The organism is Veillonella atypica (assembly GCF_041431435.1).
Taxonomy (GTDB): domain Bacteria; phylum Bacillota; class Negativicutes; order Veillonellales; family Veillonellaceae; genus Veillonella; species Veillonella atypica.
The window spans coordinates 1-43044 of record NZ_JAPVXV010000009.1 but is presented as its reverse complement, the minus strand read 5'-3'; the positions used below and the strand labels follow the sequence as shown (position 1 = coordinate 43044).

Below are 43044 nucleotides of genomic sequence, written 5' to 3'. Positions count from 1 at the left end.
CTGATTAATGCAGAAGAGTTGTCATTATAATGATAATATCGAGTAGTGATGCCGATAATTACGATTAGTATAAAGGCTGCAGCAATGCCACTAAGCAGATATTTTAATAATTTGGGACCAATTTCTTTTAATAAACCTATATGCATATATTTTATTAGACTCCATCTTCTCATTATAAACACTCGTAATATTTACAATGCTTCTCTAATGTACGATTAGTATCAAACGAACTCTATAAGACAATTGATTAAACTCAGATTTCATAGACTTATATATTTCCATAATTACTCCATATGACGTAATATTTTTAGAGTCTAACAAAAGCAAAATCTTTACTTGTTCATATAATCTTGTTCAAAGTCGTTAAGTAGGTATAAAGCCTCATTATAATAAGCAACGCAACCTGATTAAACTAAAAAATATTTAAATAGGTTCTATTGCTATATGCACTTAATCATAAACTTTTACAAAGCCATCTACCCATTGACGTTCGTTTAATACAACCTTCCCAATACCAAAATTGTCTAACCCATGAACAATAAATATATCCCAAGTACTATATTTTTCTTTTGCTAATACAGCATATTCATAATCACTAAATACACCTAAAGTTCCACCCACTGTATATATTGCATCAACATCATACCCATACCACAATATAAAAACTTCATTGTTTTTGATAGGATCATCTACACTATAACTTCTTGGTGCTCCATCATTTAAAATAAATTCCTCAATATAAAAGTTTTTATCGCAAAACGCTCTAAATCCCGGAAGTTGTTTAGCTAACATTATTGCATTTTCTGCTAAATCTTTAGTCAAAAAATGACCTAAACTAAAATACTCTGTATATGGTAATGTATCATCTTTTTTATATTTAGCTACGGCTTCATATATAGTTGTATTCATATTCTCTAACCTTTCTATATATTCAATTCACGAAAAACCTAGCCTCATAAGTTTCTCCATTAATATAATTAGAACTTATTTTTATCGAATAGTAATATTTTATTATTTAGCTTAATTGTAGAATGAAATTGAACAAATAAAAATCCATAGTGAACCTTGTGTTATGATTTAGGTGTCTAATCAAAATATAACCGTGGTAATCACTATGGACTATAATAATCATAACACGACATTACGTACAAACAAACACTTAAACTTCGAAGAACGATTTTATTTAGAAAAGAGAATCGTTCTAGGAGATAGTATTACGGCAATTTCACGTGCACTTGGCCGTTCTAGAACAACTATATATACAGAATTAAAACGTGGTACTGTAATTCAAATTCGACAAGGTAAATCTCAACTTGTATATTTAGCTGATTCTGGACAAGCAACATATGAAAGACAACGTGTGGGCTCTTCTAATACCATGAAAGTTGGTGCTATAGAATCTTTTATAAATTGGATTGAAAGCAAGGTTCTAGATGATCATTGGTCCTTTGATGCTACTGTTGGATATGCTGAACATAAGGGTTTGTTTATGCGTAATGAAATGGTTTGTGCTAAAACTTTATATAACTATCTTCATAAAGGCATATTAGGTATAAAAGTAATTGACTTACCATTGGTAGTGCGGCATTCTCAACGAAAATCTATTTCTAGAAAACATAAGCGAGAACTTGGTAAATCTATAGAACTTCGCGATCCTAATATTGAAACGCGCGAGGAATTCGGACATTGGGAATTAGATACCGTCCGTGGAACAAAAGATAAGACAGACCATGTTTTAATTTCTTTACTTGAGCGTAAAAGCAGATTGTATGTGGCTTTACGGTGTTTCTCAGCATGTGCTACTGATGTAAAAGAAACACTGCAGGCATGGTTAAATACGTTTAAAGATGTTAATCTAGCTTGCTTATGCAAAACAATAACTGCAGATAACGGTTTAGAGTTTTCAGAGATATCTAATTTAGAAAATGAAACCTTGTCTATTTATTTTGCTCGACCTTATTCTGCTTGGGAGCGTGGATCGAACGAAAGGCATAATGGTTTACTTCGTAGATGTATACCGAAAGGAATGCCAATAAAAGCCGTTTCAGAGGAAACTATTCGACGAACACTTAAATGGTGTAATACTTTGCCACGCAAGCTTCTAAATTATAGAACCCCCCTTGGAGGTCTTTCTTGAAGAAGTTAATAAGATTGTAGATTTGGATACTGTTCAATTTCATATTGCAATTTAAGATATTCTTTTTTACATTATGTAAAAATTCAGTATAACCAGTAGTAGGCATATAAGATCACATCCTTTCTTTAGGACTTTGACACTTTTATTGTAAAGCATGTGAGCCTTGTATGCTTATTTTTTGCAAAAAAATAATGTTGGTAGTGACACCGTTAATGATGTCACCCCAACATTTATTATAGAACCTCCATTTAGTATGAACTAATCTCTGATAGTCAAACATTATACGATTTCCGTTAATAACTAAATTATAGTTGACTGACTCCAATTTTATATTCCCATACGAAAAAGGTCCATTAAAGATAAAATAGTAAAGATTTCATTCTCCCTAAGACTATATAAATTAACAGCTTAATTTTTTTATGAAATACGTTTAATCATTCAAGGTCTATATAGCTAAACTTAGACTGTATTAGATTCTCTTCGTCCTTCTTTGTAGAAATTATAAAATCAACAGCGATCAGATCAATACACATTACAGGCATAACTATTTTAGCTTTAACACCATTTAGTACTGGACTTACCCATTTCTTATTATGAGTCATCTCTCCATCTGTTTTTACAACACATGGTTCGACACTAATATCTTGAATATCATATTCATGATTACGATATTCATGAAATTTCATTGATTTATTCTTAAATAAAATGTCACTTTTAATATTAACCTCTATACAGTTAATAAATCTAATTTCACAGGATTCTGACACTAATATGACTGTATTACCAAAATCTTTAATATCTAATGAATATGGCATTTCATCCCATAAATCTAATATATCAATTCTTTTTTGAAGTTCCATCATTTTTATCCTCTTTAATTCTTATATGTGATTCAGGGTCACGACGTCCAACAGGTTTCCAGTTACTATCTAATGGTTTACCATTCTTATCATGTATATGTAAATGATTATAAGGTGTATGCTTATCAGGTGGATCCACCCGTAACCGCATAATATCATTCTTATCCCTTACATGTAATCTACCATTATGAGCTTCTACAGACCATCCTTTTGGTTTTAAATATTGAAAACTTAATCTCTTAAAATCATTGAAATCCATTTCTTCATATTTACGATTTTTAAAGGTTTTTTCAAATTCATCTACATTAATTGTATTCTCTGAAGAACCCGTTCCTGTATTACCTTTTTCCTTAACTTCACTTTTTGATTTCGGCAAAGAATTCTTTAATTGTGAGACTTTTTGAGCTATAATATTTCTCTTCTTATTTACTTCATTAGCTAACCCCACAATTACTGGTCCAGATATAGATGGTCCACTATTATGTGGATCCTTTTTATTAGATGAATTATCCTCGTTTATATTAGGGACATCATCACTACTAGAATTCCCAATATTAGAATTATCATTGCTAACATTTGGTAAATCTAAATGATTATTTAAAGGGTTAATTCTCAAAGGAAATTGCTTTAGAACAATTTCACTTACAGGGGCACCCGTTTTTATAGATTCCCAGGCTCCAGTTCTTGGATTCTTAATAAACGAATCGGAACTATCATCTATAATGCTTTCATCTCCAATTGTATAAGGTAATTGTACTTGTTGTCCACTAATTAAACTCGTAATATGAATAAAAAAATCATTAAACTTATTTTTATCTCTTACCCAATTATCCGTACCATCTGGTCCAATCCAGCGACCGGAATATGCTGTACTTTGGGGAATACTAATTCCATCAAAAAATCTACGCCCTATAACATCCCATTTCCCACTGTCTTTATAGGTGTTACCATCAGAAGCATGGAAAACATTAATATACTGATATCCTATTCCAGTATTGTAATCTAATTGAACTTTATACTCAGTTCCTACATATGGTACAGTTATGCTCCAAGGCCCATTAAATCTCGATTCGGAAGCGTTTCTTCCTTCTCCAGAATCAATACTTTCACCACTAGATTCACCATAACTGGTATCAACACTTGAATTTGTGAGTTGATCAATTGATCTAGCCCATGGAAACTCCTGAGTATCAGCTTCACTAAGAGTAACTGGCTCAGCACGACCTGTTTCTATAGGAGTCGTTAAAGCTTTATAAAACACACTTCCTACAACACTAAATCTAAGTCCCGCTAATAACTTCGCCGAATCAACTTCTATAGGATATGGACTTGTTAATTCTGCATTCCATTTAGTAGCATAAGCTGACACTGCAGCCCCAGCATTTAAAGAGCCACCACTAACTTTATTAACTACACCACCGGCCCCAGCACTCAACCATTGTGCTAATGCCGGATCATTATCTGCAATTTGCTTAATCTTTTCTATAAGCATTTCATTGGTCATTGTAGCTTTAAAACCACTACCAGGTGCATTACCGGCCATACGTGCAGCCCACTCGCCAATCACACCATGAGCAAAAGCTTTAGCAATCTTGCCTTCTTTTGTGGTAGGTTGCCAGTTATGTAATTGCTCATAAGCATTCTTAGCAAATAAGCGTGCCAATTCTTGACGTTCTTCAATTTTCTTTTTATCGAAAATCTTATCTAACTGATGTAACGTATTCTCGGTATTGGTATTAATGGTCTTAGTATCAATTTGTTTACCATCTACAGTTAGTATACCATCTGAGATTGCAGATTGAGTAGTCGAGTTTGCTTTACCTTTAGAGCCTACGCCTAAATTTGGAACTAGACCAATACTGTTATAAATCTTATCATACCCTTTTTTATTATTGGTCTTCATCTCTTCAAGTTTCTTTTTACTACCATAGTAGTTATAGCCTATCCCATTGTTGCTATATGTATACTCGGCTTCGTTTTGGATATCCTTCATCTCGAGAGATTTTGTAGTCAATGTATTCTTAGCTTTTGGAGCTTCACTTTTAATGACAGCACCTTCTAATGTAGTACCATTCCCTACATGAATATCATAGCCATCTTCTCCAGCATAAATACCTGCTTGATGAGTCACGCTTTTCCATTTGCTATCAATACGGCCTACACTCGCACTTATACTACCAGTTGGATCTTTAAAATTAGGTTTAGAGGAAACGGAGAAGCCCGCAGACTTACTGTGTTCTTTAAAGTTATCTACATCTTGTAAACTTTGAATATGTAAATCACGACCAGTATCAACTTCAACTTTCTTACCAGATACAGTAGAACCAATAATAGTAGTATCTCGCTTTGCTTTAAGTTGTGCTAATTGTGCGGCTTTAATCGTCGTTGGTACATAGCTTTCTTGATGGGTATCCCCATTTTGACGAGCCATATTACCACTCGCATTAATATCGAGAAGTCCGCCACCAGTCAAACTAATACCAGCACCGACACTCCAACCAGAGCTTTTATAAGTATTCTTAACATCTACAGTGTTTTTACCCGCTGCAAGGTTAATATCACTAGCACTATCTAATACTAAATTTTTAGCTTGTACTGTTTCACCAGTTATATTAATACCACTATCCTTGGCATCACGAGCTGTAATATGTACAGTACTATCACTAGCAAGAGCACCACCTTGATATGTATTTGTATCTACTACTTGTCCTTGTTTTCTAGAAGTGCTACCAATACTTACCGAGAGATTTACAGCATCATCAATATTTTTTTGACCACGTCGGGAATGATTTTTTGAGTCTTTTAACACTTTACCATCAGCATCACGAAGTTTGACGCCCTTAACCGCCTTATCTACCGCCGCATAGCCATCTTGCAATTGTTGACGTGCTTCATTGAGTTCAAGTGCAGCTAAACGCTTATCATCACGGCCACCCGCTTGTTTTATAGTACGAGTTGCATTAGTAAGCGTATCAACCACTGCACCACCTAATGATACGGTAAGACCCGTCTTCTTATAGCGTTCATCGTGACTCATGTGATTACGGTCTACATTACCATCTAATGTCACAGCAGAACCTTCTAATACAGCACCATCTTTTGCAACAATATCTGCACTTGTAATGTGTACTGTATCATTTGCTTTAATAGAGACAGCGCCTTTAGTACTAGCAATTGTATTTCGCACAGTAGATTCTTCATGGTTAGCTTCATCTATATTGTGTTTTTCTTTACCTATAGTAAAGCCTATCCCTGTACTACCAAGTAACCCAGATTTCTTATGACGGTATACACTAGTACCATCTGTAATCGCTTTATCTGCACCAAGATCTACCTTACCACCAGCCGTAACATCTACTGTATGTTCACCTATAATTTGAGCAGATTGACCAATTACATCATGAGCACTTGTGAGCTGTATATCTTTACCACTTACGGTAGAGCCTGTTACGACTGTAGTAGTTGCATCATCAACTGCATTGGTACTTTCACGTTTGACCAAGCTTTTCTTTTTATCTACATACACATGATTGACTGTACTATTTGCCTTCGCTGTATGTAATGCAACCGTATTACCAGATACCTTAACTGTATCAGCCGCTAATAGTTGACTGCCTTCCAGTTGTACGGCATCAGAGGCTACAACAGAAACGTTCTTACCTTCAATGCTACTACCCACCGATGATTGTGCGTTAACCAAATCATGAGACTCCGTTGTTTGAGAGTGTCCACCACCAGATTTGCCCTTGTCAAAACGATGTTCTTCTAACTCATGTGTAGCATTCATAGCTTTCATCGTTACATTATGGCCGGCCGCTACATGCGTATTTACATCAGAGGTAATAACACCTGCCGCCATAGATACATCTCGACCTGCGACTACTGTTGTTTCACCAGCACCACCAATACGACCTTGATCTACACCGGTTATCGTTTCACGTCGATTATTTCGACTATCCCACTCAACTTTGCTATTAGCTGCCTCATACTGTACGCCTGTATTAATCACATCGCGTCCCGCACTAACCTTTGTAGAACCAGCCGCATTAGTTTGTGTAATGGTACCGCCTTCATTAATGACGTCCTTCTTAGCATGTACAGAAACAGCATCGTTCCCCATAATAGTGCCTTGTGTATTACGAACTTCATCATTCGCTATAACCGTAGTAGTATTACCTTTGATAAGACCATTGTCATTGTGAATGGTGTTGCCTGTAATAGTTACATCCTTATCTGCCACAATACTACCGCTAGTATGCATGGTATCAACGGAAAGATTAATGGATTGGGCCTGTAAATTAGCGCCACCATCTACTCGTTTGGTATTTGGTGCTAAATATAGAGTCGGTACTAGTACAGTTTCTGTTTTACCATTTGGCAATACAACAGCCTTACTAACTAAGAGCACTACATCCTCTTTAAGATTCTTTTGCTCAGCCTCTGTTAAGCCTCTACCTAATGCAATAGATTGGGATTTTGTTACACTAATCCCTGCATCCATCAATTGGCGATATTGTTCTTCCGCTGAAAGACCTGATTGCAGTCTACTTTTACCGGTTTGACGCATAATCTCTTGCATAACGAGTTGTTGCTCATAATAGCCATCACCCAATCGTTTTTGTATATTCATAGGGTCTAATTTAAGGCGAGATAATACGTAATCAGAAGATAAGAAGTTACGACGATTTGTAAAATTTGGATCGGTTTCAATAATATAGGTAGTATTAGGGTTCGTCGATAACTGACTCATACTATTTAATAAAGATGCATCTACTGTAGCATCACTTGTACTATTTTCTACATGACCGCCATATACGGCAACAGGTACATCTTTAGGGTTTACCTTAGTATTCTTATACTTAGCCTCACGAATATTGGTAGTATCCCACCCTTTTTTATGATGACGACTATAACTTGTGGCAGTGCCTTCTTCAGTAATATATTCATTACCCTTAGGGTTACTTTGCTCATAGTGACCTACTGTACCTGTTATATCCCCGGCAGCACTAATTTGGCTAGCTTCATTCGTCATATGATCGACATCCATATGTAAATCCCCACCGGAAATAATCCGCCCAGGGTTAGATGTATCTACCACATCTTTTTCACGAGTACGATCATATTCATATTTAGTCCAGCTATCTTTATGATCGCCATACACTGAAAGTTGAAGATTTTCAGAAGAGTGCACTACTACTTTATCTTTTGGAATTTCATCATCATGCCCATAGATTCGTTCTTCCGATAATTGGTATCGCTTAATGCTACCAGATGGTGCTACTTCGTTTTTAATATGCTCTTTTTCACCTACCGCTACACGTTTAAGGGTAATGCCACCATTTTTATTGTCTACAGATTTAGCATATAATGCACCACCTTGACCAAATTCAATGGTAGACGCTGTATTTACAATACTATCTATCTTACCAGACACAGTTCCTGTAGAATTCATCGTTTTGCCAAGTTGTAGTTTTCCTTCGGCTTTAATCACACTACCATCTGTATTGACAATCGAATTGGTTGCTATAGATAAATCTTTTTGGGCAATCATAACAGGGGCATCTTTAGTCTCTGTGTTCCCCTTTTGAATGACAGAATCAGTGGTAATCTTGGCGGTATCCACATACAATTTACCACGATTCATCTGTTCGAAACTTTTTGTAGTAACATCTGCATCTGTAGCAGCAATCGTGCCTGTATTTTCTAACTTGCCAGTACTATCTATGGTCAATTTATTTTGTGCAGATAATACCCCTTGATTATTCACACCAAAACCATCATTGGTGCCAACTAAATACATACTATTGGCATACATACCACCAATAGCAGCTACATCAAGTCCTATCGGTGTAGACGCACCAGTTTTACTAATATTCGTAACTGTACCTGTAGCATCTACGGAAATAGCATTCTTACCCGTTACTACTTGGGCATCTTGGGCCCAAACTTTGCCATTCAGCTGAACAGCCTCTGCTAACAAATCTGTGCGTGCTGTTTTCGATGCATTAAGGCCTTTTTCCCCTACTATGATACTACCTTGTTGTACTTGATAGCCTGTAATACTACCATTATTGATAATTGGGTTCCCCGTTGTTAATGTAGCACTATTAGCATTGATAAACGTACCATTATTGACAGAAATACCATTCGGGTTGGCAATAATAACATGGGCCTTATTGCCAGCTACTTCAAGGGCACCATTCATAGATGTTACCCCTGTACCCGTTACTTCATTTAAAATTGTATTCGCTGTAGGTCCGACTAAATTCGGATTTCCCATAATGTAACCTGCCAGCTCCGTATTCACAGGACGATTGGCATTATTTAAAATAAGCCCTTTATTATCTACATTAAATGCATCATATTGGTTATGGGATAGACCTTTATCATTAGGCGTATTGATATTGACTACAGTCATACCATTACGAGCCTCTTCTGTTTTTGGCCCCAATACACCTTGAGCAGGTACCACGGGATTGGCTAACGCCATTGGAATCCATGGGGCAGAATTTGTGGCAAGCAATGCAGCAAAGATGGCCATTGCCGTATGTTTTCTAATATTCATATTATGTATCTCTCCTAAGTATATAAAACAATATGTATTATGTATCTATATAACTCTCTATGTACAACACTTAAAATTGATAACTCCCTCTAAACGCCCAAACACGAGTATCTGTATCAAATCCTTCTGGTTTCTTAATGGGCGTCCCTAGTGATACATCATAATTAACAGCGTCACCAACAGTGCCTCGTACACCAACGACACCACCAATCAAGGTATTACCTAATTGAGTTTCTGTGGATGGTCCCCATACATGCCCAATATCTATACCTACATAAGGCGTGATTTGTTGTTTTCTAAATGGTAATGACCATTCACTTTGTACGTAGTACCCAGAGTCACCTCGTAATGTTTCTTCACCACTAAATCCACGTACCGAATACCGTCCACCAATACTAAACTGATCTGTAGTAAATAAGCGCTGATTCGTAAATTGACTTCTAAAGCGCATCGAGAATATACCTTGCTTATGACCGATTCGTACTCCCGTTTGAATCTGCCCTTCAACCCCAGCCATTTTGTATAGTGTAGTTGGATTATCTGCCAAACCTTCCCAACTTCGTACCTTAGCACCCAATCCTTTAATACCTTGACGATAAAATACATACATATCACTCACTGTATTGCCTCTATATTGGCGATGAGATAACCCTAATTCTACCGATGTGGTATGTTGCTCTTGAACACCAATTTCTACATCATCCAGATAATTATGACGAGACTTATGATTAACCTTAGCAATAACTGATGTTTTCGAACGACTAGTCCTATTTAGAACCTGCTCTACTGATACCTCTGTACCTTGTGTGGTACCAGCTGAACGAAATGCATTTGGCATAAACACCAATTGATTATAGCTGTACTTATACGTAGATAGTCTATACGTACGGTTGCCATCGGGAATCGTATAATTAACTGCATATTGCTTTGACCCATGGCCATCATCATGTGGGCTTATATCTTTAGTGAAATTAGCTGTTAATGTATCATTAAGACCCAGCAATTGACTAAACGATAAAAATACAGTACCTTGATACTCGCCTGTAGCTTTATATCCTGAATTATCTAAGATAAATGAGCCATGTACAAATCCTTTTTGTTCTACCGTAAGCTTAACAATAGAATGTAACGGCTTGGTACCTGGTTCAATCGTCATCTTTATATCTTGACCAGGTACGCTACGCATCTGATCAATTCCTTGTTCTAACGCTTGACGTCGTAATACATAGCCAGGTCGTACAGGGAATGCACTCCGCCAATTCGTCCGTACATTTGGATTTGCAAGAACAATATCTTCAACATACCCTGGTAAAATCTCAAAAGTTAATGACCCTGAATGTAAATCTTGATTAGGTACAACCACTTGGCTTGTGACATATCCATCTGCTAATAATTGTTCTTGTAATTGCTTTTGAAGGAATGTAACTCCATCCGACCCGATTCGATTATGCTCATACGCCTCTAAACGGTTCTTATATTTACTAAATACAGGTTCTGACGATGTAATAACAATATGGTCTATAGGAAATGCAATCGCTTCCTTTGGTAATGCCTTCATAGGAGCACTACTAAGACCAACATACGCTGATTCTGAACGCAACGAAGCGGCCCCAGTCATTGGTGCTTCTGCGCGTTGACGCAACGAAGCATCGGCTCGGGCCGCTTCTTGTTGTATAAAAGGGGTAGATACATCGGCTGCCATGCTAGGCAATGTACCAAATGTGGTCAGCAAGCCAATACAACTTGCTGCAATACGTACAACTCTCATAAATCCCTCTCCTTTCTATATGTAAATTATATATTAATCTTAACTTTTTTTTGCAACAGAATATTAAATTTTGTTTATCTACTATTTAATATTCGTGTTTTTTATCATGTAGATTAGCCTATATAATTTTGTATAGCACTCGAGAGGATAAAAATGATCTTTATATCAAAAGATTTATTGATGTTAATAAACAAAAAAACATCTATACTAAGCTATTAACTCAGTATAGATGTCATTTTTAATAAATAATATGTACAATGCTCTAAAAAATTTTTTAGTAACCAATCAAAACTTATCATTTTTTCCCGCGACTCACCGCAAGGTTTGCCCCCAACAGTCCTCCCCGATTGATATGAGGATGGCGATGTGAGGTACCTTCTTTGATGGATGTTATACGAGATCGTTGAAATTTTTCAAACACTGTATCCAGTTCTCGCAAGAGAACCTTTTTTTGCGATGCTTTTAATTCATACAAGTCCCCTTTGAACTTAATATGTGTATCCTTCACAGCGGTGCTAATGTCATAAATGCGTTCTTGCTGTTCATTATTAACATTCACGAGTTCATCTAAGGTCAGCTCATAGTAACGAGCCAACGCACACAGTGTATCGAGGTCTGGTTCTCTATAGCCAGTCTCGTAATTAGACAATGCTGCATTACTAATACCTACAGCCTTGGCGACTTCGATTTGGCTCTTTCCCATGCGTACACGAGCCCGTTTTAAGTTCTTGTAAAATTGCATGTTCATCACCTACATCGATTACGTCAAATGAATATTACAGTGTTTCACTGATAATTTTGAAAGCTTCTTCTGCGACAGCCAATGTTTTATCGATTTCTGCGCCCTTATGACACATGGATACGAAGTTGCTTTCAAATGGACTTGGCGCATAGTAAATACCATGGCTTAAGTTATGATGGAAGAATGTCTTGAAATGGTCCGCATTGCATGCACTAGCGTCATCAAAATTGTGAACCGGTTTATCTGTAAAGAACAAGGTAAACATAGAACCTACACGTTGCACCACCGCTGGCACATTGTATTTCTTAGCCAATTCTTCAAGGCCATTACACAATGCTTTTGTGCTATCTTCCACTTGTTTAAAGATGGTTGGGTCCCGTTGCAACATAGATAATGTAGCAAGGCCTGCCGTTACAGCCACAGGATTACCACTCAAAGTACCGGCTTGGTAAATAGGGCCGGATGGTGCTACTTCGCTCAAGATTTTGCTAGAACCGCCAAATACAGCAAGAGGCATACCACCGCCAACGATTTTACCAAGGCAAGTCAAATCGGGTTTAATATTGTATAGTTTTTGTGCACCACCGCTGCTAGCCCGGAATCCACACATAACTTCGTCAAAGATTAATAGGGCACCATGCGCCTTTGTTACATCGCGCAATGTTTCAAGGAATCCTTCTACCGGAGGCACACAGCCCATATTACCCGCTACCGGTTCTACGATAATACAAGCAATGGTATCGCCCATTTCATCAAATAATTGTTTAACCGCATCAATATCATTGTATGGCAATGTGATGGTATTTTCTGCGACGCCCTTTGGTACGCCTGGGCTATCTGGTACGCCAAATGTAGCGAGACCAGAGCCGGCTTTCACCAATAGGGAATCACTATGGCCATGGTAACAGCCAACAAATTTAACGATACGATCGCGGCCCGTATACCCACGAGCGACGCGCAACGCACTCATGGTCGCCTCTGTACCGGAGCTAACGAGGCGCACCATTTCCATTGATGGCATAAAGGCTTGGATTTTCTTTGCCAATTCCGTTTCTAATAGTGTAGGCGCCCCATAGCTTGTGCCACGAGGAATGGCCTCTTGCAAGCTAGCTACGACCTCAGGATTCGCATGGCCCAAAATCATAGGGCCCCAGCTCAACACATAGTCGATGTATTCGTTGTTATCGATATCATAGATACGGCTGCCACTAGCGGAGCTAATAAATGGAGGGTTTGAGCCTACGCTGCGATAGGAGCGAACAGGACTATTAACGCCACCTGGCATATATCGCTTTGCTTCGTCAAACGCTTTTTCTGATTTACCTAGTTGTAACATAGTCACTCCTTATTGTTTAAGCCAACGTGCCACATCAAGGGCATGATATGTAATGATAATCTTAGCACCAGCTCGTTTCATGGAGAGCATCGTTTCCATAACAAGGCGTTGTTCATCGATAAGACCAGCAGCTGCAGCCGTTTTAACCATTGCATATTCGCCGGATACATTGTAGACAGCCAATGGTAATTCATAACGGTCACGGGCTTCGCGAACGATATCCAAATAGCATAATGCCGGTTTAATCATGATAATATCCGTACCTTCAGCGATATCGAGTTCAATTTCACGCATTGCTTCTAAGCGATTAGCCGGATCCATTTGATAGGATTTACGGTCCCCAAATTGTGGAGCCGAATTAACGGCGCCACGGAATGGACCATAGTAGGCAGATGCATATTTGGCAGCATAGCTCATAATGGATACATTGGTGAAACCAGCTTCATCAAGAGCTTCACGAATAGCACCTACACGGCCATCCATCATATCAGATGGCGCCACCATATGAGCACCGGCTTGCGCTTGGCTAACCGCAACCTTGCACAATAGAGGTAATGTTTCATCATTCAAGATTTCATGGTGATCAATCATGCCACAGTGACCAGTAGAGGTATATTGACATAAGCATACGTCTGCAATGACCAATAGATTTGGCACCGCTTCACGGATGGCTTTAATCGCTTGTTGTACCGGTTGCTCCATATCCCATGCGGAGGAACCTTGTTCATCCTTATAGGTAGGGATGCCAAAGATTTCTACACCACGAATGCCGAGGTCATAAGCCTCTTGCGCCACCTTTACCGCTTCGTCTACGGATAAATGGTATTGTCCTGGCAATGTGTCGATTTCTTTTTTTATCCCTTCACCAGGAACGATGAATAATGGATATATCAAATCAGTTGTATCTAATGTTGTTTCTCGTACTAAATCACGCATTTCTGGAGAAGTGCGCAAACGGCGAGGACGATAGGTTAAATCGTACATAGTAAATTTCCTTCTTCCGTTTAATAATGACAGTATATTAGTTAGCGCAGTCTTTCACGATTGTGTCTACAAGACCTTCTGTCGTATATACAGGACTAATGACATCCACCTTTAAACCAGCGCTCATAGCCGTAGCGGCCGTAATAGGTCCGATACATGCAATCTTTGTATGTTCTAATAGTGAAAGTGCATCTTCACCCAATAAATCTAACGTATTGGTAACTGTAGAGGAGCTAGTAAATGTAATATAGTCAACATGACCATGTTGCAATGCATCTACTAATGCCTCTTGTTGAGATGTATCTTGTTGCGTTTCATACAAGCGCAAGATATCTACGTCGATATCTAAGTGACGCAATTCACGAGGAATCACTTCACGAGCCTTCTTAGGTTGAATTAATAGCACTGTATGTCTAGGTTTAACATGTTGTTTCAATGCATCTACAACGGATTCAGCCTTATAATCTACAGGGATAATATCCGGCGTAATGCCATAGTTAGTCAACGCCTTAGCTGTGGCACTGCCGATAGCACATACCTTAGAATAACCTAAGGAACGCGCATCCTTACCTTCTCCGTACAATGCATCAAAGAAGTAGCGTACCCCTTCAGCGGATGTGAATACGACACAAGAATATCGATCTACGCCATGTAATAAACGTTTATCTTCATCAAATAATTCTACAGGCTCTGTTTTAATAGCTGCTGCTTGGATAACATTGGCTCCTTGATTCATGAGCATATCACGGAACTTACTGGCTTGAGAGCGAGCACGAGTAACTACAATCGTTTTGCCGAATAACGGCTTGTTATCGAACCATTGCAATTGTTCACGCAAGTTTACAACATCGCCTACGACGATGATGGCTGGTGCTTTTAGTTGTGCCTTTTCCACGTCTTCTACAACATGTTCTAGTGTGGAAACAAGCACCTCTTGAACAGGTTTAGTACCCCAGCGAACGAGCGCCACTGGTGTATTAGCAGGACGGCCATAAGCCATCAATTTTTCTGCGATGGTAGGTAAATTACCTACGCCCATGACAAAGCAAAGTGTATCCACTGCTGTGGCAAGACCTTCCCAATGGATGCCAGACACCGCTTTTGTTGGGTCTTCATGACCAGTAACAACCGCAAAGGATGTAGCCATAGCGCGTTGTGTTACAGGAATACCAGCATAGGCAGGCGCTGCGATAGGCGATGTAACACCAGGTACAAATTCAAAAGGAACACCGGCCTCACGAAGGGCCATTGCTTCTTCCCCTCCGCGACCAAATACGAGTGGATCACCACCCTTTAAGCGGGCTACGATTTTGCCTTCTTTTCCCTTTTTTACCAATAGTTCGTTGATTTCCCATTGGTGCATGGTGTGGTCTTTGCATTGTTTCCCTGCATAAATCAATTCTGCATCAGGTCTAGCCCATTCTAATAGATGAGCATCTGCTAAATAATCATATACAATAACGTCTGCACGTTCGATACATTCCTTACCTTTTACGGTGATTAATTTAGAATCTCCAGGGCCTGCGCCAATCAAATATACTAAACCTGTCATTTTATGATTCCCTCCTTAACAAGGGCTTCCACAATGTGTTTGCCCCCTTCTTCATATAAGGCTTTCGCAAGGTTTTTGCCTAACATAACCCCTTTCTTAGCAGGTCCAGACAATTCTCCTTCATATACAGTTTTACCATCCAAGGACGCAATGAGCGCTTTCAAATTAAGCTGTCCTTTTTCAACGGTTCCATATACGCCCATCGGCACTTGGCAGCCCCCATTGAGTTGATTTAAGAAACTACGTTCCCCCTCTACGGCAAGGCGTGTTGGTTCGTCGTCGATTTTTGAAAGCATATCTAACATCTCAGTATCGTCACTGCGACATTCAATAGCCAAAGCACCTTGCCCCACAGCAGGAATCATTTCATCCGCCGTAAAGACTTGTGTGATTCTATCATCTAAACCGAGCCGTTTAAGGCCTGCTTGTGCTAATACGACGCCATCGAGGCCTTCCGTTTCAATCTTGCCAAGACGGGTTTGTACATTGCCTCGGATGACTTCGATTTGTAGGTCTGGACGGCGATGCAATAATTGGGCTTGACGACGTAAACTACTAGTGCCAATACGCGCTCCTTCTGGTAATTGGTCCAATGTTTTATATTTAGGACTGACCAAAGCATCGAATGGTACTTCCCGTTTTGAAATAGCACCTAATGTAAGGCCATCTGGCAATTCCGTAGGCATATCCTTTAAACTATGAACGGCGATATCGATATCACCAGCATGCATAGCCGCCTCTAATTCAGCAGTGAATAAACCTTTGCCACCTACTTCTGCAAGGGGCTTATTCAAAATGCGGTCCCCTTTTGTGTTAAAGTGAACTAACTCTACGGTAACCCCCGGGTATAAACGTTGCAATTCACTTTTTACATATTCTGACTGCCATAAGGCAAGAGCACTCTTTCGAGTTCCAATTCTAATGTGGTTCCTCATACTACGAGCCTTCTTTCTCGAGATTAAACATATCTTTGAATAAATCCCAATATAAACCTTCTTCTTGTGTACCGGCAATTTCATTGAAATGAATCATCGGTTCTCTTAGCATTTTTCTAACGATCATACGACTCATAGAATCAATGATGCGACGCTCTTTATCGGAAATATCCGGCAATTTAGCCAACGCTCGATGTAATTCACGGCGACGAATGCGGTCAGCCTTATCCGTCAATAATGCCATCATAGGACGTACGGATAAATAACTAAACTTTTCTAACACTTCATCGATGGCTTCGTGAATAATCGGTTCAGCCCGTTTCGCCTCTTCCTCGCGTTGTTGTTTATTTTCTTCTACAACGCTTTCTAGAGCATCGATATTGAATAGGTACACACCTTCGATATCCGAAACGACAGGATCAATATCACGTGGCACTGCAATATCAATCATCACGATGGAACGTCCATGACGCAATGCGGCAATCCGTTTGGCCTCTTTTTCACCAATGATATAATGCGGTGCCCCCGTCGATGTAATGATAATATCTGCATGTTCTGCTTGTTCTACATAGTGATCTAATTTAATGGCTTGCCCATTAAATTTCTTCGCCAAGGCTTCCGCTTTGGTAAAAGTTCGATTTGATACGAATATGGTTTTTACACCCTTTGCTTGAAGATGTGTAGCTGTTAACTCACTCATAGTGCCCGCCCCTAAGATGAGGACTGTTGCTTCTGAAAGTGGTTTGTCTAGGCTATCTACCGCCAAGTTAACCGCCGTGTAACTAACAGACACAGGTGTATTCGCAATGCCTGTATTTGTTCGAACCTTTTTACCAACGCTAATAGCGCGTTGGAATAGAATATTAAATACGGTTCCCGTAAAGCCTGCACTATAGGCCGCAATATAGGCACCTTTCAATTGGCTAAGAATCTGCCCTTCCCCCAACACTAGGGAGTCAAGGCTAGCAGATACGCGGAATAGATGTTCTATACATGCTTTCTCTTCATAGAAGAAAAATGCGGATTCATCAATTGTATCGGCATGTTTTAAATGCTTTAATACATCGAGCATATACGCTTTAGGAGATTGTACATCTTCTAATACGGCATAAATTTCCGTACGATTGCAAGTCGATAGAATGACGCATTCTGAAATTTTTTCGTATTCATAGAGTCGATTTAAGGCGCTTTCTACCTCGTTTTTTTCAAACGAGAAACGTTCACGCACCTCAACGGCAGCACTTCTATGATTTAGTCCTAATACCACTAATTGCATGGTGTAGTTTCTCCTCTATCAAAGGCCATTGTCCCTTAAGAATAGCCTGAAATTCAGTTTCGCTTAAATGAGTACGCCAAAAACGGCTACGCTCCTCTACGCTAGGGATCAGTAACTTTACCTCTTCCCTCATAATTTTAAGTCTCGGTATGGCAATTTGCAATATATTATAACGATTCATCATATCTTGTTTCACAAGACGATTAATACGTGGTCCCCCATTATTAGCACTAATCGCAACATGCAAATCACCCATATCGATTGTTGATGGTACTGTGAAATCACAAGCTGTAGCATTATCGGCACGATTGACTAGTATGCCATTATTGCGTGCTATAGCTTCGATATAATTATTAACAGCTTTATTATCTGTACAAATAAACAATAATTTACATTGTTTTACAATGTCTATATGGTCATTGCTAAACACTGTATTGTGCCAAATAAATCTGTTATCCTCATGCCAAGCTTTCATCTGATCTGTTATAACAGGACTAATGACAATACATTGACAGGGCTCGTCTAAGCATAATGCTAGACGTCGTTCAGCCACGGCGCCACCACCTACAAATAAAATGGTATCACTCGCTGTAGTTTGTAATGTTAGAGATATCATAATGAACCTCGCATAATTGATGATACCGCTTATGTATACCTACATATGAAACTATAGATATACATAAGCGGTATAAAAAATCGGCTTGATGAATCAAGCCGATTGCTTATTTGCTTACATAAATCGTTTAAGGTAAACGCCGATACGTCCCTTACGGGATGTGCCCGTAATAGCCTCTACCTTCATTCGGCCACGACCACGCATAGAGATGATATCCCCTTCTTTGACCTCTTGGGATGGCCCCTTTGCAGGTTGCCAATTTACTTGCAATAAACCGGCATTTACAGCGCTCACCAATTTGGTACGGGATACGCTAAAGCCAGAGCTTGCTACCGCATCCAATCGAAGTGATGCAACGGTAGTACGCACTTCTTTAATCTTTTCTTCTTTTGGTGCTATCTCATCTAACTCCATCGGAGTTACAGATACGGCAACCATAGCAATCTTTGTAAAATTTTGCACTACAAAATCTGCTACAGCGCTATCTACGAGAATTTGTGCGCCCCCTTGGCCCATGATAATATCGCCAAATTTCGAGCGATCAATGCCAAGCCCCATCAAAGAACCAAGCACATCACGATGATTTAACAATCTAAATCGTGGATCCCAAGATACCTTCAAGGGAACGATACCCATATCTACTGTACCTTGAAAATGACTATCTACAAAGGCGATACGAATACGTTCCGCCCCTTCATAGCCGCCATAGGATTGAACGAGTAATTCAGGATAAGCCGCCTTAATTGCATCCGCAATAACAAGTCCTGCAGGACTTGTAAAGTCACAAACGCGATACGGTTTTCCCTTTACTACTTGTTCTGCTAAATCAAGCATACGGCGCGCTTCTTCACCGCTACCGCTTGCTTCAAAATATCTAATTAATTTACTAGTATCAGCCATTATTTCCCCAATTCATTGGAACGAGCTAAACAAGCAATAACCCCATCTTGTAGGGCACTGCGCAAGCCACCTTTTTCCATAGCTCCAATGCCAGCAATCGTAGTGCCGCCAGGGCTAGTCACTTGATCGCGCAATACAGCAGGATGTGTGCCGGATTCTAAGGCCATTTTACCAGCCCCATACATCGTTTGGGCAGCCGCCTTAATCGCCAATTGACGAGGTAATCCAATGCGAACTCCCGCATCAGCCAAGGCATCTAAAATGACAAACATATATCCTGGGCCAGCACCAGACAAAGCGCCTAATCGATCTAGGTCGGCTTCACTGACAACGGCTACTTCACCAACCGCATTAAATAAAGCCTCCACGTGAATTGTATCAGCTCCATTATCCGCAGTCAACGCAGTCATACCACATCCAATAGATGCTGGAGTATTCGGCATGGCACGGTACAACACCGCGGTTGGTAATGCTTTGCGCAAGGTATCTAATGTTACGCCAGCTGCCACGGAAATAACCGTAGCACCCGCTTTCACAGACGTTAATTGGCTCAATACAGATGGTAATACTTGTGGTTTAACAGCTAAGATAATCGTGTCAAACTGCGCCATATCAGGTAATTCTACAAAACCTGTAACGCCCAATTCGTCAACTAATTCGTCGCGATGTTCAGGGCGACGCACTACGATTGATACATCATCTCTACGTAATATACCTTGCGAAAGTGCGCCTCGTAAAAGGGCACCACCCATGGCGCCTACGCCTATACATACTGTTTTTCCCAACATAGTATCACCACTTTTTCTATACCGGATTATTTATTTTGCCAGTTAAATTCTTGTTGCTCAGTTGTTCCACTTTCAGATTCATTATTATAATCAATGGATACATTAACAGGTACGCACATGAAAATGTCTTTGCCTACCTTTTCCAATTTGCCATCTAATGCAAATGTTGCACCAGATACAAAATCAACGATGCGAGCTGCTTCGTGAGGATCTGTATTTTCAAAGTTAATCAATACAGGGCGCATGTCACGCAATTGATGAGTGATGCTTTCAGAATCTTCAAAAACCTTAGGTTCGATAACAACTACTTTCATGGCTGTTGGACGTTGTGTCATAGTGGATGTGCCTCCTACCTTACGTGGATGGAACTCAGATGCAGCTGCTGTTGGTGCTACTGGTGGCACGTCCTCTGCATAGTCCTCATCATCTTCATATTCATACTCATCATCATAATCATAACGGTCATCATTATTAATGCCGATAAAATTTTTGATTTTTTGCCATTGTTCTCCCATAGACATGGTAATCCTCCTAATATACTCACACTGTTATATTCCCAATTAGTTATATACACGTTCCCCAAAGATGGCAGTGCCTACACGCACGATGTTAGCCCCTTCTTGTAAGGCTATTTCAAAGTCATGTGTCATCCCCATCGACAAATATTGTATATCCCCATCAGGGAAATACCCTTTCATATCTTCATACAAAGCATGTGCCACTCTAAAGATAGGTCTTGCATCCTCCGGATTTTCGAAAAACGGAGCCATGCACATCAACCCTTTAACGCGTACATGCGGTAAGGTCTTCGCATAGTCTCGTATGTCAGGAAAATCCTCTACGGACATACCAGACTTACTCGCTTCGCGAGCTACATTGACTTGTAACAATATGTCTTGTACTTTATCGTGCTTAGCAGCAACCTTTTCGATTTCATCTAATAGTTTCTTACTATCTACAGAATGAATCAAATCAAACATCGGTACCGCTTGACGAACCTTATTAACTTGTAAATGGCCAATTAAATGCCATACCAATTTAGGACCTGTATAAAGCATTTGTTTTTCTTTTGCCTCTTGCACGCGATTTTCGCCTACATGAGTGCATCCAAGGCGAGCCACTTCCTCTACAGCCGTTACAGGATGATTCTTTGTAACCGCAACAAGTAACGCCGTATCCGTGCGCCCTACGCTAGCCATTGCATCGGCCATGCGTTGTTGGATTTTATGAAGGGATTCTTCAATCATATGATCCTCCCATATAGTAACGTATAAATAAATATCCTATAGACTTATATTATATAATATTTAACCAATAATGTATATCTTTACCGTTTTTCGAGCATACCAAATAATGCCATACGCCCTGTTTTACCATGTTCACGACGATAGGAAAAACAATTCTCATCGGTCATACTATCGGTACCACTAATACAGATTTGATCCTTTGGAACACCTCGTTGCAACAAATCTTCTTCGATAAATCGCCATAAATCAACATGTGGTGTCGCTTTCGACGCACCATCTCTAACGATATATCGGACCAATTCATCACTATTGGCATCAGTTATTTTCTTCCACTCGTCTGTGAAAGTATCTGCCAGTTCTTGATTAACCTCAAAGGATTTAGGTCCAATGCTAGGACCTAAATATACATAGCAGTCTTCAAAGCGCGTACCAAAATCTCGTTGCATCGCCTCTAGGGTGATAACCGGTAGATGGCCTATAGCACCGCGCCATCCTGCATGAACGGTAGCTACCACATGATGCACAGGATCGTAAATGCCTACTGGTACACAATCGGCAGTAAATAAGAATAATAGAATATTGGGTATATCCGTATAGATTGCATCACAATCTGGAATAGCGGTATCAGAACTCATGGCGCCAGCACCGATTAAATCTTCTGTAATGCGTACCGCATTGAGTCCATGCACTTGATTACCACAGGTAATGCGGTCTGGCGATACGCCTAAATGATTAGCCACAATGCTGCGGTTATCTAATACATCTTGTAATGAATCTCCTATGTGAGTAGCTAAATTTAGAGATTCACATGGCTTCTTACATACACCGCCATGACGATATGTATCCCCCATAACCAGAGGAAATTGATTGGCCCAGTTAGGCATTTCAAAAGACCATTTACGATCATCATTTGTATTTACATTTACAACAGTAATATCCATACGACTGTTCCTCTACTATTTATTTCTCGAATCACTTACACACGCCACAGCGCTTACAACCTTCCATACAAGGCGGTGTATACGCTTCATCAACGGCCCGTTGCCATTCTTGTTCTAAATAACCATTTCTTAGACCCATATCCAAATGAGACCAAGGCAAATAATCCTCAAACTTGCGTTCCCGATAATTACAGTCATCCATGTCGAGGCCGGCTTTTTTCATTTCAGATTTAAAGGATTTGCTACCTCTATCTAGAGCACATGCAGCGAGTACCTTGCCTAAGCGGCGGTCACCTCGGGCGAGTACACCTTGGATATATGCTTCTTTAGGAGACTCAACGAGTACCTCGATGCGACGATTTTTTTGCAATGATTTCTTAATATATTGTAATTTCTTTTCTACACTCTTTTGATGATCCATAGCCATCCACTGGAATGGTGTAAATGGCTTTGGTATAAATGGATTAATGCTAAGTGTTAATCGGCCTTTACAGCCCACCTCAGCCATGTGTGCTTGTGTACGTTCTGCCAGTCCTACAATAGCATCTATATCTTCATCCGTTTCTGTGGGCAGGCCAATCATAATATAAAGACGCATATGTTGAATACCAGACTTAGCGGATAACTGAGCCGCGGTGCGGAGATTTTCTTCACTAATCCCCTTGTTGATAACACGGCGTAATCGTTCACTACCCGTCTCAGGCGCAATAGTAATTGTCTTTTGTCCACTTTCAGCCAATCCATCGACAACGGCTTGTGTCAAGGAATCGGCGCGCAAGGACGCACAAGAATAGCGCATATCCTTAGAGCGGATATAGGTTACGAGCTCATCAACCTCTGGATAATCGGAAATGGCCGCCCCCATAAGACCTACCTTTTTCCCTAACTTTTCTGCTCTATCCACGCCTTCTTTCAAGATATCCAGTGGTCGTACACGCGGTACGCGGAAACAATACCCAGCCATACAGAATCGACAATGGCGGCCACAGCCTCGAGCTACCTCAATGATATACATAGCGCCAAACTCGGTGAAATTCGTAGCAATTACCGTTTCACCTCCACTCGTAAGAGCCTCAAAGTGGCGTCGTATGATTTTGGGTGCGCCATCTGCTATATCATAGCCAACAAAACGCTTATTATCGTCATATTGAGGGGTATATAAAACAGGTACATATACACCATCAATTTGAGCTAGTGCAGAAATCGTTTCTTCTCGGCTTTCACCATTCTCACGACCCTTGCGAATTCGTTCTAACACAGCAGTAACGATGCCCTCCCCTTCACCGATGATGAAAGCATCGATAAAGTCCGCAAAGGGCTCAGGATTAAATGTCGCACACGGTCCTCCGGCAATGACGATAGGATCAAAGCCAGTTCGATCTTCGCTCATAACAGGCACACGCCCATATCGTAGCATTAATGGGATATGAAAATAGTCCATTTCAAAGGTCACATCAAAGGCCACTACATCAAACTGATGCATAGGTCGTTGCGTTTCAACACTCATAAGCGGAGTTTTCGTCTTATCATAGACGTCTAGTTCCTTTTTCTCAGGCAAGAATATCCGCTCGCATACACTAGATGGATGCAAATTGATTTCCTCATAGATAATGTGAAGGCCTAAATTGCTCATGCCAACGAAATATGTATTTGGATAAACAATGGCAACCTTTTGCTCCGCATGAGGGTTAATAGTTACGCGACTATCTTCATCTTTATAAAGTTCTTGTAATCGATCAATTAAATCTTTACGGTTCACTAATTTCCTTTCTATATAAGCCCACTACGAAAAGTGGGCTTAACAACGCTCTCTATATATAATTCAAGAGATTATATTTTAGATTTTATTGTATCCTTTGTATGAATAGTCTTTGTTTTAATTGTTTTTACCAATTGAGGCCGATGTTTTTTCTCATACGGATACAATACGACTTTACCATCTCTGTATTCCGCAATGTAGATATCCTTAATAGAATACCCTTGTGCCTGTACCTCTTGTTCTAGCCATTCTTTATCTTTTTCAATTACATCAAGAGTAAATTGATTAATTTGACCATCATTGATCAAATCAAAACGAATATTCTCTTCTCCAAATTGAACAACACTAAGCTGACCATTTTGCTCTAATACGGCGCGCTTAACATCAGCTACATATTGAACACCAGCTGTACGAAGTTTTAGTTTTAACTCAGCCGATTGAATGCCATAACGCATACATTCCTCAGTCAAAATATGCCCTTTTTCAATAACAATTACCGGATGACCATCTAGAATTGTTTTAAAGAATCGAAGATTACCTTTTAAGAATTTAAGCGTCATCACGAGGATAGTCCATAAGATGAGGACTAACATAAATTGTAAAATACCAATCGCATCATTATAGATGATGGCGCCGATAATGCCGCCGAGTACATAGTTTTGTAATTGATCTAAGGCTGAGGTGGGCGCCAAATTACCTTTACCCATTAAGTTAATTTGTAAAATAATCGCCAAGAGACCTATGGCGAGTTTGGCAAAGACCATCCCATAGACGGCCATAGCTTCTGTCATATGTGGTCCTCCTTATGGTAATACATCCGCTTTATCATGAATTCGATCTGTAGGACTTACTGTATACACACGAGTGATTGTATAGGTAGTAAATTCAGGATTAAATTGCACCTCATAGTATGCATCGCTAACCTTTAAGATCATACCATTACGTACCTTTAAGGAATTAACAGCTAATCGACCTTCATCAACACCACGGTCTGCACTAAAGGAATGCAAGAATTGAGCCATTCTAGAAGAATCTTCAGAGTAATTCTTCATACGACCATATTCTTGATATTCTAAGCCTAAGAAAAATACAATAATTAAGGATAATATAACAGTTAAATCACGGTAACGGCTTGTAAAACCATTACGCAAAACTTGAATGCCTACTCCGAGAAGGGCTAATAAAACAACTACAAAGATAACGAAGCCTAATGTATGACCAGATGTGATTTGGCTTTCCACATAGGAAACGGTATAGAAGTCCATAATTATGCTCCTTTCATATATCTTTTTATTATATCACAAATAAATATGATAATAACCAACAACGATTTATAAAAAAATAGAGCTACCACAATGATAGCTCTATTAAACAGTTACTATACTAATTTATTTACATTCACGGTACACGATGATATAAGCATGAGTATTCGCTGTAAAACCAGATTCTAATTCTAGTTCAACTTCTAAAACGGCATCGTCAACGTCACCTTTATAATACGCATTGCGTTGTTCTGCGGAATAGAAATACATAGCCGCATTATATTCATTACCTGCTTGTACTGGAATTGTGATGGTAACAGGCTGTGTTTCAACATTCTTTGTTTTAGTACCCACATTATCCGTCGTGTAATATACGGATTCAATGGTATGTTCTCCTGGTGTTAATGCCACAATGACTTGACCATATTGACCAGTTTTATGATCAATAGTAGAAAGGTCCTTACCATCAACCTTTACAGATTTACCATAAATATGAAGAATCGCTTTATTAGCATTCTCTTGTACAAATTGTTGTTCACCGGCTTGTCGTTTTTTATTGAACTTCATAAATACGGCAAACAAAATGGCCCAAATGACTGCAACCGCCACGATGATAATAATAGTTGTAGAACTCATAGTATCTCTCCTTATACCAAAATATACTACATTGACTCTACGTTAACTATATCATACGTACTTGTATTACTCAATAAAAAAGCGACCCCAAATGGGGTCGCTTTCAGTAAGCCTATGCTTATCAAGAAATTACTAATGCAATCTCTTATTTCAACCAGCTCATCAAGTTGCGAAGTTCTGCACCAACTGGTTCGATTGGATGAACAGCTGCTGCTTCGCGATGTTCTTTAAGGAATTTTTGACCATTTTTGGAATCAGCCAAGAATTCATCAGCGAATTTACCAGATTGAATGTCAGCCAAGATTTGTTTCATAGCTTCTTTAGTTTCTGGAGTAATTACGCGAGGGCCTGCATAGTAATCACCATATTCTGCTGTGTTAGAAATGGAGTTACGCATTTTTTGGAAACCACCTTCGTAGATAAGGTCTACGATCAATTTCATTTCATGCAAGCATTCGAAGTAAGCGTTTACAGGTTCATAACCAGCTTCTGTTAATACTTCGAAACCAGTTTGAATCAATGCAGTCAAACCACCGCACAATACAGCTTGTTCACCGAACAAGTCAGTTTCTGTTTCGGATTTGAAGTTAGTTTCCAAGATACCTGCACGGCCACCACCGATACCGCAAGTCCAAGCTAATGCTACTTCTTCAGTATCGCCAGATGGGTCTTTTTCTACTGCGTACAAGCAAGGAACGCCGGAGCCTTCTTGGTATGTACGACGTACTAAGTGGCCAGGACCTTTAGGTGCTACCATGAATACGTTGATATCTTCGCGAGGAACGATTTTACCGAAGTGAATGTTGAAGCCGTGAGCGAATGCTAAGTATGCACCTTGTTTCAAGTTAGGAGCGATATCTTTTGCATAAACGTCTGCTTGTAATTCGTCTGGAATCAATACCATAACGATGTCAGCGCCTTTAACTGCTTCTGCAGTTTCTTTTACAGGAAGACCTGCCTCTTCAGCTACTGCCCAGCTTTTGGAACCAGCGCGAAGACCGATAGTTACGTCAAAACCGTTTTCTTTCAAGTTCAATGCATGAGCATGACCTTGGGAACCGTAACCTAAAACTGTAATTTTTTTGCCTTCCAATTTACTTAAATTGCAATCTTCATCATAGTAAACTGTTGTACCTAAAATTTTACCTGCCATGTTAGACAACCTCCAATATTATATTCAATAGAATATTTAATATATATACTGTACACAATCTCGCAAATAATTGCAAGGTTTGTAGCGTATATCGTAATTTATCGAATAGTCAAATAGACTAATTCATAACTAAATTTGTACCCTCTTTGTATTAAAAAAATATGAATTCAGAAATTTTCATACCTTATTTAACGATAACCCAAGGGCGATCTTTTTCCCAAACAACGGATACATCAATACCGAAAACATCGGTCAATATATCGTCAGTTAAGATGTCCTGTTTTTTGCCTTTATACACGATGAGACCATCTTTAATAATTGCTACATGTGTAATGCTAGGCATAATTTCTTCGATTTGATGAGATACATAGATAAAAGGCTTCTTCTCATCACGAGCCATGTTTTCCACGGTTCTTAAGAATTGCTCACGAGCCGGCAAATCAAGACCAGAGCAAGGTTCATCTAAGATCAACAAATCAGGATCTGCCATAATGGCACGAGCCAATAGTACACGGCGTTGTTCGCCAACGGATAAGGTGGAGAATTTATGGCCTTCCAAATAGGATATTTTAAATTCTTCCATTAGGTCTATCGCTTTTTTTCGCTGGTCTTCAGAGACGTCCTTATAGATGCCGATAGTGTTGAAAGCACCGGAAATAACGACATTTTCTACCAATTGGCGATCTAAGGTAGATTGAAATTGGCCCAATGTGGCGCTTACAAATCCTAAGCGATTTTTAATCTTAACCCATGCATATTTGCCAAATTCATGGCCAAATACACGCAACAGACCGGTCGTTGGGATTTGATAGGCTGGAATCATACTGAGCATCGTCGATTTACCGGCCCCATTGAGGCCTAATAGAGCCCAGTTTTCGCCTTCTTCCACGTGCCAATCTACGCCTTTTAGAATTTCTCGACCATCGCGACGAAATTTGACATCTTCATAATGTAGTACTTCACTACTCACACAATCATCTCCTACATTTTTTCTCCACGGCTCATAGCAGTGATACCTGTTTTGGCAATTTCAAGAATACCATAGGTTTCCATAATTTGGATGAAACCGCGTAATTTTTCTACGCTGCCGATAACCTCAATAATCATAGACGTAGGAGAAATGTCTAGTACATTACCGCGATATACGTCGGCAATTTGAACAATTTGAGATCGTGTTGTAGCTGTTGCTTTCACCTTGATAAGCATTAATTCACGGCAGACTACATCATGATCGTCAAAAACTTTAACCTTAACAACATCGATTAGCTTGTAGATTTGTTTTTGCACTTGATCGAGGATGCGGTCATCCGCTTCAACAGTAATGGTAATACGCGCATAACCTGGCTGATTTGTAATACCAGAGGTCATTTTTGTAACGTTAAAACCACGGCGGTTAAAGAGTGCCAAAATACGTGTACCAATACCTGGCGCATTTTTTGCAATGATTAAGACTTGATGTTCTTTAGCCATTTATAGCACCCCTTTCTTACCCATCATACCGCTTACAGTGCCACCTGCTGGAATCATCGGCAATACATTGTCTTCTCGTTCAACACGACAATCCAAGACGATGCTTTCGTCAGAGGTAATATAAGATTGGAAATCTTTATTGAAAGCTTCTACCGTATCGAGACGAGCTGCTTTCAAATCAAATGCATCAGCTAATTTCAAGAAGTTTGGACTTATTTCCAAATCTACATAGGAATAGCGACGATCATTAAAGATTTGTTGCCATTGACGAACCATGCCAAGATATCCATTATTGATGATCACAATTTTAATTGGTAAATTGTACTGGCGAACCATCATGAGCTCTTCACAAGTCATTTGGAAACCGCCATCACCAACTACGAGGATAACTTGTTTCTCAGGTGCCCCTACTTGTGCACCAATAGCCGCTGGCAAGCCATAGCCCATTGTACCAGCGCCACCAGAGGTAACAATAGTATGTGGCTTTTTATGAGTTAAGAATTGAGCTGACCACATTTGATGTTGCCCAACATCAGTTACAATGATGGCATCATCATTAGCGATTTTATTAAGCTCAGATAATACATATTGTGCATGTAACTCACCATTTGTAGACTCAGGAACCACCATAGGATATTCCTTTTGCCACTCGCGGATTTGTTCAATCCACGTCTCATGAGTAACAGGTTCAACTAATGCATTAAGTTCGGTTAATACTCGTTTTAAATCACCTACAATAGGTACGTTGATAGTAACATTCTTATCGATTTCAGCTGGGTCGATATCGATATGAATGATCTTTGCTTTTTTACAGAAGAAATCAGGATGACCTGTAATGCGGTCATGGAATCGAATGCCTGCCGCTATAACAAGGTCGGCCTCCTCTGTACAGTTATTAGCCGCTACAGATCCATGCATCCCTACCATGCCAAGTGCTAATTCGTGGTCTCCAGGGAAACCACCAAGACCAACCAGCGTATTAGTCACAGGAATTTGAGCCTTTTCAGCTAACTCCTTAAGTTCATCCATAGCGCCTGATTTCAATACGCCAGCACCAGCAATGATAAGTGGACGCTTTGCATTCTTGATAAGGGTTGCCGCTTTTTTAATTTGCCCTTGATGGCCTTTGTATGTTGGATCATACCCTTCAAGATGAATAGGTACTTCGTATAATTTATTGTATTCCGCCATAGATATTTTTTCTGTTTGAATATCCTTTGGAATATCGATTAATACAGGACCTGGACGACCTGTACCAGCGATGAAGTACGCTTCCTTGATAATGCGAGGCAAATCGTGAATATCTTGAACTAGATAGTTATGCTTAGTAATCGGCATTGTAATACCTTGGATATCCGCCTCTTGGAAGGAATCCTTACCGATAAACGGACGACCTACCTGTCCAGTAATAGCTACCATCGGCACTGAGTCCATATAAGCCGTCATAATGCCTGTTACAAGGTTTGTTGCACCAGGTCCAGACGTAGCAAGGCATACGCCTACACGACCGGATACGCGTGCATAACCATCTGCTGCATGGGCTGCACCTTGTTCATGACGTACGAAATAGTGTTTAATTTCAGGGAAGCTATAAATTTCATCATAAATTGGAATGACTGCGCCACCTGGATAGCCGAACATATCAGTTACACCAAGGCGATGCAATGTTTCTAGGACAATGCGTGCCCCATTGATTGTTTCTGCGCTCATAGGAACCCTTTCAACCAGCTATTCTGATAGAATCTCGCTGGAATTTAAACGTTGAATAATGTAACCATTATTTTTAAAAGTATCAATAATGCTTTGGATGTGCTCTTCCCCATTGGTTTCAACCGTTACTTGTAATTCCACTTCATGGAAACGGTCAAGGTTTTTAAACTGATTATGATCGAGCTTAATTACATTTGCATCCGCCTCAGCAAGCATTTGAGATACCGCAACCAATTGACCTGGTTTATCCGGAAGATTTACAGAGAAGGTGAAGATCCGACCACGGACTACGAGACCTTTATTAATCATAGAGGAAATGGTAAGTACGTCGATATTACCACCGCTGACAATAGCTACCACCTTTTTATCTCGGCAGTCTAGCTTTTTAAGCCCTGCTAATGGTAAGATACCTGAATTTTCTGCTACTAATTTATGTTTTTCAACGAGCAACAAGAATGCTTCCATCAATTCGTAGTCTGAAACTGTAATTATTTCATCTACGTATTTCTTAATATATTCAAGTGTAGTTTCACCAATTTGACGTACCGCCGTACCATCAGCAATGGTAGCCACTTCGTCGAGTGGTACAGGATGATCGGCCTTTAATGCTGCCAAAGCACTGGCTGCCCCTTCTGGTTCTACACCAATAACTTTGATGCGAGGATTTTTTAATTTAGCAGCCGCTGCAATGCCAGATACAATGCCGCCGCCCCCAACAGGTACCAGTAATACATCCGCATCAGGTAGTTCTGCTAATACTTCAAGAGCAATTGTACCTTGCCCTTCGATGACATCTTCATCATCGAAAGGATGAACAAACACATAGCCGTTTTCTTGTTGGAGCTCCATCGCCTTTTGGTAAGCTTCATCATAAATCTCACCATGTAGTACAACCTCAGCCCCATATTGTTTTGTAGCATTCACCTTTATGAGAGGTGTATGTTTTGGCATGACGATTGTGGCTTTAATGCCGAGGCGTTTAGCTGCAAGTGCTACACCTTGTGCGTGGTTTCCTGCAGATGCGGCAATAACACCGCGGGCCTTTTCCTCTTCTGTCAATTTTGCAATTTTATTGTATGCTCCACGCACCTTAAAGGAGCCTGTTATTTGCAAGTTTTCTGGCTTGATATATACATCATTGCCACACTCGTCTGAAAACACATCACTATGAAGCAATTTAGTTTTCACGGTAATCGTGGTTAACCGTTCGCGAGCCTCCATAAAATCATATAACTTACGCATTAATACTCCTTTATTAAAGATTGGTATAAAATATATTACTATTAAGATTAGTCTTCAAATACTTCGATAGCACCTTGTGCTGCAGAAGATACATGGAGAGCATATTTTTTAAGGTATCCAGTTACATTGGATTTGAATGGTTTCAATGCTGCTTTACGGCGAGCGATTTCATCGTCAGATACAGCTAATTCCAATTTGCCGTTTGGAATATCGATGTTGATGATATCACCATCTTCAACAACGGCGATTGTGCCACCTGCGGCTGCTTCTGGAGATACGTGACCAATGGATGCACCACGAGTAGCACCAGAGAAACGACCGTCAGTCAACAATGCTACGTCTTTATCAAGACCCATACCAGCGATCATAGATGTTGGAGTCAACATTTCGCGCATGCCAGGACCACCTTTAGGGCCTTCGTAACGGATAACTACCACATCACCTTTTACGATTTTACCGCCTGTAATAGCTTCAACAGCTTCTTCTTCGCTGTTGAATACCTTTGCTGGGCCAGAGTGAACGAGCATATCATCATCTACGGCACCTGCTTTTACAACGGAACCGTCTACAGCAAGGTTACCTTTAAGAACCGCAATACCACCTGTTTCATGAACAGGATTATTCCATGGATGGATAACATCTTCATCCACAACATGAGCTGCTGTTGCAATTTCACCTTGTGTTTTAAGAGCTACAGTTTTGCAATCTGTATGCAAACGACCATTTTCTGCTAAACGTTTCAACACAGCAGATACGCCGCCTGCAGCATACAAATCTTCGATGAAGTATTTACCAGATGGAGAAAGTTTGGACAATTGAGGTGTGTTTTGTGCAATGCGATCGAAGTCGTCCAAGGACAATGGCACTCCTGCTTCGTGAGCAATGGCTGGCAAATGAAGCGCTGTATTGGAAGATCCCCCCAAGGCCATATCGAGAGCTACCGCATTTTCAAAGGCTTCGCGTGTCATAATGTCTTTAGGACGAAGGTTTGCTTTCAATACCTCTACTGCTTGCATACCTGCTAATTTAGCAAGACGTAAACGTTCAGAGTATACTGCTGGGATTGTACCATTACCAGGAAGGCCCATACCAAGAGCTTCTGTTAAGCAGTTCATTGTATTAGCGGTGTACATACCAGAGCAAGAACCACATGTAGGACATGCGGTATTTTCGATTTCAGCTAACTCAGCATCACCCATTTCACCAGTTTGATGTTTACCTACTGCTTCAAATACATCAGACAAACCGATTTTTTTGCCATTGTGTACGCCTGCAAGCATAGCACCACCGGATACGAATACGGATGGAATGTTTAGACGAGCTGCAGCTATCAACATACCAGGTACTACTTTATCGCAGTTTGGAATGAATACCATCGCATCAAATGGTGTTGCCATAGCTGTTGCTTCGATGGAATCAGCGATGATATTACGAGTTACCAAGGAGTATTTCATACCGATGTGGTTCATCGCCAAGCCGTCACAAATACCAATTGTATTGAACTCGATTGGCACACCACCTGCGTTGCGGATACCGTCTTTTACGGCTTGTACAATATTTTTCAAGCCCACATGACCAGGAATGATTTCATTAAAGGAATTGGCAATACCAATGACCGGTCTACCTAATTCTTCGTCTACGAAACCGAGTGCTTTTAATAAAGATCTGTGTGGTGCACGTGCTACGCCTGTTTTTAAATTGTCACTTCTACAACTCATGATATTCTCCTCACTTCTTTTGAAAGTATCCACTTGGACGGCTTTCACAATGAATAAAAAAAGACGATTCCAAAGAACCGTCTTAAAAGTTTACAAATGATATTCCTTTTGTTTACAGAATTCCTAAATACATACATAAAAACCTATGTACCCCATGGAATACATACAAATAAGAAACACTATAGTCAAATCTTATTGATTGTATATTAAACCATTCGCGGAACTTTTAAGACAAAAACGTGTTAAGTTGTTGTTCATAATTCGAATGTTTTTAATAATCACGACCAGCGCGATAATCAACAAGCTAATGACTAAACCGAACATGTTTCCTCCTAAAATAATCTGTAACGATAAACCTATAATAACACGTTCTATAGTGTCATGCAATAAATATTCTATAGATTTATTATATTTTTTTTATGAAGTTCACCATACCCAATAGCTATACCCATATATGTTTATGCACCAATATTGGATATACAAAAATCCCCCGCCGTAGCGAGGGATTTATATATTATAAAATACCGAACAGCCACATACCAAATGTACCAGCCCAGAAGTGAATCATAAAACTTACTACAGAAATAGCAAGACCTACCCGCCACCATGTGCCTTGAGGTACATAGCCTGCACCAAAGAAGATTGGTGTTACACCAGAGCTATAATGCGTTAATGTACAGCCAGGGCTATTCATCAAACCAAAGAGCAAGATGGTAAATGGAATCGGCGCACCCATGGCAACCAAAATGGCTGCAAAGGCGGAGAATAATGCGGTAATACGCGCCGTACCACTAGCAAAGAAGTATTGAGAGTATACGAAGGTTGCAGAGATGATAAAGGATGCCCAGAACCAATCGATACCTACGAGATGTTGACTTACAAAATTAGCAAACACAGCCACTACACCAAGTTTACCAAGAAGGCCCGCCATACCAACGAGGGTCCCCATCCAAATGAGGATATCCCAACCGGTGCGTTCACCTAATATGTCTTCCCATGTAAGGGAGCCAGTTACAACACAAGCAAGAACACCCATCATAGCAACTACTGTAGGATGTAACTTTGTCCAAATCGCCGTAGCCCAAAGCAAAATACACAGGATAAAGATAATAGCCACAGAAATTTCAGATTTCGTAATTGGCCCAAGTGCATTTAATTCCTTTTGTGCCATCTCAGCCGCCTCTGGTGTTTCTTTGATTTCTGGCGGATAGATTTTATAGATAAACCATGGCATCAAAATCATACAAATCACACCAGGGATGACACCCGCTTGGAACCATTCCCACCAAGAAATATCATAACCAAATAATTTTGCACCTAAGGATGTGATCAATAGGTTACCGCTACAAGCAGTTAAAAAGATTGTTACTGTAATTGTATTGATGGTGTGGGCCGTCGTCATCAAGTACGCCCCTATGCGACGTGCTGTATTGCCATGAGGCTCAGAGTCAAAAGCAAGGGAAATATTTTGGACAATTGGAAAAATGATACCGCCCCCACGCGCCGTATTAGATGGCGTAGCTGGAGAGATAATCAAATCCGTACAAGCTAAGGCATAGGCTAATTTCAGAGAACTTGTACCAAAAGCACGAATTAATGTGTATGCAATGCGCTTACCGAGGCCGGAATTAATAATACCTCTAGAAAAGAATACGGCTGCTACGATAAGCCACACATTAGCCTCTGCATAGCCACCCAAGGCTTGCACCATCGTAATAGAATTTGTTGCTACTGCCACAACAATACCAAAGAGTGCCATAATACCCGTCGGCCAAGGGCGCAAAATAAAACCAACAATCGTAGCCGTAAAGATAGCCAACAAATGCCAACCTTCAGGCTTAATCGCCTCTGTATGAGGCAAAAACCAAATAATCAGGCCAATCAAAACGGTTAAGGCCGCTCGTGTCCATGTACTCATAGTCCCTCCAAAAATTCCTTAATCTTAGGTTTTTGACGCAATGTCTCCATTTGTTCATCAGTCAATAATTTAACCTTATCTCGGTCTTTATTAACAAGGCAGAAAAATCCTATATAGTCGCCCTTATTAGCTCTAAATTGATGAATTGTATTACCTGGAATTTCAATAAAGTCCCCTTGTGCTACATCATAAATTTCATCACCTAGTAAAAGCTGCCCCTTACCGCGGCCAATCATAACCATATGTGTATGCTCATGATACTCTAACGTAGAGTAGCCACCGGGCAAACATTCAAAATAACGGAATTGGCAGGGAATATCATAAGCCCCATCATATAGCACTTGTCGTGTTACATCCTTAAAAGGACTACCATCTTGTTTATACACCAAGGTATCAACGCCATCCCATTTAAAATTTTCCGAATCAAACTTGCGTATCATCTCATCACCTCACAATACAAAAAGGGCTGTATCGAAACGATGTTTCAATACAGCTCTATGAATTCGATTATTTAAAGAGACGTTTAATCGTACCTAGTAAACCATGGCTATGTTCACGAACACCATCAGCCACGGACTCAACATCAAATCCAGTTCGTTCAATAGCTGTTGTAATCGTTTCAACAGATACCTTTGCTGGATCAAAAGATACAGTAGCCGTTTTATTTGGCAAATCAACTTCGGAACTAAGTACGCCATCTAGGCCTAATGTAGCACCTTCTACTGTTTCCTTACAATTATTACACATCATACCAGGTACAGTGAATACCTTTGTTACAACGCCATTATCTTCACCACAACCGCAATCTTTGCACATAATAATACCTCCTAATCATTAGCTTCCTTATGTTTTTCATCATTTTTAGCCCCAGCTGTCACATCGATAGTGGTAGCAGATTTAACGGCTTCCTTTGTTTCATCGACAGCTTTCTTTGGGCCGGAAAGAGCATCTTTAAATTCATTGATCCCCTTACCAATCGCTTTACCCACTTCAGGTAATTTACCAGGTCCGAAGATAACTAGAGCAATCACTAAAATAACTATTAATTCAGGTGTTCCTATAGACCCCATTTGTATCTCCTTTATATTTACTTAATACTACAACAATCAGTGTACATCATTATACGCATCTTTGTCCACATACCATGTCATAGGTTCTTGTGAAAGCACTGCACCCGGCAGTACACGACCGATACGTTTATCCCATGATGTATCTTCATAATCCTCACGTTGGTACAAAACCTTTGTAAGGGCAGTCCGTTTACTTTCACCAGTCACAGTGAACCAAAGGACATCTGTTTTCGCCAAAAACGAGAAGGTCATGGAAATGCGTTCCCACACCTTGCCATCCTCAACGGGCACAACGTTGCGATCTGCTATACGCAGTGCATGAGAACCCGCAAAAAGTCCTGCTGTATGACCATCCTCACCAAGATCCAGGATTGCTAAATCCAGGCCAGATTTTTTACAAGCTTTAAGAACATTGCCTATTTCTTTATCGTACTCGTCAGCTGCCTCTATAACAGTTTTCGAATTGGTGTTAATAGGAAAGAAATGAGCCGCCCCCTTCGCCTTACAAAGCAGATATGGTTTTACACGGTTGAAATAATTATCTTCATGAGACTGAGGCAAAAATCGCTCATCAGTCCAGACAAAAAATATCCGTTCCCAGTTAACACGCTCAATGTACTCAGCAGAGTTCAATGTCTCTAACAAACCATTGATGACTGTGCCTCCAGTGATACCTACAATGCATGTTTCGGTGCGGCTGATTTCTTCATTGGTGAAAGCAATAAAATCCTCCGCCAATGCAGCGACCACATCACTAGGAGTATCATAACATTTAATTGTATCTTGAGCCATAAAATATGGACCTCCTAAAACTATCTCAATAGTTCTATTATATACGTTTTGTCAATGTATGAAAAGGAAAAACCGATGTAACACACTATATGAGTCACATCGGTTCTAATAATATGAGTATGTAGTTCTAATTTACAGACGATTTAACACACCTTATTACAAAATAGTCTTACTTTTGGCCAAATTTAGGACGACGGCGTTCTGTAAAGGCAAGAACACCTTCTTTGAAATCTTCAGAAAGACCTAATTCACATTGGTTTTCTACTTCAAATGTCTTATATTCTTCCCAACCTGCTAAGAAGCTTCTCCACATCATTTCCTTCATAACGTGGTACGATTTTGCAGGGCCTTTTGCTAATTTTTCAACTAGGCGTCTTGTAGCAGTCTCTAAATCCTCTGGTTCACAAACTTTATATACAAAACCAAGTTCTTTACCTTTTTCAGCAGAAACAGCTTCGCCAGTCATAACGATATGCATAGCACGGTTCATACCAATAGAACGAGTTAACAAGAACAACCCGCCTGCATCTGGAGCAAGGCCTACATTTACGAAAGCTTGGATAAAGCGTACATTGTTAGCCGCTACTACAAAGTCCGCTGCTAACGCCATGTTGAACGCTGCACCTGCCGCTGCACCTTGAAGGCTCATGATAACAGGTTTAGGTAAGCGTTTCATAGCCATAGAAATCTGCGCTACTAGCTCAACGATTTCAAATAAAGACTCTGTATCACCATCATTTACAGCCCGTTCCATTTCTGTTAAATCGCCGCCAGCAGAGAATACCTTGCCTTCAGCATTGATGAGCAATGCACGAACACTTTCATCATGATGTGCTTTATCTAAAACCTCAAGGATCTCCTTGCACATTTCGATGTTAAAACCATTCGCCACTTTAGGACGATTAAAGGTCAACGTACCAATACCGTTGTCCACTACGTACTGAATAGTATTATATATCATATGAATTCTCCTATATGAAAATTATCTTTCGAAAAAATTCGATTATGTACCTCTATTATAGGAAAATAAAATGGGGATGTAAATGTGAAATTACTTCTTTTCACTAACCCCTATATTAAATAGGTTTTCAAATTGAGTAATAGATTCTGGCAAAATAGCTTTATATTCCGTATAAAATGCTTGTAACTCTTGCGTGGAAATACGAATTACATTCTTCATCTCTTCTAAATTCTTAATATCTCGTGCATATAAGTAAATATAATAACCTTTATCTTCATACTCCTTGAACGAAAGAGCATCTAATTCGCCTGCTTTCGGACCTTTAACTTGTACAACAGCCTTTTTAACATTATTTACATCACGAGAAATCAACTGACATTCAATCTTTACAGTCGTTGATTTATTGGCAATGGAGTTAGAAAGTAGATAATAGCCTTTAACAATTTGAAGGTAAGAAATTACCAACTCTTCCAATTCAAAATCGGGTAGATTCTCTATTACATTATTCGCTATAGTTGAATTAACATTATAATACGCTTCATCAGGTTCTTTATTAGGGTCTTCACTAAGCAATTTATTAAATACAAATTTAGAGTATTCGGTGATAGCTGGATAATGTAATCTCTGAACAATTCCACCTCTAGCGCGATTAAACGATGCTTTTATCTGTCCAGGCACTTCTAGGCCAAGTGCATAGGCTTTAACAGGTAAAATAGCACCAATATCTAACTCTTTATTTAAATAGGCCTTAGCATGATTTTTGACTCGACAAATCCAATACACACCATTTAGATCTCTCGTCCAAAACAGATCATTTACACGAGCCTCTTTAAATATCTTTAAAGCTGGATTTAATCGTCGATTTTGTCCATGTACATACTCTACAACGGTATCATAAAACGCAGAATAGTCATCAGATTCAAAATTAACACAACTCCAACCTATAGCTAAAAATTGATTTTTACATTGATTTTTACCATGTAAGCAGAAATCAATTAATTTCTCCCGTTCATTTGTAGCTGTTTTTAAATTAATCCTCGTAACGTAATCCTTTTCCATACTGTTTCCCCCTAACAAATGAAATATATTTACACTATACCATAAATTAGACGCAAAAAACACCTGCAGACATTGTCTGCAGGTGTAATAACCTGTTGTCCAAATATTAACGTTTGGAGAATTGGCTTGCTTTGCGGGCTTTTTTAAGACCGTATTTTTTACGTTCTTTCATACGTGGGTCACGAGTCAAGAAGCCAGCTTTTTTCAAAGATTGACGAAGTTCGCCATCTACGTCCAATAACGCACGGGAGATACCGTGACGAATTGCACCAGCTTGACCGGAAGGACCGCCACCAGCTACAGTTGCGATTACATCGTATTGTTCAACTGTGTTAGTCAAGTTCAAAGGTTGTTTTACGATCAATTCCAAAGTTTGGCGACCGAAATATTCATTAAGTTCACGTTTGTTAACAGTGATTTTACCTGTGCCCGGTACCAGACGAACTCTAGCAACGGAAGATTTTCTACGACCAGTGCCGTAATATTGTGCTACTGCCATTATATGTTCCTCCCTCTAGATTATCGTACGGAAATTTCTAAAACTTCTGGTTTTTGAGCTGCATGTGGATGCTCAGGACCAGCGTATACGTTTAATTTACGGTATTGTTGTGCACCCAATTTGTTTTTTGGAAGCATACCACGAACTGCCATTTCAACAACACGTTCAGGTTGTTTTTCAAGCATCATGGACAATTTAGTGAAACGGGAACCACCTGGGTAACCAGAGTGACGGAAGTATTCCTTTTGTTCCAATTTTTTACCAGTTACGCGAATTTTTTCTGCGTTTACAACGATCACATGGTCACCAGTGTCTACGTGTGGTGTGAAAGTTGGTTTATTTTTGCCCCGAAGAACTTTTGCAACTTCGGCAGCAAGGCGTCCTAAAGTTTTACCTTCAGCGTCAACAACATACCATTTCCGTTCGATTGTGTTCGGATTGGCCATAAATGTAGTTTTCATGCTGCATATCCTCCTAATAACGTCATAATTCTACCAAAATCAGCTTGTCCTTTGCTTCCGGGGCTAATGGAAACACGACTAAAGCTTACTCAAAATAGTATACAGATTTTGGTGGTTCATGTCAATTGTTTTTTATACTGCCATAGCCCTTTGACAGCAACCATCATAAAGAAAAAACCACCCAAGTTTGAGTGGTTTTCCCATAAACGCCAAATTATTTGGAGTACAATTCGACGATAAGTGTTTCGTTAACTTCGATAGGAAGTTCTTCACGTTGAGGAAGACGAGTGAATGTAGCTTTGAAGCCTTCCAAGTCTTTTTCAATGTAAGGAAGTTCGAAAGAACGAAGTTCTTGGAAATTAGTTTTGAACATTTCGTTGTCGCGGGAAGCTTCACGAAGTTCAATAACGTCACCTGGTTTGCAGGAGTAGGATGGAATGTCTACACGACGACCATTTACCAAAATGTGGCCATGGTTTACCATTTGACGAGCTTGACGAATGGAGTTACCGAAGCCGATGCGATATACAAGGTTATCAAGACGTTGTTCCAAAAGGATCAACATGTTTTGACCTGTAACACCTTGCATTTTTTTCGCTTTATCATAATAGCGTACGAACTGGCGTTCTAGCAAGTTGTAGTAAGCTTTAACTTTTTGTTTTTCTAATAATTGTGTGCCATACTCAGACATTTTTTTCTGACGTTGGTCTTTTTTGACGCGATTCAAGGCTTTTGCGTGACCGAATACGTTCACACCAAAGCGACGACAAAGTTTGAATCGAGCCTCTCTTCTCGTTGCCATGTGATTATCACCTCATAAATTAATATATACTTGTACCACGACATAAAGGTACTTAGTAATAATATCACTTCTTATGCCCCTATGTCAATTAGTTCTCCCTATAAATAACATGTGCAAAGCAGATTCTTTCGCCATACTATTTATCATTATTTTTACTCACCTATCATAATATTAGAAACGAAATTTCTTATAAAAGAACCGCTCTATATCTATTCTAATTAATTCATCGCCTTTTATAGATTTAGATGAAAAAATACTTATAGTATGCTACAATACAATTAATATAGGTAATAAGTAGTAATGTGAGGTTTTTATTATAATCGGAGTACCGAAATGAAAGAATTACCAACCATGCAAGAGCTACAAAGTTTTATTACATATAATAAAACAGGTAGCTTTACACTAGCAGCACAAACGATGAATATCACCCAATCTGCTTTCAGTGCGCAAATGAAAAAATTAGAACGACTTGTAGGCGTTAAATTAATTTCTCGCTCCACCCGCGGCAGCCGTTTGACGCCAGAAGGTGAACTATTCCTGCCTGAAGCAGAACTCGTATTGGACACATTGGAGAGAGCCATACAATCCATCCGTTTAGCTAGCAAGGTTGAACGCCCTATCCTAAACATCGGCGTTCTTCGTAGCCTCGGCGACATTCGCCTCAATGGATATGTATCGCATTTCTTTGAAAACCATCCTGAATTTTCTGTATCTATTTACGATATGGAAGAAGAAGAGCTATTGCTCGATTTACGAGAAAATCGTATCGACATTGCCCTTCTCTATTTACCAAATAATAAGGACATGTCCTTATATGAATCAAAAGCGCTACGGGAAGATGAATTTGTATATTATGCGCCAAAATTGATTGATCAAGTTAAAGAAGCTACGTTAAAATCAATTCAACAATTCCCACTTTTAATGTATCCACCTAAATATTTTATGTACCGTACATTAAAAGCATATGTAGGTAATGGTCAACAAAATCTACACATCCGTGGTAGCCGCTTATCTAATCCGTACACAATGATCGATTATTGTGGTAAGAATGAATCTGGTTGCATCGTAGCGCGTCAAATTCTCGATGCCCTCAACATCACTACTGGCTATTTACCATTAGAAAAACCATTTAAGTTACAAGTATGTTTCGCATACAAGAAAAATAATTCTAAAACTGAAACGATGCATACATTTATGGACTATGTCCATCAGGAATCTCCTGCGAGATTATAATACTCAATCCCTCGTTTTAATAGCGAGGGATTTTTTATTGTTTTCAAACTCAATAATCTACTACTGACAGGGTACAACAACCATGATACACTAATATGAGATTTATAATCATTGTGAGGTATATATGTTATTATCTATATTCTATTTTTTATTAGCCGGTATCGCCGAAATTGGCGGTGGATATCTCGTCTGGCTCTACATGCGCGATGATAAAAGTCCTCTATATCTACTAGTGGGCGCCATTATCTTAATCTTGTACGGTATAATCCCTACATTTCAACCAGAGGCCAGTTTTGGCAAGGTCTATGCTGCATACGGCGGTGTATTTATTGCCCTCTCAATCCTATGGGGTTGGCTCATCGATGGTTTGCGACCAGATATGTATGACATCATCGGCGGTCTTGTATGCCTTGTAGGTGTATATATCATCATGTATGCACCGAGATAAATCAATATACAAGATTTATAACAACCATACTGAAAGCGACACATAGTGTCGCTTTTTGTATTTGTACTGCACACATCTGAATTTATAACACAAAAAAGCAGTTATCCGAAGATAACTGCTTTAGCTTGGTGGACGATGACAGGATCGAACTGCCGACATCCTGCTTGTAAGGCAGGCGCTCTCCCAGCTGAGCTAATCGTCCAT

Annotated in this window: 38 protein-coding genes, 1 tRNA gene and 1 pseudogene; 3 read left to right on the top strand and 37 right to left on the bottom strand. The window is 39.7% G+C overall.

Annotated elements, in window-relative coordinates; all coding sequences use genetic code 11:
* Window positions 1-450: 450 nt before the first annotated feature.
* On the bottom strand, window positions 451-909 hold the full coding sequence (locus O3598_RS09360; RefSeq protein WP_119981959.1) for a hypothetical protein: 459 nt from the start codon (window positions 907-909) through the stop codon (window positions 451-453).
* A 205-nt stretch (window positions 910-1114) separates the two neighbouring features.
* Between O3598_RS09360 and O3598_RS09355 the strand changes: the two are divergent.
* Window positions 1115-2192 (top strand): annotated as a pseudogene (locus O3598_RS09355) (IS30 family transposase).
* Between the two features lie 379 nt (window positions 2193-2571).
* Here O3598_RS09355 and O3598_RS09350 read toward each other — a convergent pair.
* The 35 genes from O3598_RS09350 to rpsD form a co-directional block, all read right to left on the bottom strand.
* Entirely contained in the window at window positions 2572-3000 is a 429-nt protein-coding gene (locus O3598_RS09350) for a PIM7 family immunity protein (RefSeq protein ID WP_038141112.1), read from the bottom strand.
* Complete coding sequence (locus O3598_RS09345) at window positions 2975-9562, bottom strand: two-partner secretion domain-containing protein (RefSeq protein WP_371452486.1); 6588 nt, start codon at window positions 9560-9562, stop codon at window positions 2975-2977. Before O3598_RS09345 ends, O3598_RS09350 begins: the two co-directional genes overlap by 26 nt.
* A 70-nt stretch (window positions 9563-9632) precedes the next feature.
* Window positions 9633-11330 (bottom strand): ShlB/FhaC/HecB family hemolysin secretion/activation protein, encoded by a 1698-nt coding sequence (locus O3598_RS09340; protein WP_371452485.1) that lies wholly within the window; start codon window positions 11328-11330, stop codon window positions 9633-9635.
* Window positions 11331-11625: 295 nt separating this feature from the next.
* Window positions 11626-12072 carry a helix-turn-helix domain-containing protein gene (locus tag O3598_RS09335; protein WP_016476528.1) on the bottom strand — a complete coding sequence of 149 codons (447 nt, stop codon included), beginning with the start codon at window positions 12070-12072 and terminating at the stop codon, window positions 11626-11628.
* Between the two features lie 34 nt (window positions 12073-12106).
* Window positions 12107-13408 carry a glutamate-1-semialdehyde 2,1-aminomutase gene (gene hemL / locus O3598_RS09330; RefSeq protein ID WP_323725480.1) on the bottom strand — a complete coding sequence of 434 codons (1302 nt, stop codon included), beginning with the start codon at window positions 13406-13408 and terminating at the stop codon, window positions 12107-12109.
* Between the two features lie 9 nt (window positions 13409-13417).
* Complete coding sequence (gene hemB, locus O3598_RS09325; protein ID WP_005380358.1) at window positions 13418-14392, bottom strand: porphobilinogen synthase; 975 nt, start codon at window positions 14390-14392, stop codon at window positions 13418-13420.
* A gap of 37 nt (window positions 14393-14429) precedes the next feature.
* On the bottom strand, window positions 14430-15944 hold the full coding sequence (gene cobA, locus O3598_RS09320) for a uroporphyrinogen-III C-methyltransferase (protein WP_323725479.1): 1515 nt from the start codon (window positions 15942-15944) through the stop codon (window positions 14430-14432).
* Window positions 15941-16879 carry a hydroxymethylbilane synthase gene (gene hemC, locus O3598_RS09315; RefSeq protein ID WP_287503247.1) on the bottom strand — a complete coding sequence of 313 codons (939 nt, stop codon included), beginning with the start codon at window positions 16877-16879 and terminating at the stop codon, window positions 15941-15943. The genes cobA and hemC overlap by 4 nt, the downstream gene beginning before the upstream one ends.
* A gap of 1 nt (window position 16880) precedes the next feature.
* Window positions 16881-18155 (bottom strand): glutamyl-tRNA reductase, encoded by a 1275-nt coding sequence (gene hemA / locus O3598_RS09310; RefSeq protein ID WP_371452482.1) that lies wholly within the window; start codon window positions 18153-18155, stop codon window positions 16881-16883.
* Window positions 18124-18771 (bottom strand): precorrin-2 dehydrogenase/sirohydrochlorin ferrochelatase family protein, encoded by a 648-nt coding sequence (locus O3598_RS09305; protein ID WP_316065518.1) that lies wholly within the window; start codon window positions 18769-18771, stop codon window positions 18124-18126. The genes hemA and O3598_RS09305 overlap by 32 nt, the downstream gene beginning before the upstream one ends.
* A 114-nt stretch (window positions 18772-18885) precedes the next feature.
* A complete protein-coding gene (locus tag O3598_RS09300; protein ID WP_005380371.1) occupies window positions 18886-19671 on the bottom strand; it encodes a YlmH family RNA-binding protein in 786 nt (261 codons plus the stop codon).
* Window positions 19671-20459, bottom strand: a complete 789-nt coding sequence (proC, locus tag O3598_RS09295; protein ID WP_281740925.1) for a pyrroline-5-carboxylate reductase — start codon at window positions 20457-20459, stop codon at window positions 19671-19673. Before proC ends, O3598_RS09300 begins: the two co-directional genes overlap by 1 nt.
* Before the next feature lie 26 nt (window positions 20460-20485).
* A complete protein-coding gene (locus O3598_RS09290; protein WP_005375690.1) occupies window positions 20486-20980 on the bottom strand; it encodes a cell division protein SepF in 495 nt (164 codons plus the stop codon).
* A 39-nt stretch (window positions 20981-21019) separates the two neighbouring features.
* Window positions 21020-21706: a YggS family pyridoxal phosphate-dependent enzyme gene (locus O3598_RS09285; protein WP_005380354.1), complete on the bottom strand. Its 687-nt coding sequence runs from the start codon at window positions 21704-21706 to the stop codon at window positions 21020-21022.
* A gap of 80 nt (window positions 21707-21786) precedes the next feature.
* Window positions 21787-22647, bottom strand: coding sequence for a peptidoglycan editing factor PgeF (gene pgeF / locus O3598_RS09280; protein ID WP_316065516.1), 861 nt, complete (start codon window positions 22645-22647; stop codon window positions 21787-21789).
* Between the two features lie 31 nt (window positions 22648-22678).
* Window positions 22679-24406: a radical SAM protein gene (locus tag O3598_RS09275; protein WP_316065515.1), complete on the bottom strand. Its 1728-nt coding sequence runs from the start codon at window positions 24404-24406 to the stop codon at window positions 22679-22681.
* Window positions 24407-24477: 71 nt separating this feature from the next.
* On the bottom strand, window positions 24478-25197 hold the full coding sequence (locus tag O3598_RS09270; RefSeq protein ID WP_005375701.1) for a DUF421 domain-containing protein: 720 nt from the start codon (window positions 25195-25197) through the stop codon (window positions 24478-24480).
* Window positions 25198-25209: 12 nt separating this feature from the next.
* Window positions 25210-25671 carry a DUF3290 family protein gene (locus O3598_RS09265; RefSeq protein WP_060807947.1) on the bottom strand — a complete coding sequence of 154 codons (462 nt, stop codon included), beginning with the start codon at window positions 25669-25671 and terminating at the stop codon, window positions 25210-25212.
* A 123-nt stretch (window positions 25672-25794) separates the two neighbouring features.
* Entirely contained in the window at window positions 25795-26304 is a 510-nt protein-coding gene (locus O3598_RS09260) for a hypothetical protein (RefSeq protein ID WP_005375719.1), read from the bottom strand.
* 145 nt (window positions 26305-26449) lie between these two features.
* Complete coding sequence (gene ilvC, locus O3598_RS09255) at window positions 26450-27457, bottom strand: ketol-acid reductoisomerase (protein WP_105083992.1); 1008 nt, start codon at window positions 27455-27457, stop codon at window positions 26450-26452.
* Window positions 27458-27641: 184 nt separating this feature from the next.
* Entirely contained in the window at window positions 27642-28427 is a 786-nt protein-coding gene (locus tag O3598_RS09250) for an ABC transporter ATP-binding protein (RefSeq protein WP_285416687.1), read from the bottom strand.
* An 11-nt stretch (window positions 28428-28438) separates the two neighbouring features.
* Entirely contained in the window at window positions 28439-28927 is a 489-nt protein-coding gene (gene ilvN, locus O3598_RS09245; protein ID WP_005375704.1) for an acetolactate synthase small subunit, read from the bottom strand.
* The gene (gene ilvB, locus O3598_RS09240) at window positions 28928-30637 is read right to left on the bottom strand and encodes a biosynthetic-type acetolactate synthase large subunit (RefSeq protein ID WP_005380370.1); all 1710 of its coding nucleotides are present in this window, start codon (window positions 30635-30637) and stop codon (window positions 28928-28930) included.
* An 18-nt stretch (window positions 30638-30655) separates the two neighbouring features.
* The gene (gene ilvA, locus O3598_RS09235) at window positions 30656-31879 is read right to left on the bottom strand and encodes a threonine ammonia-lyase (RefSeq protein ID WP_005380340.1); all 1224 of its coding nucleotides are present in this window, start codon (window positions 31877-31879) and stop codon (window positions 30656-30658) included.
* A 47-nt stretch (window positions 31880-31926) separates the two neighbouring features.
* Window positions 31927-33597: a dihydroxy-acid dehydratase gene (ilvD, locus tag O3598_RS09230; RefSeq protein WP_005380366.1), complete on the bottom strand. Its 1671-nt coding sequence runs from the start codon at window positions 33595-33597 to the stop codon at window positions 31927-31929.
* A gap of 514 nt (window positions 33598-34111) precedes the next feature.
* Window positions 34112-35515, bottom strand: a complete 1404-nt coding sequence (locus O3598_RS09225; RefSeq protein ID WP_371450247.1) for a DASS family sodium-coupled anion symporter — start codon at window positions 35513-35515, stop codon at window positions 34112-34114.
* A complete protein-coding gene (locus O3598_RS09220) occupies window positions 35512-35955 on the bottom strand; it encodes a cupin domain-containing protein (protein ID WP_005377848.1) in 444 nt (147 codons plus the stop codon). The genes O3598_RS09225 and O3598_RS09220 overlap by 4 nt, the downstream gene beginning before the upstream one ends.
* A gap of 67 nt (window positions 35956-36022) precedes the next feature.
* Window positions 36023-36331, bottom strand: a complete 309-nt coding sequence (locus O3598_RS09215; RefSeq protein ID WP_118354122.1) for a heavy-metal-associated domain-containing protein — start codon at window positions 36329-36331, stop codon at window positions 36023-36025.
* A gap of 11 nt (window positions 36332-36342) precedes the next feature.
* Window positions 36343-36585, bottom strand: a complete 243-nt coding sequence (locus O3598_RS09210; RefSeq protein WP_005377864.1) for a Sec-independent protein translocase subunit TatA/TatB — start codon at window positions 36583-36585, stop codon at window positions 36343-36345.
* 36 nt (window positions 36586-36621) lie between these two features.
* Entirely contained in the window at window positions 36622-37377 is a 756-nt protein-coding gene (gene pgl, locus O3598_RS09205; protein ID WP_371452479.1) for a 6-phosphogluconolactonase, read from the bottom strand.
* A gap of 169 nt (window positions 37378-37546) precedes the next feature.
* Complete coding sequence (gene fabM / locus O3598_RS09200; protein ID WP_316593992.1) at window positions 37547-38338, bottom strand: trans-2-decenoyl-ACP isomerase; 792 nt, start codon at window positions 38336-38338, stop codon at window positions 37547-37549.
* Between the two features lie 90 nt (window positions 38339-38428).
* Window positions 38429-39397 (bottom strand): ribonuclease D, encoded by a 969-nt coding sequence (locus O3598_RS09195; RefSeq protein WP_316064737.1) that lies wholly within the window; start codon window positions 39395-39397, stop codon window positions 38429-38431.
* A gap of 106 nt (window positions 39398-39503) precedes the next feature.
* The gene (gene rpsI / locus O3598_RS09190; protein WP_005377846.1) at window positions 39504-39896 is read right to left on the bottom strand and encodes a 30S ribosomal protein S9; all 393 of its coding nucleotides are present in this window, start codon (window positions 39894-39896) and stop codon (window positions 39504-39506) included.
* A gap of 20 nt (window positions 39897-39916) precedes the next feature.
* Window positions 39917-40357 (bottom strand): 50S ribosomal protein L13, encoded by a 441-nt coding sequence (gene rplM / locus O3598_RS09185; protein WP_005381375.1) that lies wholly within the window; start codon window positions 40355-40357, stop codon window positions 39917-39919.
* Between the two features lie 214 nt (window positions 40358-40571).
* Window positions 40572-41159 (bottom strand): 30S ribosomal protein S4, encoded by a 588-nt coding sequence (rpsD, locus tag O3598_RS09180; protein WP_005377187.1) that lies wholly within the window; start codon window positions 41157-41159, stop codon window positions 40572-40574.
* Between the two features lie 333 nt (window positions 41160-41492).
* On the opposite strand from rpsD, the gene O3598_RS09175 reads away from it, so the two are divergent.
* Both O3598_RS09175 and O3598_RS09170 read left to right on the top strand, forming a co-directional pair.
* The gene (locus tag O3598_RS09175) at window positions 41493-42392 is read left to right on the top strand and encodes a LysR family transcriptional regulator (protein WP_005377113.1); all 900 of its coding nucleotides are present in this window, start codon (window positions 41493-41495) and stop codon (window positions 42390-42392) included.
* A 124-nt stretch (window positions 42393-42516) separates the two neighbouring features.
* A complete protein-coding gene (locus tag O3598_RS09170) occupies window positions 42517-42840 on the top strand; it encodes a YnfA family protein (RefSeq protein WP_316064855.1) in 324 nt (107 codons plus the stop codon).
* A 126-nt stretch (window positions 42841-42966) separates the two neighbouring features.
* On the opposite strand, the gene O3598_RS09165 is transcribed toward O3598_RS09170, so the two are convergent.
* Window positions 42967-43042, bottom strand: a tRNA-Val gene (locus O3598_RS09165).
* Window positions 43043-43044: the final 2 nt, after the last annotated feature.

Bases quoted from the DNA above. Each gene is read 5' to 3' on its own strand.
- O3598_RS09270 (WP_005375701.1), bottom strand. From the start codon at position 25,197: ATGACAGAAGCTATGGCCGTCTATGGGATGGTCTTTGCCAAACTCGCC.
- fabM (WP_316593992.1), bottom strand. From the start codon at position 38,338: ATGATATATAATACTATTCAGTACGTAGTGGACAACGGTATTGGTACG.
- hemC (WP_287503247.1), bottom strand. From the start codon at position 16,879: ATGAGGAACCACATTAGAATTGGAACTCGAAAGAGTGCTCTTGCCTTA.
- rpsI (WP_005377846.1), bottom strand. From the start codon at position 39,896: ATGGCAGTAGCACAATATTACGGCACTGGTCGTAGAAAATCTTCCGTT.
- rplM (WP_005381375.1), bottom strand. From the start codon at position 40,357: ATGAAAACTACATTTATGGCCAATCCGAACACAATCGAACGGAAATGG.
- O3598_RS09260 (WP_005375719.1), bottom strand. From the start codon at position 26,304: ATGAGTTCTACAACTATTATTATCATCGTGGCGGTTGCAGTCATTTGG.
- proC (WP_281740925.1), bottom strand. From the start codon at position 20,459: ATGTTGGGAAAAACAGTATGTATAGGCGTAGGCGCCATGGGTGGTGCC.
- O3598_RS09300 (WP_005380371.1), bottom strand. From the start codon at position 19,671: ATGGCTGATACTAGTAAATTAATTAGATATTTTGAAGCAAGCGGTAGC.
- O3598_RS09350 (WP_038141112.1), bottom strand. From the start codon at position 3,000: ATGATGGAACTTCAAAAAAGAATTGATATATTAGATTTATGGGATGAA.
- O3598_RS09210 (WP_005377864.1), bottom strand. From the start codon at position 36,585: ATGGGGTCTATAGGAACACCTGAATTAATAGTTATTTTAGTGATTGCT.
- rpsD (WP_005377187.1), bottom strand. From the start codon at position 41,159: ATGGCAACGAGAAGAGAGGCTCGATTCAAACTTTGTCGTCGCTTTGGT.
- ilvB (WP_005380370.1), bottom strand. From the start codon at position 30,637: ATGAGCGCAGAAACAATCAATGGGGCACGCATTGTCCTAGAAACATTG.
- O3598_RS09175 (WP_005377113.1), top strand. From the start codon at position 41,493: ATGAAAGAATTACCAACCATGCAAGAGCTACAAAGTTTTATTACATAT.
- O3598_RS09340 (WP_371452485.1), bottom strand. From the start codon at position 11,330: ATGAGAGTTGTACGTATTGCAGCAAGTTGTATTGGCTTGCTGACCACA.
- O3598_RS09345 (WP_371452486.1), bottom strand. From the start codon at position 9,562: ATGAATATTAGAAAACATACGGCAATGGCCATCTTTGCTGCATTGCTT.
- hemB (WP_005380358.1), bottom strand. From the start codon at position 14,392: ATGTACGATTTAACCTATCGTCCTCGCCGTTTGCGCACTTCTCCAGAA.
- ilvC (WP_105083992.1), bottom strand. From the start codon at position 27,457: ATGGCAGGTAAAATTTTAGGTACAACAGTTTACTATGATGAAGATTGC.
- O3598_RS09290 (WP_005375690.1), bottom strand. From the start codon at position 20,980: ATGTCTATGGGAGAACAATGGCAAAAAATCAAAAATTTTATCGGCATT.
- cobA (WP_323725479.1), bottom strand. From the start codon at position 15,944: ATGACAGGTTTAGTATATTTGATTGGCGCAGGCCCTGGAGATTCTAAA.
- pgl (WP_371452479.1), bottom strand. From the start codon at position 37,377: ATGGCTCAAGATACAATTAAATGTTATGATACTCCTAGTGATGTGGTC.
- O3598_RS09305 (WP_316065518.1), bottom strand. From the start codon at position 18,771: ATGATATCTCTAACATTACAAACTACAGCGAGTGATACCATTTTATTT.
- O3598_RS09220 (WP_005377848.1), bottom strand. From the start codon at position 35,955: ATGATACGCAAGTTTGATTCGGAAAATTTTAAATGGGATGGCGTTGAT.
- O3598_RS09360 (WP_119981959.1), bottom strand. From the start codon at position 909: ATGAATACAACTATATATGAAGCCGTAGCTAAATATAAAAAAGATGAT.
- ilvN (WP_005375704.1), bottom strand. From the start codon at position 28,927: ATGGCTAAAGAACATCAAGTCTTAATCATTGCAAAAAATGCGCCAGGT.
- hemL (WP_323725480.1), bottom strand. From the start codon at position 13,408: ATGTTACAACTAGGTAAATCAGAAAAAGCGTTTGACGAAGCAAAGCGA.
- pgeF (WP_316065516.1), bottom strand. From the start codon at position 22,647: ATGGATATTACTGTTGTAAATGTAAATACAAATGATGATCGTAAATGG.
- O3598_RS09335 (WP_016476528.1), bottom strand. From the start codon at position 12,072: ATGCAATTTTACAAGAACTTAAAACGGGCTCGTGTACGCATGGGAAAG.
- O3598_RS09215 (WP_118354122.1), bottom strand. From the start codon at position 36,331: ATGTGCAAAGATTGCGGTTGTGGTGAAGATAATGGCGTTGTAACAAAG.
- O3598_RS09285 (WP_005380354.1), bottom strand. From the start codon at position 21,706: ATGATTGAAGAATCCCTTCATAAAATCCAACAACGCATGGCCGATGCA.
- ilvA (WP_005380340.1), bottom strand. From the start codon at position 31,879: ATGCGTAAGTTATATGATTTTATGGAGGCTCGCGAACGGTTAACCACG.
- O3598_RS09170 (WP_316064855.1), top strand. From the start codon at position 42,517: ATGTTATTATCTATATTCTATTTTTTATTAGCCGGTATCGCCGAAATT.
- O3598_RS09265 (WP_060807947.1), bottom strand. From the start codon at position 25,671: ATGGACTTCTATACCGTTTCCTATGTGGAAAGCCAAATCACATCTGGT.
- O3598_RS09225 (WP_371450247.1), bottom strand. From the start codon at position 35,515: ATGAGTACATGGACACGAGCGGCCTTAACCGTTTTGATTGGCCTGATT.
- hemA (WP_371452482.1), bottom strand. From the start codon at position 18,155: ATGCAATTAGTGGTATTAGGACTAAATCATAGAAGTGCTGCCGTTGAG.
- O3598_RS09195 (WP_316064737.1), bottom strand. From the start codon at position 39,397: ATGGAAAAGGATTACGTTACGAGGATTAATTTAAAAACAGCTACAAAT.
- ilvD (WP_005380366.1), bottom strand. From the start codon at position 33,597: ATGAGTTGTAGAAGTGACAATTTAAAAACAGGCGTAGCACGTGCACCA.